This is a genomic window from Bradyrhizobium sp. JHI2711 (assembly GCF_056156565.1).
In genome coordinates, this window is the sequence record NZ_JBPZPT010000005.1 from 1 (window position 1) to 56,151 (window position 56,151).

The following is a 56,151-nucleotide window of genomic DNA, read 5'->3' on the forward strand; positions in this document are numbered from 1 at the left end:
ACCCTGAAAGCACTGGAGCCGACGCTGCAGCAGGATCTCAATGGCGACGGCACGATCGGAGTGCCGATTGCCAGCCCCGTCACGATCGAGGCGTTGGGATCGACCAGCGTGGTGGTGTCCGGCGGCAATTACTATCTGACCAACATCTCGACCGGCGTCGGCCCAACGCTGAAATACCAAGGCAATGTGGTGGACACGGCCAATTACACGACGTGGTCCGTCATTGCTGCCGAGCAGGTGTCCAGTGGCGGCTACGACGTGGTCTGGAAGAATTCGGCGAACGCCCATTATTCCGTCTGGAGCACGGACGCGAACGGCAACTTCCTGACCACCCTTGCCGCGGCTCCGGAAGTGCTCGGGTCCGATCCGTCTCTGAAAGCGTTGGAGCCGACGCTCCAGCAGGACCTCAACGGCGACGGCACGGTGGGCGCTGCGCCGACATCCGGCGATGGTTTCGCGTTCGATTTCACCCAAAGCGGGGCGTCGCTGACTGCTCCATCCGAGCCGCCGGACTTTATCCCGGCACCAGCCGATCCGTGGACCGCGTCGGATCAGTGGACTCCACCGGCGGACAGTCACGGCACGGCTGCAATCGACATTCTGGCCGACTTTCTCCAGGCCCGTCACGATTTCGATTTCCAGCTGACCTGAAGGCGATGTCGTTTCCGCGAGGCTTCTCCGGCAAACATCTCTGTCTTGATTCGCCGATGTCCCATCCTGGCGACTAAATTGCAGCTATCCGCAGTGACGGGAATGGCCCGCGAGCGGGATCAGGCGATTTCGAGCGAGTGCTTGAAGTAAGCGATCGTCTCCTTCAGCCCGTCTTCGAGCGCAACCTTCGGCTCCCAGTTCAGCACGGCCTTCGCCTTGGCGAGGTCGGGCTGGCGCTGACGCGGGTCGTCCTGCGGCAGCGGCTTGAACTCGAGCTTGGAGCGCGAGCCGGTGAGCTCGATGACCTTTTCGGCAAGCTCGCGAATCGTGAACTCGGAATTGTTGCCGAGATTGATCGGGCCGGTGACGTCTTCCCCAGTCACCATCAACCGCATGATGGCCTCGACGAGATCGTCGACATAGCAGAACGAGCGGGTCTGGCCGCCGTCGCCGAACACGCTGATCGGCTCGCCCTTCAGCGCCTGGACGATGAAGGACGAGACCACGCGACCGTCATTTGGCTGCATGCGCGGGCCGTAGGTGTTGAAGATGCGCGCGACCTTGATCGGCAGGCTGTGCTGGCGCCAGTAGTCGAAGAACAGCGTTTCGGCGCAGCGCTTGCCCTCGTCGTAGCAGGAACGGATGCCGATCGGGTTGACGTTGCCCCAGTAATCCTCGGTCTGCGGGTGGATCAGCGGATCGCCATAGACCTCGCTGGTCGAAGCCTGGAAGATGCGCGCCTTGAGGCGCTTGGCGAGTCCCAGCATGTTGATGGCGCCGTGCACCGATGTCTTGGTGGTCTGCACGGGATCGCGCTGGTAGTGGATCGGTGAGGCCGGACAGGCCAGGTTGAAGATCGCATCGACCTCGATGTAGAGCGGGAAGGTGACGTCGTGCCGGACCGCCTCGAACAGCGGATTTGCGATCAGATGGGCGATGTTGCGTCGGCTGCCGGTGAAATAATTGTCCGCGGACACCACCTCGGCGCCGGCATCCAGCAGCCGCTCGCAGAGGTGCGAACCGATGAACCCGGCGCCCCCGGTCACGAGGATGCGGCTGTTCCTGTAGTTTTCAAACGGCATGATCGGTTCCAGATTGTCCGCGGGGAGCAGGCTGAGTGGTATCGGCAACGGCCGGACTCGCCAATAGCCAAATGGGTTTGGATGGAGGTGTTAAAGTACCCCTACTGTGCATGGGGTTGTTTTGGCACTTTTTTCAGTTGGATCCCGCCATACGTCTAGAACTCCCGCCGCTTCAGCCAGGCCCGCGCCCCCCAATGGGCAAAGCACCAGGCCGACCGGGGCAAGGAGAGCTGCTCGACATTGCGATAGATCTGCCAGACCCATTTGGCCGAGCGCAGCGGGCGACTGGAGACCGAGGAGCCTCTGACCCGGTAACGGGCCAGATCCTCGTTGAGGCCGTGTGCGGTATGGCCGCGCTTGAGGATCGAGAGCCACAGGCAGAAATCGTCGTAGCCCTCGTTCTTCATAGCGACGGGACCTGCGATCTCGCGGTCGACCATCGCGGTCAGCGTCGCGATCGCAGTGTTCTTCAGGAGCTGCCCATAGGCGAGCGAGGCCGGCACCTCGATCAGCCGGCCAGTCACCGTGTTGGTGTCGTTGATGCGGCGAAAGGCGGTGTAGCTGAGTGCGGCCTGCTTTGCCTTTGCGAAGGCGAGCTGCCGCTCGAGCTTCTCGGGCAGCCACAGATCGTCGCTGTCGAGGAAGGCGAGATAGCGGCCCTTCGCCTGGTCGATCGCGGCCTGTCGCGCCAGCGCCGGGCCGCCATTCTTCGCCTGCCGGATCAGCTTGACGCGCGGATCGCGCTCGCCGATGCCGGCGATGATCTGCGGGGTCTTGTCCGTCGAGCAGTCGTCGGCGATCAAGAGCTCCCAATCTGTGAATGTCTGGCTCTGCACCGAGCGGATCGTCTCCTCGATCAGGCCTTCGACGTTCCAGGATGGAGTGATGATCGAAACGAGCGGCATGACGGGTCCGTTCAGTTCGCGCGGTCAGGCGCGGCGATTGCGGTACGCAAGGAGGCCGCAAAGGTGTCGAGCAGCTTGGTGTCGCTGACATAGAGCTCGCCCGGATAAGACCGTCGCCAGGCCGACTCGAAATAGGGCGCGCCCTTGGCGGGATCGAACGGCCCGGCGGCGAGCGCCGCGCGCAACCGTGCGGGTACGTCGGCCAGACGATCGACCGCATAGACCAGCGGACAGGAGCGGTAGAATGCGTCGCCCATCACCACCACCGGCTTGCCGAGCAGCAGCGCTTCGGCGCCCGACTTGCTGTTGACGGAGACGACGGCAGCGGCGCGATCGAGCACCGTGTAATTGTTGGTCTGCGGCGGCAACAGCACGAAATTGTCGAACCGGTGCGCGAGCTCGAACAGGCGGGCGGCCGAGATTGCCCCGATCTGGGCAGGATGCTCCTTCACCACCAGCACATGCGAATCCGGGATCGTGCGCAGCAGGAAGTCGACGGTCGCGACCTGGTCGAGATAGTCCGGCGAGCGAAGCGTCAGCGCCATATCTGCCGGAACGTGGAACGGATAGTAGACGAAGGGCGTTTGGCGAAGCGGCTGGTAGAGCTTGCGCAACCGCGTCGCGTTAAGCGCCATCGCGGCATGCACCTGAGCGTGACGCAGATTGTGCCCGAATTCCTGGTGCTTGCCGAGCGCGAACTGGTCCCAGAGCTTTTCGACGAGACGATTGGCGTTGCGCAAATTGACGACCTTCTTGAAGGCCGCCGAATAATGATGCTGGTCCTTCTTGGGAATGACGATCGCGCGCTGCGTCAGCGTGTCGTCGAGATATGCGCGGACCTCTGATGAAACCGTGTCCGCCGGCGTCGGCATCACGTCGGGCGCGCCGAGCGTGTCGGGCGTGAAATACATGCGGCCGCGAAAGAACGACGGCTCGATGAACCAGTTGCGGATGTTGCGGCGCCTTGCGGCGTAGAAGCTCGCGATCACCGAGAGAAAGCCGCCGAGCTCCTGCACCAGCTCCGCGTGCTTGCCTTGCCGCTCCAGCCGGTCGAGCACCGTCTCCATCGCGTTGGCGTAGATCATGAAGCGGCGGCGCAAGGCGGCGCTATCGCGGATCCCGAAGGTGAAGCGCTCATGGCTGAACAGGAAGTTCGTTCCGTCCAACCCGTAAGATGCGACGCGCGTATCGAAGGCGCCGCGATCGTCGGGCGACGGGCCGGCCTTGAGGCCTTCGCGATACATGTTTGTGACCGGCACGCCCTCGGCTACCGACATCTCGGCACTGCGATCGTCGAAGGCAAGCAGCTCCACGTCATGGCCTGCCGCGCGCAAGCGTTGCGCCACCGGAATCCAGAACCGCGTCTGGTATTCGGCAAGCGTGGTGATGAGAATGGTCTTCGCAGATGCTGTCATGGCTCTATTGGGCGTGTTCGATCGCAATGCTCGCGAGCGGCAAGCCCGTCATCGCGCAATGTGCGCGCCTTGCCGTATATTGCGACGGGCTCGCCTGATCGTGCGCGGCAATGCGCTGAAGCAGGGGCTGGACGATGGACGGTGCGATCCGCTTGTCGCGACGGGCCGGATTGAATTGGCTGCGAAGCCGCTCGGTGACGGCCGAGCCGAGCGCGGCGCTGGCGGCGCCCTTGATGATCTGGCCGATGCTCGGCTTGTCGCGCGTGCCCTTCATGGTGGCAAGCAGCGATACGTAGGGCCGGCGCGCGTTCAGCGCGCGCGTCAGGACGTCGGCGACGCGTTCGGCGGCTTGCCCGTCGTTCAGGTGAAAGAATGCCTCGATATCGGCGGCGTGAACGCGGGCGAAATCGAAGGCCTCGGTCTCGCGCTCGATATGGTCGATGGCGCTAAGCAGCTCGTCGAACGAGGCGACCGGCCGGCTCACGCGTGCGGGCAGCGCGGCATGGCCGGCGGTCGTTGGCGTGTTCAGGTATTCGAGCTGGAGCGGGAGCTTGCCGAGCAGGACCGATTCCACGGCCGTTCCACAATTGAGATGAATGACGGCGGCCGCATTGCGGATGCGGTCGAGCACGCTGCCGGTGCCGTCGATCAGGACGTTGGCGTGGCGCGAGAGCGCGCTGCGGTAGACGTCTTCGCTCTCGAAGGGGTGCGGTCGCACGAGAATGTTGCGGTCGGGGCGCGCTGCGGCAAGCCGGTCGATCTCGCCGAGATAGCTCGCGAAGACCTGCTTCAGGTCCGCGATGAAGCGATCGACATAGGTGCCGTCCCAGCCGGCCCGCACCATCGCTTCGCGCTCGCCGCCCGGCCTGCCGGTGAAGCGTGAATTGACCAGCGGAAAGTTGGCGTTGACGAGCAGGTAGCCGCGCGGCTCGCCGTCGAGCAGCGTGCGCCAGCGTGGGGCTGCAAAGTCGAAGCGCGGGCATCCGGTGAGGTGAAGCTGCTCCGGCTTCATCGTTTCGGCGGCGAGAAAGGCGTCGTGCAGCCGGCTGCCCCAGAAGAAATAGCCCGTCAGGATGTCCGCGTAGCCGCTGCCCTTGATGTGGGCCGCCATAGCCGGTGGCGAATTGCCGCCTTTCTCCGCGAGCACGCCGCCCTCGGTATCGAGCACGTAAAGCGCGAGGCCCGCCTTGGCGAAGCTGCGCATCAGGTCGAGATTGACGGCACGCGCGTAGTTGACGACCAGTGCGTCCAGCCCGAGCCGTGGGACATCGACGGCCTGCTCGTACATCGGCACCAGCACGACCGAGACCCCGCGTCGCGCGAGTTGATAACCGAGCATGACCGCCCCCGGCAAGTCACGCTTGGGGTGATCGACCACCAGGCCTATGCGCAAGATGTGACTCCCGGCCGGCCGCGTCAGAGCCGCATTACTGCGCGCTCGAGCTCCGTCAGCGCGCCGGCCGCTCGGAAGCGCGGCGGCGGCTCGGGGAAGATGCGCGGCTGTTGGATGTAGGTTGCCGTGTAGAGGAGGCGGTTGTGATCCGACTGAATTCGGCTTCCCATGTGCAGGCAGCGGGCCGTGTTCACAATGAAGGAAGACAGGCGCGTCGCGATCATTTCCTTGACCGCGTCAGGACCGGTCTTGGCGAACACCTGTGCGTCGCTCATGTGGCTCTTCAGCGTGTTGCGGAAAGGCCTCGACGGGCCGGCCGGGATGAACGTGAACGGACCGTCGGCCGTGTCCCTTACATCGGTGAGATAGATGAAGAGCTTGCACACGCGCTTGTCGTCGTGATCCAGATGCCACAGCTGAGAGTAACTCAGTGCTTGGTTCGGAGTGGGTTGCGACAGCGTCAGCAATACGTCCGACAATTGTGGCAGATCGTGCATGAAGTCGCCGATGATGCGCAGTGCAGCCGGTTGTAGGGCGTAGCGCACGAAAGGATGGTCGGTCGCGAATGCGCCGTTGACGAGGTCTTCGTCCAGCAGACTGACCCAGAAGGACTTATGCCCGAGCTGCTGCTTGCCGGTAAGGTCGTTCAGCCGGCTCACCTTGGCCTCGCCCACCGCAGCGACCGCTTCAGCGAGGCTGCGGTCCACGAGCTCGGACACGTCGACATACCCGTCCGCCGCCAGCTTGCGGCTCGCCTCGGACCATTCGGGCTTCGAGGGAAGCCGATTGAGGAGCTCGATGCGTTTGGCGCGCGCTGGCAACTGCAAGGTGGTCAGAGCTGCCTTTATCGCCCATCCAAGATCAGTGCGATTGACATGCCACAGGAGGCGACGGAATTGGCTGACCTTTGGCTTGCTCGGGGCGGGCCGATCAGTCGTCGTGTCGATGGCTGTCATGTGGGCTCCCAGCAATACAAAAAACCATCATTGTGGATCGTCGGCGCGAACGGCATTCGTTCGCGCGCCAGGACGCGGAGGCGGCCCTGCCGCTCGTAATCGTCGAGCGTCGAGAACAGCTGCGTCTGGTAGTCGACCGAACGGATGTAGAGGAAGCTGACGATATCTCGGGGGCTCGAGAGATTCAGTAGCTCCGTCGTCGGCTCGATGTTGATGACGCGCTTTGGCCTCGCAGCAATGATGTTGTCCACCACCTTGCGCACGTCATAAGGGATTTGCTCGATGCAGAAGTACGTGAAGACGACCTGATCCTTGATGGCGGGATAGTTCGGGTCGTTGCTGTCGGTCAGGTCGATTTTGTCGAGCGATATCCGGTCCGAAAGGCCAAAATGTGCTGCGATCTCCCGGCCCGCAGCAATGCCGTTCGGCGCGATGTCGAACCCGCGGAGCCTCCAGTCGGGATGACTGAGGTGAAGCGACAGCAGATTGATGCCGCAGCCCGCGCCGAGTTCGATGACCTCCGTGGCGCCACCAGTATGCCGTGCCAGCAGGTCGGCGAGGGCTCTGGCGCGATAGCGATAGTAGTCGTCAGCCGCGGTCCTGCAAATCTGATTGTCCACCTTGCGAAGACCCAGCGCGGGGTTCTTCTGTATCAGGAACTCGTCGACGTTGGCAGCCTTGGTCCATTTCTTTTCTGACAGCATCCGCTGCCAATGCGTCAGATTATACTCGGAATCGACGATGTCGGCCGTGCGCTTCACGCGGCGCAAGGCAAGACGGCCAATGCTCCTTGCTGCGTCGATAGCATAGCTCATGGCCTTGTCCGACAAAGACGCCGGAGCGAACCCTGGAGTGACCGCTTTCGTATCTGTCGCGTGGATGTTCATTCAACTGCTTTTGGATGTCAGTCCCATCAATTGCCCGACGGCGGGAAATACACTCCGGTGCCGCTTCTCCAGCACCAGGAAGTATTGGAGCACCCAGGTCACCAGACAGAAAACCATGGAACCGAGCGCGAGCTTTAGCACGCTGTCGAACCGAATGTAACCTGCAATTGTTGCTAGAAAAACGCTTGCCAGGAGGAGGATTGCGAACTGGGTTCCGATCATCTTCGCGAACTGATTGCGATCGAGCTCGAGTGCACTGCGCAACTCTCTCAACTGCAAGGGAAGCACGGCGATACTGCCGATGACCTGGCCAAGTATCAGGGCGCGTTCCGCGAACAAATGCAGTGTCGCGGCGGAGATCGCCGCCCAGATCAGAAGCTGAACGGCCACCAGCCGATTGAGCTTGGCCTGCACCTCGGGCCGCGTCAGGAAGATCAGGCTGCCGGTTGCCACATATTGCGCGCAGATCGGAACCAGGAAGCTGAGGCCCATCCAGAACGCGTAGGGCGCAAGAAGCGGGCCGATCCAGACCTCCATGATTTGAGGCGAAAGGATAGCGGTGCTGGCGAGCGGCGGTACGACGAACATCGGCATCATGACGACGCCGAGGTCGCCGAGGCGCTGGAACGACGCGGCGCTGCCGCGCTCGTCGAGCCGACTGGCAACCGGAAGCAGAGCGGAAGTCAGGAGACTGACCACAACCTTGGAGAGCCGCGACAATCGTACCAGCGCGTCGTAGGTGCCGACGGCCCTGGGGCCGAACAGCAATCCGATCAGGAACGGTTGAAACGGTCCGGAAATGCCGCCCATCAGCTTGCCTTGCAGCAGCAGCAGGCAACGATGCAGAATGTCCTTTCGGATGTCCCGGGTCCAGGGCAGCAATCGCACGTGCTTGTGCCGCAGGGCGACGAAGGCGGCAATACCGATGACGACGGCGCGGGCCACCAGGGTGGCGAGATAGATGTAGGCGACCACCTCGAAGCCTGCCGCCGCCCACGATGCTGCGAATGTCAGGCCGACATAGGCCGCCGTCGACGTGACCTCGGCGGCGCGGAGCAGGTTGTAGCGCTCGAAGCCTTTGACAATGCCTTCCCACACCAGCGCCGGAACGAAGATCAGATTCGCGAGGGCCGTGTAATGCATGATGCGGGCGAACGTATCGAGGTGTGCGGCGTCAACTTTCATCGCGATGACGAACAGCGGCGTCGCGAGCCAGATCGCGGCGCTGAGGATCAAGGCAAGAGCGATGGAGGCCGCGCCCAGGAAGGCGATCTGGCGGCTGGCCTGGGTCCAGTTACGGTGCTCGCGCGCGCGCGCGACGACCTGGGTGGCGACTTCGGACAGGCCGAGGTCCAGCACCGCCATCATGCCGCTGGGAAGCAGAAGCCGCGAAATGACGATGAGACCGAACTCTGTCACGCCCCAGGTTCCGATGATCAGCGGAATGACTGCGAGGCCCAGCAAGGCGGCCACGCCGAAGGCAAACGCCGAAATCACCGTGTTCTGGATCAGGCGCTTGATCATTGGTGTTTCGTTACCAGGCGCTCAATCCGCCATCGACGGCGATGTTCTGCCCCGTCACGTAGGAGGCCGCGTCGGACACCAGGAACAGCATGGTCCCCACCATCTCATCCGCCCGCGCCATGCGGCCAAGCGGGACGCGAGCACCGTAGCGCGCCTTGAAGGTCTCGTTCTGGCCGCTCTCCACCCCGCCCGGGGTCAGCGTGTTGACCCGAACACCCTTCGCCGCCCAATAAGTCGCAAGGTGCTTGGTCAGGCCGATGACCCCGGCTTTGGACGCCGTATAGACGGCCGGCGTGTTGATGGCGCGGCCGAGATATTCGGAGCCCTCGTAGATGCGCTGGTCGGGCGCCATCAGGCCGTAGATCGAGGCGGTCTGCACGATGGCGCCGTAGCCGCGCTCCGCCATCCGGCCGCCGAACACTTGCGCGACGGTGAACATGCCGTCGAGATTGACCGACATGATCTCGCGCCAGGTATCCTGCGAGAACGCCTCGACCGGAGCGAAGAAGGCGTCCACATCGCGGGTCTTGCTGGCGGCGTTGTTGAGCAGGATCGAGACCGCGCCAAGGTCGGATTCGATCGCATCGGCCGTCTTGCGCACCGCATCGGGATTGGTGATGTCGCAACCGTAGCCCCTGGCCCGGACGGCATGGCGTGAGGCGACCTCGGCCGCCGCGGCGTCGGTCGCGGCCTGATCGAGATCCACGATCGCGACATTGGCGCCGAACTCGGCAAGCCCCTCGGCAAATCGACGTCCGAGAATGCCGCAGCCGCCGGTGACGACGGCCGTACGCCCGGTCAGATCGAACAGAGCCTTGAAGCTCGTGGTCATCGCTTGCGCCTCCTCAGGCCGGCACTCGTTGGCGGAGCAACAGTTCCACCAGCGCAAAATCGAGATCCGAATCGATGTCGATCGAACGCTCTTCCGGCATCTCGAACAGGCGCGTATCCGGATAGAACACCGCGGGGTGCTCCAGGAACGGTGCGACGCGCCAGACATAGATCGACGCGTTCATGTCGAAGCAGCGCGGGGCATCCTGCCGTCGGGTGATCGGCGGATTGGCGGATTTCGAGAGGCCGACGCTGCCGTCGGTGCGCTGCTCGACGAGGTTGAAATACGGCGAGCGCCGCGCCGGCGCACCGGTGATGACATTGCGCGCGCCGCTCTCGCGCAGCAACGCCACTGCACCGGTGATGTCCGAGGCCAGCCTGAGCGGGGAAGTGACGTCGAGATCGACGAAAATTTCCGGCGTCCGACCCATTTGCGCTATGGCCTGCTCGAGGCAGTGCCGGATCGCCGGCAGCTTCGGCGCGGTGTCGGTCGCCATCTCGTCGGGGCGTTTGACCGCGATATCGGCGCCGGCCTTCACCGCCGCATCGAGCAAGGCGTCCGAATCGCTGCTGAAGGCGATCGCGTCGAACAGGCCGGTCTCGCGCGCCTGCTCGATGCTCCACGCGAGCACGGGCCTACCCAGGAGATCGCGCGCGTTCTTGCCGACGACACCTTTCGAGCCGCCTCGCGCGCAGATGGTACAGACAAGGCTCATGGCGACACCCAGGTCTTGCTGCGCAACGCGCGCTCGCTGGCGTCGATCAGATGCATGACGCCGAGGGCCTCCGGCAGGGAGCAGGCCGGACTGGCGCCTTGCATCGCGGCGACATGCATGTCGCGGTAGGTCTGGTCGCGCTCGCTGGGAATCTCCCTTGCCTTGCCGTTGACGGCGAGGCGGCCGCCGACGAGATCGGCCTCGATGGTGTCGTCCTCGACATTGACGCGAATGCGGCGGACGCCCTGACGGTCGAGATAGTCCATGTGGACGTGGACGGACGGCGCCCGCTGCATATCGAGCAGCAGGTCAAGGTGGTCGTCGACGTCGATGTCGCGCGCACCGGAGGCGCCGCCAAGCGCAGCGACGCGATGCCATGGCCCGAACAGCCAGAGCAGATAGTCCAGCTCGTGGCTGAGATCCCGCAGCACGCCGCCCCCGGCATCAGCCGTGGCGGAGGCGGTTGTGCGGTGATCGCGGTCCGGTCGCCAGTCCCTGATGTCCTGGCCGACATAGGCGCCGACCGTGATCACGTCGCGTCCGCGCAGCATGTCCGCCAGCGCCGTCATCACTGGGTCAAAGCGCAGATTGTATCCGACGCTGACATGGGCAAACGGATATTTCGGGGCCGGTGCCGGCGTTGCGAAAAGCGGCTTTTCGACGAGGACATTGCCACGGAAGCCGGTTTGCGCCAGCTCTTGCAGATTGTCCGCATGGCGCGCCGTCTCGGTGGCAATCACCACGTAGTCCGGATGCGCCGCCGCAACGGCCTGCGCGATCGAACCGTAGTCGCCACCTTCGCGCCGGCTGACCGTTGCGACCCGAAGGCCGAGCTCGCGCAGGACGCGCGCATGCCTTGTGCCGATCGAGCCGAGGCCAACCACGACGGCTGTTGTCGAGATCACGGGAAGACCTCGTGAAACTCCGCATGCGCCTGCTCGAAATCCTCCAGCCGGCCGATGTCGAGCCAGTACTCGCGAATTGGATAGACCGCGACGCGTCCCTTGTCGGCGATCACGCGCTCGAGCACGGTCGGCATATCGATGCTGACGCCCCGCGTGACGTGGCGGAAGACCGACCTGCCGATCACATAGATGCCCGCACTGACGAACCAGCTCTCGGTCGGCTTCTCGCGAATGGTCTGGAGAAATCCGTCCGTGGTGGACACCACCCCATAGGGGACGTGCACCTTGTGCTCGCGGACAGCCATCGTCGCTTCTGCCGGCGCTCCGTTGTGGAAGTCGAGAAGCGCTCCGTAGTTGATCGTGGTGAGGATGTCGCCGTTGGTGACGATCATCGGCAGATCCGGCGGTGTTGCAAACAGCCCGAGCGCACCGGCAGTGCCGAGGCGCTCGGTCTCGTGCACGTACTGGATGTTGGCGCCAAAGGCGACGCCATCGGCAAAGTAATCCTTGATCGTCTGGGCCTTGTAGTTCACCGAAATGAAGATGTTGCCGAAGCCTTGCTGGACGACGTTGCGGACGATCGTCTCGAGCAGCGGGCGGCCGCCGACATTGAGCATCGGCTTCGGAACGTCGCGCGTCAGCGCACCCAGGCGCTCGCCGAGGCCGCCGGCCATGATCAGCACCGGATTCTGATACTGGCGCGGCTCGAGCAGCTCATCGAGCGTCTCGACCACGACGAGATGGCCGCCCTCGTCGACGAGCGGGAGCTGCTTGATCGACCTCTGCCGCATCAAATGCAGGCGATCCTCACGGGGCAAGGTCGCAGGGGCCGACACCGGCGTCCGGTTCATGATGTCGGTCGCAAGCCCGGTGAGGGCGATGCCGCGCAGCAGTCCGCGTCTGACGTCGCCGTCGGTGACCACGCCGAGCAGCCGGTTCTGGTCGTCGAGCACCAGCGCAATCTGGATGCTTCCGCTCTCGATCGCGGCAATGGCCTCGCCCACACTGGCCTGGGTACCGACGATGGCCTTGCGCCAGGATTTCATGGCAATTCTGCCTCGTACACGCCGGATTTGTGGGCAGCCCACGGCTGAGCCTGCTATATCGCGGCTGCGAGAGGCGGCGTCAACCCCGTCAGGGGACCCGGGCTTGTCCTTGTTAATTCAAGCGTTTTCAGGCGCAATCGGTCGGTTTGAAGCGCCCGGGCCCGGCCGCTAAGATCGGTGCAGCTCAGGGGAATCGCGATGGACGATCTGATCATCATCGGCGGCGGCGAACATGCCTTCATGGTCTACGAGGCAGCGCTTCTGTCGGGCCAGTTCAACGTCATCGGTTTCCTCGATCGCCAGCCGGGAACGTTGGGCGATGCGCGCTATCTCGGAACCGATGATGTTGCGCCGAACTATCCCGATGCCGCCTTCGTGGTCGGGGTCGGAACGATGCAGGCGGGGCCCGCGCGCCGGCAGATGATCGGCCGGCTGCAGCTGACGCGCTGGGCGTCGGTGATCCATCCGCGCGCGTTCGTCTCGCCGTCGGCAACGATCGGTCTGGGCTGCGTCATCATGCCGGGCGCGATCGTCAATGCGCGAAGCATGATCGGCCATCACTGCATCATCAATTCGGGCGCGGTCGTCGAGCACGACGTGCGCATTGGACACTACACCCATCTCTCGCCGGGAACGGTGGTCGGCGGTGGCGCCGAGATCGGCGACAATTGCTTCGTCGGGCTCGGCAGCCGTGTCCGCGATCACATTTCCATCGGCAACGATACGCTGGTCGCGATGGGCTCTGTCGTCACCGGCTCATGGCCGTCCGGCTCGGTGCTGCGCGGGGTTCCTGCCAAGCCTCGCCGCTAGACCGGATCATCCGGCTCGAGCGCCCGCGGTGCCGCGGTCCCGATCAGGGACCAGTACTCGATCGGCGACCGCCCCGTGCCCGGCCGCTTGGCGGTGATGTCGGCCGGGCCGATGATCTCGCCGGCCTTCAGTGCGCGTGCCGCCACGATGCTCTTGCGCGCGACCGGCACATTGCCGACCTCGGACTCCCTCGGTGCCTTAACGCCGTCGCCGAGCGCGGCCTCAACATTGCGGATGGCGCCGACCATCCGCTTGAAATCATCAGGTTCGAGCGAGGCCGCGTGGTCGGGACCGGGCGCGCTGCGATCCAGCGTCAGGTGCTTCTCGATGACCGCCGCGCCGAGCGCGACCGCGGCGACCGAAACCTCGAAACCGTCAGTGTGATCGGAATAGCCGACCGGAAGCTGGAACGCCGACCGCATCGTCGCCATCGCAGCGAGGTTCACATCGGCGATGGGGCAGGGATATTCGGTCGTGCAATGGAGCAGGCTGACGTGCCGCGCCAGCGCGGCGCGCGCTGCCGGATCGCGCCACGCCGCGCGGAAAGATGCGAGGCCCGCAGCATCGTTGCGCTGCGCGTAGCCGTGCGCCAATACGCCGAGGGCTTCCTCGATCTCGCTGAGCGTCGCCATGCCGGTCGAGAGGATCAGCGTCGCACCGGCCCTCGCTGCAGCGTGCAGCAGCGGGGCATTGGTGAGATCGCCCGATCCGATCTTGATGCGCGGCAGTTCGAGCGACAGCAGAAAGGCGAGTGAAGCGTCGTCGAAGGGTGTCGACAGGAACTCGATACCGCGCTCCTCGGCGCGCGCGATCAGTGTGTGATGTGCAGCCTGCGGCAGCTCGAGACGTTCCAGCATGGCGAGCTGGCTCTCGGCGGCGTCCGTCGTGCGCTGCTGGTAGCCGGCCTTCTTCGCCGCTCCGCCCGCCAGCGCCTTTGCATTGAAGGTCTGGAACTTGACGATGTCGGCACCGGCATCGGCCGCAGCATCGACGAGGGCCAGTGCCTTGTCCAGGCTGCCGTCGTGATTGACGCCGGCCTCCGCGATGATCAGCGTGTGTCTCGTCATGGCCGCGCTCCGTTTGCGGGAGCTTCGTAGAAGCCCTTCTTCAGGAGCTGGCCGAAATCCGGGATGGCCGCGATGATGTCGGCAAAGCGCCGGCTGGAATCGCCGTCGCCATAGGGATTGACGGTGTCCTTGCGGCCCCGCTCAAGCGCTTGCGAGATCGCCGCGGCGATCGCGCCGCGCTCGGGCGTGGCGTGAAATACCGAGTCGGCGCGCTCGCGCCCCTTCTGACGGTCGCCGATATCCACCGTCGGAACACCGAATGACGGCGCTTCGAGGATGCCGCTCGACGAATTGCCGATCACGACGTCCACCTGGCTCATCAGGCTGAGATAGCGGAGCTGCCCGAGCGACGCGACCGCGATCGTGTTCGGCCGGCCGGCCGCGAAGGCCTTGGTCCGGTCGTTCAGCGCGCGCCCTTCGGCATCGGCATTGGCGAGCGTGAAGATGAGGCGAAAGCCGGGATCGAGCCTCGACAGCGCCGCGAACAGCTCATCCAGCTCGGCCGCCGAGCGTCCGGCCTCGACCGTCACCGGATGGAACGTCACGAGCGCATTGCGCTCGCCGAGCGGCATCCCGATCGCGTTGCCGATGTCGTCGCGGTTCATCAGATCGAGATGCTTGATGGCGTCGATGCCGACCGAGCCGATGGTGTGGACACGGGTTGGGTGCTCGCCAAGCTGCATCAAGCGCCGCGTCGAGTCCTGATTGCTGGTGAAATGCAGATGCGACATCTTGCTGATGGCGTGGCGGACGGATTCGTCGACCGCGCCTTCGGTGACGTCGCCGCCGAACAGATGCGCCATCGGCAGCCGCATGAACATCGCGGCCTGGGCGGCCGCAAACATCTCGAAGCGGTCGCCGAGCACGACGACGAGATCCGGTTGCAGCCGCGTGAACGCGTCGGCAAAGCCGATCACGCCGAGCCCGACCGATTTTGCAACGCCCGCGCCGGTGTCGCTGGCAAGCAGCGTCTCGACGCGCTCGTCGACCTCGAAGCCCTCGTCGCGGATGGCGTTGAAGGTGTAGCCGAACTCGGGCGCGAGATGCATACCGGTGGCGATGAGCTGGAGCCTCAAGCCTGACGTCTCGCGGATCGCGCGCATCGGCCAGACCAGCAGCCCGAAATCGGCCCGGCTGCCGGTGACGAAGCAGATCTTTCGCGTGCCGCTATTCATCGCGGGCTCTGATGCTGGCGCTGCTCGGCAGGTTGATCAGGCGGCGCTCGATCGACTCGGCGGTGGCGAGATCGCCGCGCGGGCTGTCCGAGAACATCGGCAGGCGGTGCATCAGGGTCCAGGCCGGTCGCGCGCCGAAGCCGGCTTCGTTCAGCGCCGTCAGCAGGTCGTCCCGCCGTCCGGCATGGGCCTCGTCGAGCAGGATCGCGTTCAGCCAGTAATTGCTCGTGGTGCCCTCGGGCTCGCGCGAGAAGCTCACGCCAGGAACGTCCGCAAAGACGCGCTCATAGGCCGCAGCCAGCCGGCGCTTGCTTGCCAGGAAACCGTCGAGCTGCTCGAGCTGGGCGCAGCCGAGCGCGGCATTCAGGTTGGGCAGGCGGTAGTTGAAGCCGATCTCGTCGTGCACGAAGGCCCATTTGTGCGGCAGCTTCGCGGTGGTGGTGAGATGCTTGGCGCGGCGTCCGAGCTCCTCGTCGTTGGTGAGGATGGCGCCGCCGCCGCCTGTGGTGACGATCTTGTTGCCGTTGAAACTCAGCGCCGCGAGCCGCGCCTGCGATCCGACGGCGTGACCCTTGTAGGTCGAGCCCAAGGATTCCGCGGCGTCCTCCACCAGTGCGATGCCCCAGTCGCGGGCGATCGCGGCGATCTCGTCGAGCTCGACGGGATGCCCGAACGTGTGCATCGGCGAGATCGCAGCTATGCGGTGCCCGGTCTCGCGATTGACCGCGCCCTTTGGCGTTCGCTCGGCAATCCTCTCGAGCCGCGCGGCGAGGGCGCGCGGGTCCATGCCGAGCGTGGCGAAGGAGCTGTCGACGAAATGCGGCACCGCCCCGCAATAGGCGATCGCGTTCGTGGTCGCGATGAAGGTCAGCGCCGGCGAGATGACCTCGTCGCCAGGCTCGACGCCGGCGAGGCGGAAGCAGGCGTGCAATGCCGCCGTGCCGTTGACGACGGCGACCGCGCGTTTGGCGCCCGTCACCTCCTCCAGCATCCGCTCGAAGCGGTCGACGAACGGGCCGACCGAGGAGACGAAAGTGCTCTTGATGCATTCTTCGAGATAGGCGACCTCGTTGCCGGCAAACACCGGCTCGTGCAGGCCGAGGATGCCGTTGGGCGTGCCTGCGGCGCGCCGGACGGCATCGACCACGGCCTTCGGATCGAAGGTGCGCGTAGAGAGGTCGGATCTGGTCGCGGCCGTTCCCACAATTGCCTCAGACATTGTAGACGTCCGCCTTGTAGCGGCCGAGATTTACGGGATTGGTGAACCAGTTCACCGTCTTCACGATGCCCTGGCGCATGCCTTCGATCCCACCGAATTCCGGGGCCCAGCCGAGCTGCTGGCGCGCCTTGGAATTGTCGGCCCAGAGGCGCTCGACCTCGCTATTGGCGGGGCGCAGCCGCGCCTCGTCGGTCTCGATCTCGATCGTGGTCCCCATCACGTCGGCGATCATCTGCGCGGTGGCGCCGACCGAGATCTCGAAGCCGCTGCCGAGATTGATGGTCTGGCCGACGGTCTGCTCGGCCGGAGCGGTGAGTCCTGCGATCAGGCCGCGCGCGGTGTCGGTGACGAAGGAGAAGTCACGGGTCGGGCTGACGGCGCCGAGACGGATCCTGCGCTTGCCGGTCGCGATCTGGCTGATGATGGTAGGGATCACCGCGCGCGCCGATTGCCGCGGTCCATAGGTGTTGAACGGCCTGATCACCACGACCGGCAGGTCGAACGAGGCGTGGAACGATAGCGCCATCTGATCGGAGGCGATCTTCGAGGCCGAGTAGGGCGACTGGCCGACCAGCGGATGGCCCTCCTTGATCGGAACGGTCTGCGCCGTGCCATAGACCTCGCTGGTCGAGGTCTGCACGAAGCGCCGCACGCCGGCCATGCGCGCGGCCTGGAGCACGTTCACGGTGCCGCGCACATTGGTCTCGACATAGGAATCGGGCGCGACATAGGAGAAGGGAATCGCGATCAGCGCCGCCAGGTGCAGCACGTCGGTGCAGCCGCTTGCGGCTGCGATCATGAAATGCGGATCGCGGATGTCGCCGGCGACCACCTCCACGCACTTCATGATGTCGGCAGGAACGGTGTCCAGCCAGCCCCACGAGTTGAAGGAGTTGTAATAGACGATCGCCTTGACGCAGGCCCCGGCTTTCACCAGCTCCTCGACGACATGCGAACCGATGAAGCCATCGCTGCCGGTAACGAGGACGCGGGCGTCCCTCAGATCTGCCATGCCGGACCCCAAAAGGCGATTAAGCCAGTCTTCGCAACAAGATGGCGCTATAGCATACTGGCGGTCGCGCGCAACATAGCAGCGGTGCGAAAGCTGACAAATGCCCGGGAATGCAGCAGTTTTTGACGCGCCATCTAAGTGTTGCCGGCCGCGTTCAGGCGCGCTCTTACGAACGACTCGAGATTGCCGCCCTGGAACAAATGGCCGGGAAGTCCGGCAGCCTGCGCGGCCTCGAGGTCGCTCGGCTTGTCGCCGATCACCATGCTGCGCGCCATGTCGATGGGGAAACGCTGCGCCAGGTCGGCGATCATGCCCGGCGCCGGCTTGCGACGGTCGCTGACGCGGCAATAGCGGGCCACGGTTCCCTCGGGATGATCGGGGCAATATTCGAAGGCGTCGATATGCGCGCCGACGAGTGCCATCTGGTCCGCCATCCAGCGGTGCAGAGTGACGACGTGATGCTCCTCGTAATAGCCGCGCGCGACGCCGGATTGATTGGTGATGACGAAGGCGAAATGGCCGGCGTCGTTGACGGCCTTCACGGCCTCGCGTGCCCCGTCGATCCATTCGAGCTTGTGCGTCTCGAATGTGTAGCCGGAATCATGGTTGAGCACGCCGTCACGGTCGAAGAACACGGCGGGACGCCGCAGCTTCTCGCGCAGCTCGCGGTCGGCGCGCGCGAAATCGTCGGGGATGCCGATGTCGATGAAATAGCCGCGATAGGCGGTGCCGCGCAGCTCGCCGCGCGCGGCAAGGCCGGGAAACACGTCCTGTTCGAGGGAGGCGGGAAGCTTCGCGATATCGGCGAGAACGGACTTCTTGACGACGTAGATCCCGGCATTGACCGGCCCCGTGGCGCCCGCACCCGGGGCGATGAAATCGCGCACCACGCTGCCCTCGAGCGCGACGCGCCCGTAGCGGTCCCCGACGACGCCGTCGCGCAATGCCATGTGAATCCGACCGTCCCGCGCACGCGCGATCAGATCAAGCAGGTTGAAGTCGAACAGCGAGTCGCCGTTGAGCAGCAGGAAACGGTCGTGCAGCAGATCGCGCGCGTTCACGAGCGCGCCGCCGGTACCGAGCGGCTCGGTTTCGCGCGACACGACGATCTTTGCCCGGCCCCGCGCCGCTCCGGCGTAGTGGCTCTCGACGATGTCGGCCTTGTGGCCGGCAAGCAACAGGATCTCATCGAAGGCCTGATAGCGGGCGAGTTCATCGATCAGCGTGTCGAGAAACGGCCGGCCGCCGATCTCGAGCATCGGCTTCGGCACGGATTTGGTGCGTTCGCCAAGGCGGGTGCCGAGCCCACCGACGAGGATGACGGCTTGTCTCAGCATGATTTGTCCCTCCGATGGCATGAGTGATGCAACACGACGCGCATCAGAGGGGCGATCAGGCTGCAAGTATCTGCAAGCCGCTGATCTCCTTCGGCCGGCTGCAGAGTCGTGCGTACGACCGATTTTGCACCTGTTGCGATCATTTCGTTCACGGTGTCCAGACTGGAGAACAGATGGGCGGCCGGCGCGCCGTTGGTCGCCCGGACGATGCCGATCGTATACGGGTCCGAGAGGATGTAGGTTCTGGCGGAGCCAACTGTGCCGAGCTGGATCAGGAAGAACAGCAAGGTCAGGGCAAATGTGATCGTCCACATCGCGAGATCTCTTGGATGGGGCCCGTCGCAGCAGCCGAGAATTGGCGATCTTCAATTTCCTTTCGGCAGGTCAGTCGGGCGGCCAACGATCAGGGAGCCTAGCGTGAACAGATCCTCCGGAGAGAAATTTCGAAAGCGCGGTGCCAACCGTTCCAGGATCTGCTGCTCAGGTGGCCGGCGGTCTGGTTGGTCGCTGAGAAGTTCAAACCCGGCCTCTCTGAACAGCTGCAGATATTCGCTATGGCGCAAACGATTGACGTATTGGAAGCGAGACTGGAAGGGCGCCCAATCCTCGTCGGAATAGGTCAGGAAATTGAATGAGCTGATGGACGGATCGAAGCCTTTGAAGTGATCGCCGTAATCGATTTGCATGAGGATAAGCCCGTCAGGGCGCATGATGCGTCGCAACTCCTTCAGGATCGCCGCGATGTCGCTCTTGGGAATGTGCTCGAGCGTTTCGACCGAGACCGCGCAGTCGATCGAACCGGCTGGCAGGCCTGTCGTTCGGGCATCGGCCGGTGCGCGGTAGTCGATGTGCCAGTAACGTTCGAGGTCCTCTACGGACTTCAAGTCGGGGTGGTCGGTCCCGCTCAGTCGAGAAATCACGGCTGCGTTGGCGCGGATCAGTTCCAGCTTGGCCAAGCGCTCGATGTCGACGGTGATGAAACGTCGCGCCCCATGTGCACTGAAGGCGAGAGGAATGATCAGATCCCGCCCGGCGCCGAACTCGTAAAAAGTCGAATCCCGTAACGGTCGGATGCTGTACCTGTCGTGGACGCCCAGCAGCCGCTGCGCAAGCGTATAGATGGACCTGACCTGTCGTTCGGGGCGCGGCAGCCGTCGTGTGACGTAGCGCTGCAGGGCGTAATGCAGGTCTTCGCCCCAGGGAATGTTCGACAATACGGAGAACGCCCGCGCCTTTGTTTGCCAGCGCACGTCAGCATTTCCTCGCCGGAATGGCCACGATCGGAGTGATGCTGACGAGCGGTGGTTGAAGCACGGTGTAGGTCCAAGAAAGGCCGATGTTCTGCCTGTTTGATGCAGATACCAACTCACATAGCTAGTTTCGGTCATACGGGAGCCGCAGCCCCAATGCAAGGACTGGAGCACAGAGATGGCGGCACTCGTTCCGGTAGCAAGAGCGCCCTCATGTCCAGCGGCCGCTTGGGCGACCAAGGCTTGAGCCTGACGAAAGTCGCGGGTCACCTTTGGTGGATCAGACGGCAGGACGGACCGAGGGCGGCCAGGGCCACAATGGTTCCTCGAGAATTTGGCACAGGAGCCGATTAATCAACCATAGATTGCTTAGTATGATGTCGACCGGGCGCCCCATTCACGGTATTGAGCTTTCCGTTCATATTGTGTCCGGGACAAGAGTACATGCCCATGATCGAGCGTGCGCCCCAAGCTTCAGTTCGTCCGCAGCTTGCGAGGTGGTCCGATGTCGCTATCCGAACAGTACGGAAGCATTGGGTTCTTTCGCTCGCCATCGGAGCCATGTTGTTGGCTGCTCTCGGTTCCCTGGACGTCGGCCGAAAGGTGGAATCCTGGACCGCAAGCGCGACGATTGCACTTGGTACAATGCCCAGCCTTGACGGCCTTCTCGGCCGGTCTGCGATGACCGTCGAACGCGTAGAGAGTGCCCGTGAGCTGGTGACACGGATCGGAGGGATTCAGTTCCAAGACAGCGTACTTGCCGATGCTCGCAAGGCACTTCACGACCGCCGGGGGGCGTTCGCCGGAGCTTCGTTGCGCGGGATCGTCATAGACGATTCCATCATCCGTCTGGAGGCAAGTTCCGCCTCGAAGGAGGAGGCGCTGATCCTGCTTCAACAGGCCGTTGCCGCAATCCAAGCCGTTCATCAGAAATTGCTTGAACCCAGAATGGAATTGTTGCGTTCCGTGCGCGACAGCCTTCAAGATGCAAAGGTGCGCCTGAGCGATTCGCTCAAGAAGGGCGACATATACGTTACGCCGGCTCGGCCGGATGGCACGGCCTTGATGTCGAGCCCCGGGGGCTCAGTTGATGGAATTCTCAACGTCGAAACGCGCATTGCGTTACTGACCTATAGCGAGCGCACCGTGAGGATGACAGGCCTGCAGGATGGATCATCTCCTGTGATGGAAGGCCCCAGGGAGGTCAATCTCGTGCAAAGAGCCATTCTGGCGGGCTTGGGCATCGTCCTCTTCATTGGCCTTTTGACTTTCCTTCTGAAGCGATCGGTCCGCGTCGGGTAGAGCTGGCCATGACCCTTTTGGCTGGTGTCTCGATACTGCTCTTCATCGTTTGGTTGTTGCGCTTCAGATCGACAATTTTCCTGTGCCTCGCCTTTCTTTTGTTTACCTTCGTGTGGCGGACGATCTCCTCGTTCTACATCGATCTCTCGGGGCCAATCCTTTCGTCCCAGCTTCAGATGTTCATTGGTCCCGGCGTCATGACTGTGTTCCAGTCGATCGCCTATTTTCTGACGCTTCTTCCATTCCTCTGGGTTTTCAATGCGCAGGCGCTGGATGATTGGGCTCGGTCGGCTCCAGTTCCCGAGCCGCATCCGAGCCAATCTCAACTGACTCTGTCGGACGTCACATTCTACGTGTCGGTCCTTTTCTTGATCCTGCTTTTCGGCGCTCTGATCCAGGGGGGCGTCATTCCACTGTTCGCCAAGATCGAGCGTTGGACCTTCAACGAGCAGGCCAATTTTCTTCATCGCTTTGTGATCGAGCGAGGCGACATGGTCTGCTTCTGGTGGGGGACCATGTTCGTCGCTGAGTGGTTGCGACGGCGGCGATACGATTATCGCTTTCTGGTTTTGCTGGCTGCAATGATCTTCTACATGTTTCTCGTAGGCGGGCGCTTCTCGCCCTTCTACCGATATTGTGGATTCTTTATCATACCGTTCTCGGCGGCTTTGCTCGTTCAGGCGCGAGGCTTTGCAGGCGGACGTTCGTTAAGCTTGCTGCCTCGGATCGCCGATCGCCGCATCGTGCTGGCGGGCACCGGCATCATAGCGGCGACGGTCGCGATGATTGCATTCGCGCTCTACTGGAATCTGACCAGGGTCAGAGGATACGAAGGAGAGGCCGCGCGGGGCGCTTTCGTGGAGCGCGCTCTCGTGCAGCCGTCAGAGATAGGATGGGCGTCCTATCAGCGTGTTCTGGTCAACGGAGATTGGGATGCACGCCGTGCCTTCGATGCCCTGTTCGCGCGTCCCATCGTTGCGGGACGAAACACGACACCGCAGTTCCTGATGTCCGAAACGATCGGTGAGCCACGGACGACGGAGCACATCACGGGCGGGTTTCAATTCGCAGGTGGATTTCCTGAAATCTTTTTCGAGCTGTTTGGTCCCTATTTGAGCTGGTTCTTTCTGCTGGGAGCCGGCTGGCTCACGGCGCTCATTTCCGCGATCATGATCCGCTCAATCGTTGCCGGGCGATATCTGACGGCAATGCTGTCGTTCTATGTGCTGTATGGCTTCTACGTCATGTACATCGGGGGCATGCTGAACTTTGCGGCGACGCCGACATATTGGATCAAAATTGCCGCGCTGTTCGCCGCGATCATTCTGGAGGAGCGTTGGCAGATGTTGGGCCGTCCCGTTCTCCCGTGGGTGCTCGCCGACAAAACTCGCTTGTTTCGCCGCTCTGCGGTTTCCAAAGTTTAGGAGCTACGTCCGGCGAGCAGCGCAGAGCGGTGTCGCTCTCGTCGTGAGCGGCGCGCCGCGGCTACCACACGCTTCGACCGCCATCCATCACCAGGTTCTGCCCGGTCATGTAGCTCGAGGCATCCGAGCACAGGAACTGCACCGCGGCGCGGTACTCGTCGACCTCGGCCATGCGGCCCATCGGGATCAGGCGCGTCAGTCGCTCGACGAAGGCCGGATCCTGGTTGTTGAAGACCCCGCCCGGCGAGATCGCGTTGACGCGGACGCCGTGATCGGCCCAGTACGTCGCCAGATATTTCGTCAGCCCGATCAAGCCGTGCTTGATCACGGAGTAGGTCACCGGCTTCACCGGCTGCTCCTCCTCGCGCGTCACCTGCGGTTGGCGATAGAGCCGCTGGTCCGGCGCGATCACGCCGAGATCGGAGGCGATGTTGAGGATCACACCGCGGCCCCGCGATGCCATCGCGCCGCCGAACACCTGCGCGCACAGCATCGCGCCGGTGAGGCCCACGGCGATCTCGGTCTGCCATTGCGGTACCGGAAACGCCTCGAAGCGGGAGGAATGCATCACGCCGGGTGCGGAGGTCACCTTGGGATCGATGGCCGCGTTGTTGACGAGGATGTCGACGGAGACGCCGCGGCCGGAAAGCTGCTCGTGCGCAGCGCGCACCGAATCGAGTGTGGTGACGTCGATCGCAAGCGCGATCAGGTCGGCGGACGGCGCATTCTGCTTGAGTGCGGCAACGGCGGCTTCGGCCTGCGCAAGTCCGACGTCGGTGACGACGACGCGCGCGCCGGCCTCGGAGAGCGCGGCGACATGCTGCCGGCCGAGCAGGCCGCCTGCACCGGTCACGAGAGCGGTGCGGCCGGTCAGGTCATAGCGTGAGGACGGGCTTGCCATCGGGAGCTCCTGTTCAGCCGCGCAATTGGCCGCCGTCGGCGACCATGACGCTGCCGGTAATGAACGCCGCGCGTGGCGAGGCGAGGAATGCGACGAGGTCGGCGACCTCTTCCGGCTTGCCGAGCCGGCGCAGCGCCACCTCGCGCACAAGCATGTCCTCGACCGCGGCCCTGTTCTCGGCGAGCTTGCGCGCCCAGGTGCCGTCGGCGGCGAGGATGTTGCCGGGCGCGACCGCATTGATGCGGATGCCCTCGAGCGCCAGCGGGCGCGCCAGCCCGCGCACGGTGGCGTTCAGCGCCGCCTTCGCGGCATAGTAGGTGACGGGCGCGCCCAGCGCCGCCATGCCGGCGATGGAGGAGATGCAGACAATCGACCGGTCGCCGCTGCCGCGCGCCATCAGCGGCCGTGCGGCCTCGATCATGTTGGTCGTGGCGAAGAAATTGAGATCCATCACCCGCGACCATTCCGCCGCATTCTCCTGCCCGGGCGGCACGGAAGCGCCGCTGCCGACGTTGCAGACGAGGATGTCGAGGCGCCCCCACTGCCGTTCGACCTCGTTCAGCAGCCTCGCTGCCGCAGCCGGATCGGTGACATCGGCCACGTGAACCGATGTGCTGCCGCCGACCGTAGCCCGCGCGGCATCGAGCGCATCTGCGCCGCGCGCCGCGAGCGCGACTCTGGCGCCTTCTGCGGCGAGCGTCGTCGCGATCGCGAGCCCGATGCCGCGGCTGGCGCCGGTGACGAGCGCGACGCGATCATCCAGCTCGAGCTTCATCGCGCGGCATCCTCGATCCAGCGAACCGTCATGTCGCGATATGTCGCCAGCGCGCCGGCGTGATCGCCGTCGCCGGCCCGCGCGGTTTGCAGGATGTATTGTCCCCTATAGCCGGAGCGCTCGATCAGCCGGATCGTCTTCGCGAGATCAGCGTTGCCGGTGCCGAGCGGCACGGTGGTGCCGCCGCGCACGCGGTCCTTGACATGAACGTTGAGAATGCGGGGCGCGTAGGCCTCGATCTCCTCGGCGCTGTCGTAGCCCAGCGAGGCGCTGTTGCCGCTGTCGTAGTTGATGCCGAAGACCTCCGCCGGAAACGCCTCCATGAAGCGGGCGAGGTCGCGCGGCGGCAGATCGGACTCGAAGACGATCTTGACGTTCTGTCTTATGAGCTGCTCGCGGCGGGCGATCAGCACCCGCTTGAGCGTGTCGCTCTCGCTCTCGCGCTCGATCTTGCCGTTGTCGACCAGCGGGACCACGATGAACGCGATGCCGATGCGGCTGCAGGCGGCAATCAGGAGATCGAAATCGTTGACGAGGGCATCGCGCACGACCGCATCGACCTTCCAGAACGGCGCTTGCATGAAGCAATCGCCGGTCAGGCTCGGGATGCGCACGCCATTTTCGCGTGCCAGCGTCAGAATCTCCTGTTGTCCCGGCTCGGTCATCAGCGGGTTCTCGCGCAGCCGCTCCTGGTCGATGGTCCATTCCATCCGCGTCAGGCCGAGCGCCTTGGCGCGGGGAAATTCCTCGCGCCATTCGTTCCACGGGAACGCCTGGATCTTGCCGTCGACCAGGGCCGACAGGCGTCCCTGCATGAAGCCGATGCGTTCGAGCGTTGCGGTCACGATGTGCTATCCGAACTGATGGCGAGGCCCTTGGCGATCCAGCCGCCGTCGACAAAGATCTCCTGGCCGGTCACATAGGCGGAGGCTTCCGACGCGAGAAAGACGGCGGCACCCACCATGTCGGCGGGGTGCCCCCAGCGGCCGAGCATGGTGTGGCGGCGCCGATCCTCGTGCATGACGGGGTCGGCATAGCTCTTCGCGGTCATCTCGGTCGCGACGTAGCCCGGCGCAAGTGCGTTGACGCGGATGCCGTCCGGTGCGTAGTCGGCGGCGAGTGCGCGCGTCAGCCCGGCAAGCCCCGCCTTTGCCGCGACGTAGCCGGGATTGCCGGGGAAGCCGCGCACAGAATTGATGCTGGTGACGTTGACGATCGCCGCCGAGCCCGCGTTCTTCAGGAGCGGATAGGCGGCGAGGATGGTGGCGTAGACGCCGGTGAGATCGGTTGCGACCGTGGCGCGGAAGCGCGCGAGCTCGCTTTCGCCGCCTTCGGCTGGAAGACTGATGCCGGCGGCGTTCACGAGTGCGTCGATCCGATTGCCTTTTGCCGCGATGCTGCGGAATGCGCCTTCGATCGCGCCGTCATCGGAGAGGTCGCAGGCAATGGCGGTGACGCCCTGCGGCGCGGTTCCGGACCGGCTGAGGCCGAACACGGTGGCTCCGGCATCCTTGAGGCCGCTCGCGATCGCCGCGCCAATGCCGCGCGAGGCGCCGGTGACAACCGCGATCTTGCCTGCGAGCGAGAAGGCGCTGAGATCAGGCATAGCCGTAACTGCGCATGATGGCGGCGCAAAGCTTGACGTCCTCGGGGCGGTCGATCTGGAACATCTTGTGACGATCCATGACGTGGAAGCCGATCTTGCCGCCGAGACGATTGTTCTGCTCGCGCAGGAGGGATGGGATCAGGACGTAGAACGAGCCGTTCTCGAGGTAGCGCTTCTCGATCTGCTGGCGCATGCGGCGGTTGCGATAGTCGTAATTGATCGGCTCCGGGCCGTTCGCGCCGATCCGCCAGTTGAAGTAGTCCTCGACCTCGCAGACCGACAGCAGGCTGTCGAGATGGTCGCGATCGAAGGTCTCAAGTGCGTTCTCGATGTCGCCGGGCTCGCGGATCGGCGATGTGGCCTGAAGCGCGACCACGCGCTCGAACCGGCCCAGTCGCGCCTCGGTCGCATCGAGGGCATGCAGCCAGGCGGATTCGGAGGAGGCGAGGTCGCCCGAAATGTCGTCCGGGCGCCGCACGCCGACCGCGCCGGCGGTCTCGGCCGCGGCGAGGATCGCCTCGCTGTCCGACGAGACGGCTACCACGTCGACGCCGCGCGCCGCGCGGGCCTGTTCGACCGTCCAGGCGATCAGGGGCTTGCCGCAGAGATCGAGCAGGTTCTTGTGCGGGATGCCCTTGGAGCCGCCGCGCGCGGCGATCACGGCCAGCGTCTTGCGCGCCATCAGATGTGTCCCTCCAGACGCTCGAGCGCGGTCCAGAAGCCTTCGCCCATGTTCTTGTGACCCTGCCATATTTCGGGAATGAACGAGGCCGTCGGTGCATGCTTGCGCAACACCTGTCCGATCTCGTCGAAATCGATCTCGCCTTCGCCGATCTGAAGACCTTCGCCGTCGAGGCCCTTGGCGTCGCCGAAATGCAGATGCGCGGTGTGCGGCCCGAGCTGGGCGAGGCCCTGCGCGAAGTCGAAGCCGAAATGATTGGCGGCGAGCTTGGTGTGGGAGATATCGACGCACATGCGCAAATCATGCTTGGCGCAGAACGCGGCCGATTCCTCCGGGAAGATGAAGATGTTCTGGTGGCGCTGGCCGCCGAAATGCCAGGGAAACGGCGCCATGGTCTGCGGCGTCAGCTCGACACCCTCCATGTCGAGCTCGGTCAAGCTCTGCGCAAAGATGCGGTAGCGCTCGGCTTTCTCCTCCGGCGGCAGCGGCTCGTCCATGGTGAAGCCGCCGATATTGGCGACGATGGGCGGACGCTTGGTCTTGGGGAAGAATTTCTTCAGGCCGCGGGTGATGTCGATCACCGCCTGGGTCTGCTCCAGCGAGTAGCGCCGCAGCGCCTCGTCGGGCGTTGCGAGGTCCATCAGCTTGGAGCCGGCAAACAGCTCCGGCGCATGCACCACGAAACCGAGATCATAGGTGCCCGACAGATAGGCCGCCGGATCGCGCTCCATGTCGCTGTAGCTGAGATGGAATTCGATGATGTCGGGCTCGCAGATTTCCAAGAAGCGTTCGGTATCGTGATAGCGTACCGGCACGCCCCAGGGGCGGTCGAAGCGGTAGCGCCGCGCCTTCGCGGCGCCTTCATTGAGGTCGCTCTGGAAGAAATAGTCGTCGGCCGCCATCGTTCGCGTCAGCTTGCGGCCGAGCAGCGCCGGCATCTTCAGCGGCGACAGGCCCTGTCCCGGGCTCTTCACGGCGATGTCGCTTTCGGAGATCACGGTGCCGGCCGACAGGTCGCGCGCGGCCACCAGGCTCTTGGCGAGGTTTTCGCGGTTGATCAGCTCACCCTGGCTCAGCGCGCGCTCGGCGAGCTTCTCGCCGCGGGCCGCTTCCACCTCGCGAATGCCGGAGACGAGTGCCTTGAATTCCTCCGGCTCGAGACTTGCGGCATGGTCGGGACCTTCCATCTCGCGATCGAGCGTGATGTGGCGTTCGATGACGACGGCGCCGAGCGCGACGGCGGCCGTCGAAACGGCAATGCCGCGCTCGTGGCCGGAATAGCCGACGACCGGATGGATCTCGCGCAGCGTTTCCATGAAACGCAAATGAATGTTGTGGAGCGCGGCCGGGTAGGTGCTCTGGCAATGCAGCAGCACGTAGCTGGCATTCCGGTCGTCGAGGAACTTCGCCGCGGCCTTGATCTCGTCCGTCGTGCTCATGCCGGTCGAGACGATCAACGTCTTGCCGGTGGCGGTGAGGCGGGCGAGCAGCGGCAGATTGGTGAGGTCGGCGGACGCGACCTTGTAGGCCTCCACGCCGAAGCCTTCGAGCACGGCGACGCTCTTGGCGTCCCAGGGCGTGCAGAGGTACTCGATGCCCTTGGCTGCGCAATATTCGGCGATCTTCTTCTGCTGTGCGGTCGGCAGCTCGAAGCGGCGCAGAAGATCGAGCGTATATTCGACGGCGAGGTCGTCGTCTTTCCCGGACAGGCTCGAGGCGCGATAGACCTCGTCGAGCTTGCGCATCTGGAATTTGGCGCAATCAGCTCCGGCGGCGACCGCGGCATCGACCAGCGCAATGGCGCGGTCGAAGTCGCCATTATGGTTGTTGCCGATCTCGGCGATGACGTAGCAGGGTTCGCCATCGCCCAGAAGACGGTTGCCGATGCGGACCGGAGCAGGCTGTTTGGGCGATGTCATCAACATTCTCGTCTCATATGCGTCATGCTAGCTGGGCGGGAACACGGGACTTCCACGTCCGCAGCCCGTTCTCCTCGAACATGATGCGCGAACAGCTGTGCCCCTGCTGTTCCAGCGCCGCGATCAGCTGATAGCGCTCGAACGGGCGGACGAAGAACATGAAGTAACCGCCGCCGCCCGCGCCAAGCAACTTGCCGCCGACCGCGCCATGCTGCTTGGCAAAATCATAGATCGCGTCGATCGCGTCCGACGAGATCTTGGAGCTCAGCTTCCGCTTGGCGTGCCAGGCCTCGTCGATCAGCCGGCCGCATTCCAGCAGTTGACCGCGCAGCAGATGCCGCCTGATGTCGCGCGTCACTTCCTTCTGCTTGGCAGCTGCGGCCACCGCGTCGCTGGTCTCGTGCTGAGCCTTCTGGTCGCGATGAATGGCGCCGGAATCGCGCCCCGAGCCGACGTAGCAGAGCACCAGGCTCTCCTCGAGCTCGGCGATGATGTTGGGATCGAGGCGAAGCGGCACGATGGTGTTCTGGTCGGAGAAGAATTCCATGTGATTGAATCCGCCGAACACGGTGGCGTACTGATCCTGCCAGCCGCCGGGGATGTTGAGCATCAGCCGCTCGGCCTGGAAGGCCATCTCCGCGATCTCGTGGCGGTCCCACTGGTCGCTGCGAAATTCGTTGAAGCAGCCGATGATCGCCGACGAAACCACCGCGGAGCCGCCGAGGCCGGAACCGACCGGGAAGTCGGCGGACACTTCGAGCTCGAAGCCGTAAGTCGGCTTGATCAGGCGCACGACCGACTTGATCAGTGCGAGATCTCCGCCCGTTCCGAGCTCGGTGAGATTGTCGGCCGCGACCGTGCGGCGGAAGTCGTGCGAGTAGATACGGATGCTGGGATCGCTCCGGCGCCGCAACGTCGCGTGAGCGTACATCTTGATCGTGGCGCTGATGACCGCGCCGCCGTCATTCGCCACGAAGTAGTGCGTCAGGTCGGTGCCGCCGCCGGAGAAGCTGATCCGCACCGGCGAGCGGGCGCGCGCGAACACCTCGCTCTCTTCCGACAGGTTGAACAGTTCGCGGCTGAACACGTCGACCAGCCGTCCCTCGCCATCGAGGATCGGCACGACGTGGACGCGCTGGTCGAGCAGCTTGAGGATCTGCTCGCGTGGCCCGCCGGTCGGTGCCCAGACGAATTTGCGGTTGATGCAGGACACAACCCGGTCTTGGATCGTGATACCGGTGAGCATGCGCCTGCGGATGTCGCCGTCCGTTACGGCGCCGACGATTCGCCCACTCGCGTCTTGCGCGAACAGGATGCCGAGCATGTTCGCGTTCAGGCGCCGGAAGGCTTCCTCAATGGTCTCCGTCTCGGCGATCGTGACGAGGGTTCGGTCAAGCACGTTTGGGGTCCAGAAAGGGCCGATTCCGGCCATATCGCAGCGTGGTCTGGTAATACGGGAGCAGCCCGGACGATGCAAGGTTCCTGCGCCCGGCGGCATCGCAGCCATGGCCCGAAGGTCGGGCTCTACGCTCGTCATCTTCGTCGTGCCGCGAGTTCGTTCCGCGCTCCCGCATTCGCGGAGGGATGTGCTCAGCCCCGGCAATGACCTGCTGTCGAAATCGAGCTGAGGTTAGCGCTCGTCCACGATGATCTTGCCGTCATTCGGCAGCGTGCCGGGACCGACCAGCTCGACGGCTCCTCCGAGCTTCGTTATCGCGCGCAAGCTGGCCGCGATGTCGTCGCGTAGCGAGTCGCTAGGGGGCGCAGCTTCCGCTCTCAACGTCATGGCGTCGGTCTCGCCTTGGCGCGTGACGATGAGGCGAAGTCTTCCGAGCCCCGCGTGGCGCTTGCCGATCTCGGCGATCTGCTCGGGACGGACGAACATGCCCTTGATCTTGGTGGTCTGGTCGGCGCGGCCCATCCAGCCCTTGATGCGCATGTTGGTGCGCCCGCACGGGCTCGTGCCGGGCAGGGCCGCGGTGAGGTCGCCGAGCGCGAGCCGGATCCAGGGATGGTGCGGGTCGAGCGAAGTCACGACAATCTCGCCGACGTCACCTGGTGCGACCGGATCGCCAGTGCCGGGCTTGACGATCTCCAGGATCAGGTCCTCGTTCACGACCATGCCTTCGCGGGCCTCGGTCTCGAAGGCGATGAGGCCGAGATCGGCGGTGCCGAAGGCCTGGTAGGCATCGATGCCGCGCCCCTTGATCTCGGCCTGGAGCGAGGGCGGAAACGCTGCGCCCGAGACCAGCGCGCGCTTGATCGAGGAAACGTCACGCCCCGAGCTTGCGGCGGCATCGAGCAGGATCTTCAAGAAGTCCGGCGTGCCGCTGTAGCCGACCGGCCGGTAGGCCTCGATCAGCTCGAACTGCTGCTCTGTGTTGCCGGGGCCGGCGGGGATCACCGCGCACCCTAGCGCCCGCGCCGACGCATCGAAGATGAATCCCCCGGGGGTGAGATGGTAGCTGAAGGTATTGAGGACGATGTCGTCGGGGCGGAACCCGGCTGCGAACAGCGCCCTTGCGCCGCGCCAGGGATCGGCTTGTCGCCCTTCCGGCTCGAAGATCGGACCGGGGGAGGTGAACAGGCGGGCGAACGAGCCAGGCGCCGCCGCCACGAAGCCTCCGAAGGGCGCGGAGGCCTTGTGCAGGGCGGGCAGTTCCGACTTGCGCAACACCGGCAAATCCGCCAGAGCCGCCCTGGAGGTCACGGCGGCGGGATCGAAGCCTTTCAGCCGCTCGGCATAGGCCGGGGCGGCCATCGCGGCTCGCAGCACCTCCGGCAGGCGGGCGAACAGGTCGGCCTCGCGCGCGGCTTGCTCACGCGTCTCGCGGGCGTCGTAATGGGCGGTCATGGCTGTTCTTTCCGTGTTGGCATCCGTTGCGCGCCGCCACCGGCATGGCTATCAGACCGCCAGTGGCGAGGCTTGAAAGGGACCCGATGGCGGACGAAGGAATCATTGCGGCGGACGAGGCGTCGAACGTCGTCGCACGCCTGAAGCGCCGTATGATCGACGAGGCGCTGCCGCTGTGGTCGACGGTCGGCTGGGATCACGCTGCGGGCGGCTTCATCGACCGGCTGCACCGCGACGGTGCGGCGGATGCCGCCGCGCCCCGGCGCGTGTTCGTGCAGGCCCGCCAGATCTGGTGCTACGCCAAGGCGGCACAGATGGGCTGGTATCCCGAGGGGCGCGCGATTGCGCTGAAGGGGCTGGAGCACCTGCTGGCCAAAGCGAAGGCGCCCGATGGCCGGCCCGGCTATGTGCACCGGCTGACGCCGGACGGTTCGGTGCTGGATGCCCGGCGTGATGCCTATGACCACGCCTTCATCCTGTTTGCGCTCGCCAGCGTCTATGCGCTCGACCAGGATGCGCAGGTCCGCGCCGAGATCGATGCGCTGCTTGCCTTCCTCGACGGCCACCTGCGCTCGCCGCATGGCGGCGTTCACGAAGGCCTTCCGGTCTCGCTGCCGCGCCGGCAGAACCCGCATATGCATCTGTTCGAGGCGATGATCGCGTGCTTCGAGGCGACCCACGATCTGTCGTTCCAGAACCGTGCCGGAGAATTCTTCGCATTGTTCCTCGCCAACCTCTACGACAAGCAGAGGCACGTATTGTCGGAATATTTCGAGGAGGACTGGTCGAAGATCGAGCCGGTCAGCGTCGAGCCGGGTCACCAGGCGGAATGGGTCTGGCTGCTGAAGAGTTTTGAACGCATCACGGGATGCCCGACCAGCCAGCGGCGTGCGGAATTGCTGGAGACCTCGCTGCGCTATCGTGACGAGGCGACGGGCTGCCTCGTCGACGAGGGCGATGCAAGCGGCAGCATCCGCCGCAGCACGCGCCGGCTGTGGCCGCAAACCGAGATCGCGAAGGCGTGGATCGCGCAGGCCGAATCCGGCGAGGCGGGTGCGGCGGACGAGGCGCGCGCGGCGCTGGTGCGGCTCGAACGGCATTATCTCAGCCATCCCGTCAAGGGCGGCTGGTACGACCAGTTCGATCGCGACGGCAAATCGCTGATCGACACCATTCCTGCGTCGTCGTTCTATCATGTTCTCTGCGCGGTCACGGAAGCCGAGCAGGTGCTCGGCTAGGCTCCTTGTGGATCACAGCCAGCGCTTGCGCCGCTTGAAGCTCTTGAGGTTCTTGAAGCTCTTGCGCTGGTCGCCGGCGCCGCCGAGGTAGAATTCCTTGACGTCCTCATTGTCACGCAATGCGTCGGCGCTGCCGTCGAGCACGACCTTGCCCTGCTCCATGATGTAGCCGTGGCTCGCCACGGAGAGCGCAGCGCGTGCATTCTGCTCGACCAGCAGGATGGTGACGCCGAGATCGCGGTTGATCTTCTGGATGATCGAGAACACCTCTTTCACCAGCAGCGGCGAGAGGCCCATCGAAGGCTCGTCCATCAGGATCATCTTCGGGCGCGCCATCAGCGCGCGGCCGATTGCGAGCATCTGCTGCTCTCCGCCGGAGAGATAACCGGCAAGGCCGGTGCGCTCCTTCAAGCGCGGGAAATAGCTGAAGACCATGTCGAGGTCGGCGTCGACCTCGCGGTCCCGGCGCGTGAAGGCGCCGAGCTTGAGATTCTCGAGCGAGGTCATGTCGGCGACGATGCGCCGGCCCTCCATCACCTGGAAGATGCCGCGGCGGACGATCTTGTCGGGATCGATGCCGTTGATCCGCTCGCCCTCGAACAGGATCTCGCCGCGCGTCACCTCGCCGTCCTCGGTCTTGAGCAGCCCCGAGATTGCCTTGAGCGTCGTCGACTTGCCGGCGCCGTTGGCCCCGAGCAGCGCTACGATCGCGCCCTTGGGCACGTCGAGGCTGAGGCCGCGCAGCACCAGGATCACATCGTCATAGACGACCTCGATGTTGCGCACGGCGAGGAGGGGAGCGGACTCCACGGCGGTTGGCTTGGCGCGGGATGCTTCGAGGGTGTCGGTCATGCTTCAAAACTCCGCTGTCATCGCCCGGCTTGACCGGGCGACCCAGTATTCCAGAGGCGCCTGAGATTCATCGAGAAGCCGCAGCGTACTGGATCCCCCGCCCGGGTGCGCAATTGCGCACAACGCGAGGGATGACAGTGTTCGCGTGGTGAAAGCCGGGCTCACCACCCCAGCCATTCCGGCTTGCGCGGCAGCTCGACGGTCTTGACCTTCTCGAGCTTGATCGTGCCGTTGGCCATCAGGTCGTTCAGGTCGGCATTGGTCGAACCGGAGACCTTGGTGCGATAGAGATCGACCTTGAGGGTGCCGCGATGGTCCTTGTTGGTCCAGGTCGAGGGATTGCAGACGCCGTCCATGCCGGCCGGCACCCAGTCCTTCTTCTGGTAGAAGCCCTTGGCGACGTTCTCACCGGTGGCACCTCCGTTCTTGGCGGCCCAGTCGAGCGCTTCCCTGGCGTAGAGAGCGCTACAGACGCCTGCGATATAGTGCACCGGTCGATAGGCCTTGCCGCTTGCATCCGATATTTTCGAGATTTCCATCACCGTCTTCATGCCTGGCGCGTTGCCGCCCCAGGTTACGGCCGTGCGTAGCGGGAAGACGACGCCGTCGGCGGCGTCAGCCGCGGTCTTGGCGGCGTTCTCGTCCATGCCCCAGACATTGCCGAGGAACTGCACGTCCACGCCGGCGGTCTTGCAGGCCTTGAGCACGGAGATGTTCGAGGCTGCGGTGTTGCCGAGATAGGCGTAGTTGGCGCCGGAGCTCTTCAGGCTGAGGCATTGCGCGGAGTAATCGCCGGGCGTCAGCGCGAACACGATCGGCGGCAGCACTTCGAAGCCGAGCTCATTGGCGATCGCCTCGCCGGCGGCCTTCGGCGCGTTCGGGTACGGATGATTGCCGCCCATATGGACGAATTTCGGCTTACCGCTCTTGCCCTTGGCCTTCCAGTCTTCCGCCGCCCAGGTCACCAATGCCCGCATCGCGTCCGAATAGCTCGGGCCGTAGAAGAAGTTGTAGGGCGCGGGTTTGGCCTTGCCGCTCACGCCTTCCGGATCGGTCAGCGCCGCCGCGTAGGAGGCGGAGATATAGGGAATCTTGTCCTGCGCAACAAAGCCGGTCAGCGCTTCGGTATCTGCGGTACCCCAGCCCATGATCGTTGCAACCTTGCCATCCGGCGCCGACCACTTCTTGTAGAGCGCGATCGCGCGCGGCACCTGATAGCCGTAGTCGTTGGTATCGAGGTTGACCTGCTTGCCGCTGATACCGCCGTTCTTGTTGATCCAGGCAAAGGTGTCGGCGACGGCCTGGCCGTAGGGCGTGCCAACGTCCGACGTCGCACCGGAGTAGTCGGCGAGATGGCCGACGGCGATCTGGGCCTGCGCACTGGCCGCAAAACCAGCGATCGCAAACGCGAGCGACGCGGTGCTTAAAAGCGATTTGGTCTTCATGGGTTGGTTCCTCCTGTTATCGTTTAAGTGAAGTAGCCGTGCTCAATGCGAGAACGGGTAGAGTTTCCAATACGCCTTGATCTGTCGCCAGCGATGCGCGAGCCCATCGGGCTCGAACATCAGGAATGCGATGATGATCACCCCGATCGCGATCTCGCGCAGAAAGGTGATGTTGGTGTTGAGCGAGAGCGCCTTGTCGATCGCGCCGCCCTTCAAATGATGGCTGATGAACTCCATCGCCTCGGGCAGCAGCACCACGAAGGCGGTGCCCATCAGCGTGCCCATGATCGAGCCGGTGCCGCCGATGATGATCATGGCCAGGAACAGTATTGAGCGCTCGATGCCGAAGCCTTCCTGGGAGACCACGAGCTGATAGTGCGCGTAGAGCGCGCCCGCGATGCCGGCGAAGAAGGCGGCGAGACCGAACGACAGCGTGCGGTACCTGGTGAGGTTGATGCCCATGATCTCGGCGGAGAGATAATGGTCGCGGATCGCCACCAGCGCGCGGCCATCGCGCGTGCGCATCAGGTTGGTGACGAGGATGTAGCTCAAGAGCACATAGGCCAGCACGACGTAGAAATATTGCCGGTCGCCCCGCAGCGTGTAGCCGAAGATCGAGAACGGCTCGGCGCTCGCCGGCACCGAGCCGCCGGAGAACCACTCGGCGCGCGAGAAGAAGTCGAGCAGGATGTATTGCGCGGCCAGCGTTGCAATGACGAGGTAGAGTCCCTTCAGCCGCGCCGCGGGGATGCCGAAGATCAACCCAACCAGCGCCGTCACGAGTCCCGCGAGCGGGATCGCGAAGAACACCGGGATCGGCGCATTATTGGAGATGTAGGCCGAGGTGAAGGCGCCGAGCAGGAAGAAGGCCGCGTGTCCGATCGAGATCTGGCCGGTGAAGCCGACCAGGATATTGAGGCCGAGCGCCGCGATCGAGAAGATGCCGATCTGGATCAAAATGCTGAGCCAGTAGCCGCTGAAGAGTTGCGGCGCGAGGCAGAGCAGCGCGACGCCCAGAATCGCGAAGTTGCGGCTGGTGGTGGTCGGGAAGATCGTGGTGTCCGCGGCGTAAGTGGTGCGGAAATCACCAGCGGGAATGAGGGCAGGGCCGGCCATGGATCAGATCCGCTCGATGTCGTGGGTGCCGAACAGGCCGTAGGGCTTGATCATCAGCACGATGATGAGAACGTAGAACGGCGCGATCTCGTAGAGATTGCCCCAGTGCAGATACTCGCTGTCGACATATTGGGCGACGTTCTCCAAAAGCCCGATGATGATGCCGCCGAGCACCGCGCCGCCGACGGAATCGAGCCCGCCGAGGATCGCCGCCGGAAACACCTTGATGCCGTAGGCAGCAAGGCCCGAGGACACGCCATTGACGACGGCGACGACGACGCCGGCGACCGCCGAGACGGTCGCCGAGATCGCCCAGGCCATCGCGAACACGCTCTTGACGGAAATGCCGAGCGACTGCGCCACCTGCTGGTTGAACGCGGTGGCGCGCATCGCAAGGCCGTACTTCGACGCGCGGAAGAACCAGGCCATGCCGATCATCATCGCGACCGACACCACGAGGCTCATGACGTAGACGGTCTGGATCTGCAGTCCGAACAGGTCGACCGACTGGCTCTCGAACACGCGCGGGAACGGCTGCGGATTGACGCCGAACATCCATTTCAGCGTCGCCTGCAGCACGGTGGAGAGGCCGATCGTCACCATGATCACCGAGATGATGGGCTCGCCGATCATCGGCCGCAGGATCAGCACCTGCACCGCGATGCCGAACACGAACATGAACACCAGCGTGATCGGCATGCCGATCCAGAACGGCACCTGGTATTTCGCCAGCAAGGCCCAGCACACCCAGGCGCCGACCAGCAGCAATTCACCTTGCGCGAAGTTGACGACCTGCGTCGCCTTGTAGATCAGCACGAACGACATCGCGACTACGCCATAGAGCGTGCCGACCACGAGGCCGTTGACCAGGAGCTGGATGAGGAAGGCGGTGTTCATGTTGGGTGACTCAGCCCGTCATTGCCGGGCTTGACCCGGCAATCCATCGATGAGGAAGGAAGACTGTTCGGAAGAGGATGGATGTGCGGGTCAAGCCCGCGCATGACGAGGATCTGTATCACTCCGCAGCCTCCGCCATGTGCCCGTGCCCGCCGAGGTCCACCACGCGCAGCGTCGTTCGCACCCGCTGCGTGGTGCCGTCCTGGAAGCGGATCACGGTGTCGACGGGGATGTCGGAATCGCCGCGGTAGATGGCATCGATGATGCCGGCGTATTTCTCGTTGATGACGCCGCGGCGCACCTTTCGCGTCCGGGTGAGCTCGCCGTCGTCGGCGTCGAGCTCCTTGTAGAGCAGCAGGAAGCGCGAGATGCGCTGGGCCGGCGGCAGCGTGGCGTTGACGGTCTCGACCTCCTTCTGCAGCAGCGCGTAGACCTCCGGCCGTGAGGCGAGGTCGCTGTAGGTCGTGAAGGAGAGGCGGTTCTTTTCCGCCCATTTCGAGATGATGGAGTAGCGGATGCAGATCATTGCCGCGAGCGCGTCGCGGCCGGCCCCAAGCACCACGGCTTCGGCGATATAGGGCGAGAATTTCAGCTTGTTCTCGATGAATTGCGGCGAGAAGCGCTCGCCGCGGGAGGTCTCGGCGAGATCCTTGATGCGGTCGATCACGACGAGCTGGTGGTTGGCGTTGAAATAGCCGGCGTCGCCCGAGCACATCCAGCCGTCCTTGATGTCGGCGACGCTGGCCTCGGGGTTCTTGTAGTAGCCGAGGAACATGTTGGGGTGCCGCACGACGATCTCGCCGACGCCGTGGACGTCGGCATTGTCGATACGGATCTCGACATTGTCGGCCATCGGTACGCCGGTGGTATCAGGATCGACCTTGCCCTCGGGATGCAGCGTGTAGGCCCCGAGCAGCTCGGTCTGACCGTAGAGCGTGCGCAGCGGCACGCCCATGGCCTGGAAGAACTTGAAGGTGTCAGGCCCGAGCGCCGCGCCGCCGGTCGCGGCCGAGCGCAACCGGGTGAAGCCGAGGCGATCGCGCAGCGCGCGAAACAGGATCGCATCGGCAAAGCCGGAGCGTTTGCCCTGTTCCAGCGCGGCGAGTCCCGACTTCATGCCGATGTCGAACAGGCGCTGCTTGAAGGGCGTTGCGTCCATCACCCTGGCACGGACGTCCGCGGCAATGGATTCCCAGACCCGAGGGGCGAACAGTACGAAGGTCGGTGCGATCTCGCGCAGATCATTCATCATCGTGTCGGGCTCTTCGACGAAATTGATCTTCATCCGGCAGAGCAGACCTTTGCCGAGCACGTAGACCTGTTCCATGATCCAGGGCAGCGGCAGCACCGAGACATATTCGTCGTCGGGACCCTTGGGGTCGAAGGCGAGATAGGTCGCGCAATGGCCGAGCACGCGGCCGGCGGCGAGCATCGCGAGTTTCGGATGCGAGGTGGTGCCGGACGTGGTGCAGAGGATCGCGACGTCCTCGCCCTGGGTGGCATCGACCAGCTTGTCGTAGAGCTCCGGCTCGCGCGCGGCGCGGGCACGGCCAAGCGCGGCAAACTTCTCCGCCGACATCAGACGCGGGTCGTCGTATTTTCGCATCCCGCGCGGATCGGAATAGATGATGTGCTTCAGCTTCGGCACGCGCTCGGCGAGGATGAGCAGCTTGTCGACTTGCTCCTCGTCCTCGGCGAAGACTAGCTGCGCCTCGCCATAGTTGAGGAGATAGGAGGCTTCCTCGTCCAGCACGTCGCGATAGAGCCCGAGGCTGAGGCCGCCAATGGCGTGTGTCGCCACTTCCGCCGCGATCCAGTCTGGCCGATTGTCGCCGATAATGCCGATGACATCGCCGCGGCCGAGCCCGAGTTCGACGAGCCCGAGCGCGAAATCCCGCACGCGGGCCTGATAGTCGTTCCAGGTGAAGATGCGCCAGAGCCCGAGATCCTTCTCGCGCATTGCGATCTCGTTGCCGTGCTCCCTGGCATTGAGCCGGAGCATCTTCGGATAGGTGTCGGCCTGCGCGACGCGGCCCGCATAATCCATCATGCCGCGCTCTCCTGCGCCGGAGAGGCATCATCGGGATCGACAAGCACCTCGTCCTCTTCGCCGAGATAGGCACGCCTGACGTGCGGATCGGCGAGCACTTTCGCCGGATCGCCCTCGGCGATCTTCTTGCCGAAATCCAGCACCATGACGCGATGCGAGATATCCATCACCACGCCCATGTCGTGCTCGATCATCACCACCGTCATCCCGAACTCCTCGTTGAGATCGACGATGTAGCGGGCCATGTCTTCCTTCTCCTCGAAATTCATGCCGGCCATCGGTTCGTCGAGGAGGATCAGGCGCGGCTCCAGCGCCATAGCGCGGGCGAGCTCCACGCGCTTGCGCAGGCCGTAGGGGAGGGTGCCGGCGGTGGCCTTGCGCACCGGCTGCAGATCGAGGAAGTCGATGATCTCTTCCACCTTGCGACGGTGCTCGAGCTCCTCCTTGCGCGCGCCGGTGAGCCAGTACAGCGAGCCCGTGAGGAAATTGTTCTTCAAGAGGTGATGGCGGCCGACCATGATGTTGTCGAGCACGCTCATGTGGTGGAATAGCGCGAGATTCTGGAAGGTGCGGCCGACGCCGAGTGAGGCGCGGGCATTCGGCGTCAAGCCGGTGATGTCGCGGTCCTGATAGAACAGCTGGCCTTCGGTCGGCTTATAGCGACCGGAAATACAGTTCACGATCGAGGTCTTGCCGGCGCCGTTGGGGCCGATGATCGAGAACAGCTCGCCTTCCCTGATGGCGAAGCTGACGTCGGTCAGCGCGCGGACGCCGCCGAATCGTAAGGACACGCCGCGCACTTCGAGACTGGTAGCCACCAAACGAATCCCTCCCGGTGATGGCGCTTGATTGGCGCTCTTCCGTTCCTGTCAGGCGATCCTAGTACGGTCGTGCCGGCCAGACCATGCAGCTATTGGTCTCGACCGCACCAGCGCCACCTTCGTTCCCGTGAGGGATCAAAAGCCGCATCGCCCGAGGTGGTCCTCAATAGGGGAAAGCGCTATTTTGAAATGTCTCCGGCCTGACAATTCTGCGACAAAGTTGTCGGGCCGAGCGGGTCTTCATCTTTCGTCGGATGGATGGCCGAAGCGATTCTGTTGCAGTGCAACAGGAGCATGGGGTGACTGAACGGTGCGGCTGGCTTCGAGATCATGATTTCAGAGGATCATCTGAAGCGCATTGCCGCCTGGTCGCGTGAGCTCACACCAGCCGAGATCGAGGTCGCGCGCGCCGGAATTACGGAACGGTCCTACGGCACCGGCGAGAGCGTGTTCATGCGCGGTGATATTTTTGCCTATTGGGCCGGCATGGTGGGCGGCCTTGCCCGTATGGGCGGGGTCTCGCGCGACGGCAAGGAGACCAGCCTTGCCGGGCTGACGGCAGGGGCCTGGTTCGGCGAGGGCAGCGTGCTCAAGAACGAGCCGCGCCGCTACGACGTGGTCGCGCTGCGCGACAGCCGCATCGCGCTGATGGAACGCAGCGCCTTCATGTGGCTGTTCGAGAACAGCGTCGGCTTCAACCGCTTCCTGGTGCGCCAGCTCAACGAGCGGCTGGGCCAGTTCATCGGCATGCTCGAGGTCAACCGCACGCTCGATGCCACCGCGCGCCTCGCCCGCAGCATCGCCTCGCTGTTCAACCCGATCCTCTATCCGGAATCGACCGCGCATCTGGAGATCACCCAGGAGGAGATCGGCGCGCTCTCCGGCATGTCCCGCCAGAACGCCAACCGCGCGCTGAACCGGCTGGAGAAGGAGGGGCTGCTGCGGCTGGAATATGGCGGGGTCACGATCCTCGATATCGCGCGGCTCGGGAGCTACGGGGAGGAGCGATGATCTGCGCATTCCCGGTGCTTCCGTGCTCATAGAGTTCGACCATCGCGCGTCGGACTCGCCTTACGTCGAGCGGGTATGGCGCAGCCGGAGCCGGCGTGGCGGCTCGTTCCTGTCGATGGCCGAGGGAAATATCGAGCTTGTGGTCACCAGGCTCCCGGAGCTTCTGGCGGTGACGCTCCGAGGGCCGGTCACCCGCGGGACACTCGTCGAATGTCCCGCGAGCGGCGAATGGCTCGCGATCCGGTTTCGGCTGGGAACCTACCTGCCGGAGATACCGACGAGCGCACTGATCGACCATCAAAACATGCAGTTGCCGGTGCTGCCCAACGGCCGTTTTCTGTTTTCGGGTCTGAGCTGGGACATTCCAGGCTATGACGATGCGGAAAGTCTCGTCGCTCGCATGGCGCGCGCGGGTGTCATCGCACGCAGCCACGCGACCGATGCTGCGATCGACGGCGACGTCGACTGGATGAGCCGGCGTTCGGTTCAGCGCCACTTTCGCCGCGTTACGGGCATGACGTTCAGCAGCCATCAGCAGATCGAGCGGGCGCGTCGCGCCGCGGTCTTGCTGGTGAGCGGCAGCTCCGTTCTCGACGCGACATCGGGCGCCGGCTATTTCGATCAGGCCCATCTTACCCGCTCGGTCAGGCAACTGATCGGCATGACGCCTGCGCGCCTCTCGCGCGAGCGGCCGCAATTGTCGTTTTCATACAAGACGACTACGTCCTGATCGCAATATGCCTGGATCGCTCCGGCCGCGCTGGTGGAGCAAACATCGGAGGAGCGCTGCGGTGAGTTTTAAGGCCTATCTCGACAATATCCAGGCCAAGACCGGCAAGAGCCCGGACCAGTTTCGCAAATGGGGCAAGGACCGGGGTTTTTCGACCGGGGCGGGATTGGCCGCCGGCGTGAAAGCGGGTGCCATCGTGGCCGCGCTCAAGGACGAGTTCGGCCTTGGCCATGGCCATGCGATGGCCATCGTCGCGCTTCTCAAGGGGAAGGCGTCGTAGGTGATGACGATGTCCAAGTCGAGACATGTGGCCGGCTCCGTCATGAGCGGGCTCGTGATTGCCTTCATGCTGTTTGATGCCGGGATGAAGCTCGTCCCGCTGGACGTCGTGATCAACGCGACCGCCGAGCTCGGCTATCCCCCGTCGGCCGATCTGGCCCGCGCGCTGGGCGTGGTGGCGCTGGCCTGCACCGCGCTCTACGGCCTCCCGCGAACGGCCGTGCTCGGTGCGATCCTGCTGACCGCCTATATGGGCGGCACGGTGGCTGTTCACTTGCGGGTCGGCAACCCGCTCTTCAGCCATATGCTGTTCGGCGTCTATCTTGCTGGTCTTGCCTGGGGCGGTCTCTATTTGCGCGATTCGCGGGTGGCGGCGTTGCTTCCTCTGAGATCGCCGCCGGTGGAGGTCTGACGTCGTTACGGGGACGCCGTCATCGCGCATTGGCCGGCGCGTGCGCCGGCCACAGATCGGCGCGCCAGCGGATCGCGATTGCCACCATCGCGACGAATCCTGCGCCGGCATAAAGCGAGCCCGTCGCGGAATAGCCGATGACGTCGATCAGGCTGCCGGCCGCGAGCAGTCCGATCGGCAAGCCATAGATCACCATCATGCGCACGCCCATGACACGGCCGCGCAGGTGTGCGCTCGCGGTGCGCATCAGGATGACGGCAGCCGAGATCATCGACATGCTCTGGGCAATACCGGCGAGGACGAGGCAGGCCATCGCCACCGGCATCGTCCTGACCTCGACGAACACCAGCAGCATGGCGTACCAGGCCAGCGTTGCGCCGATCAGGAGCCGGGCAATGCGTACGCCACTGACCAGGCTGAGCGTGATGGAGCCGATTAGCGAGCCGACGGCGAAGCTCGCCGAGAGATATCCTAGGCCGGTCTGATCAGTGTGAAAGATCTCCCGCGCGATGTAGGGCAACAATCCGCCCGTGAAAGGAAATGCGGTGAGATTCGCCAGAAAAGCGACGCACAGCGCCGCGCGCATTGCCGGCCCGTTCCAGGCATAGACGATCCCCTCTTTGAGGTCGCCAAGCAGCCGCGAAACGGTGTGGCTGCTTGCGGGAAGATCGCTCGTGGTGACGGTCCTTTTCGGCCGGGTCAGGCAGAGCATGAGAAGCGCCGCCGTGAAGTAAAGGCAGGCGATCGCCACATAAACGAGGCCGATACCGAGCACGGCGAACAGCCCGGCCCCCGTCAACGCTCCGGCAATGCGCGCGCTGTCCTGGGTCGTGCGCGCAACACTGATGGCGCCCACCAGCTGCTCGGCCGGCATGATATCGGCGAGCAGCGCGCCGCGAACGCCGAGATCGGAGGGGCGGATCAAGCCCATGATCGTGACGATGATCATGACGCTCAGCGGCGACAGATGACCGCTCAGCGCCAGGACCATGATGGTCGACGACAGCGCCGCATAGGCAAGGCGCATGACGACCAGGAGATCGCGATGGCCGATCCGGTCGCCGATCATGCCGAACACGGGCGCGACCAATGTTCCGACGAACTGGAGTGAAGCCAGCAGCGTGAGCAGCAGCACCGAGCCGGTCTCGACGATGACGTACCAGCCGAGCACCAGCGTCTCGACCTCGAAGGCCCAGGAGGTGAGCAGATCGGACGGCCACTGGAAGCGGTAGTTGCGGATGCGGAATGGCGCGAGCGCCGAAGGTCGTGCAGTGGCGCTCACGACGCGATGACGCGTGTCACGGCGATTTCCTTAACCTTGTTGTTTCTTCTTGCTGTGGCGCAACCTAACGCTGGCGATGCCGGTGTCAATCGCAGTCGCCGCAGGCCGCCCCCGCGCTCGGCTCTTACCTCGCCGCGCTGGCCGCTTTCCTGTCGGCCAACGCACTTGCCATGGCCGAGATCAGAGGACGCATGAAATAGGCTTCGTCGGCGGGCGAGACGTCCGCGCGCAAGCCATGCGCTGCTAGCTCGCCGGAAACGGCCGGGCCGACCGATGCGATCAGCGTGCGTTCGAGACCTGCGCGCAGCTTCGTCTCGCTGCCGCGCGCCTTGGCAACCTCGATCAGCCGGCGGACCTGGCCGAGATTGGTCAGGGCGATCGAGTCGATGCGTCCCTCTGCCATGTCGTCAATGGCGGCGACGATGTTGGCATCGGCAGCCTTGGAATCGTAGACGTAGGGCAGCACCGTATCGACGTCGGCGCCTTGCGCGGCCAGCGCGCCGGTCAGCGCGCTATGATCCTTGTCGGGATAGAGCTGCAGACCGAGGCGCCGCCCCTTCAGGTCGAGTCTGGCCAGCATCTCGATCACGCCTTCGGTAGTCGGCTTCTCCGTGGTCTGCTGCGCCTCGAGGCCGATCTCGCGCAGTGCCTTGCCCGGCTTCGGGCCGCGGGTGAATTTTTGCGCTTTGGCGAGCACCGCGACAAGGGCGGCGTCGAGGCCGCGGGCACGGGCGAGCTTCATGATGCGGCGCAGGCCTTCGCCGGTCATCAGCACGAGATCGTCGAAGGGCTTGTCGATGGCGCGGCGGATCCAGGCCTCGACTGGAGCCGGGTCCGGCGCATCATGGATGGTGAACATCGGGCATTGCACGACCTCGGCGCCTTGCTCGGCCAGAAGCTTGGAAAACTGCGCCTCCTCGCGCGTTTCCAGGATCAGGATGCGGTAGCCGTTCAAGCGGTCGGCCATGGGTATGCTCCGTTGAGAATTCGCAATTGTCCGTTCATCCTGACTCCGCGGTTGGGATTGGCGCAAGGGCGGGTCGGTGCTAGAGCAGGGCGCAATCCGCTGGATCGTTCCGCTGCACAAACCTTCATCAAGAGCCGAGCCTTGCCCGACCATCAATACGTCCTGACCCTGTCCTGTCCGGATCGCCCAGGCATCGTCTCGGCGGTCTCGACGTTTCTCGCTCATAACGGACAGAACATCCTCGACGCCCAGCAGTTCGACGACGTCGAGACCAAGAAGTTCTTCATGCGGGTGGTTTTCACAGCGGCCGATCTTGCCGTGGAACTCGCGGCACTGCAGACCGGCTTCGCCGCGATCGCCGAGCGTTTCGGCATGGAATGGCAGATGCGCGACCGCGCTGCGCATCGCAAGGTGATGCTGCTGGTGTCGAAGTCCGATCACTGCCTGGTCGACATCCTCTATCGCTGGCGAACCGGCGAATTGCCGATGATTCCGACCGCGATCGTCTCCAACCACCCGCGCGAGGTCTATGCCGGGCTCGATTTCGGCGGCATCCCCTTCCACCATTTGCCCGTCACCAAGGAGACCAAGCGCGAGCAGGAGACACAGATCATGGACCTCGTCGGCAAGACGAAGACCGATCTGGTGGTGCTCGCCCGTTACATGCAGATCCTGTCCGACGATCTCTCGGCAAAGCTGTCGGGGCGCTGCATCAACATCCACCACTCATTCCTGCCGGGCTTCAAGGGTGCCAAGCCCTATCACCAGGCCCATGAGCGCGGCGTCAAGCTGATCGGCGCCACCGCGCATTACGTCACGCGCGACCTCGACGAGGGCCCGATCATCGACCAGGACGTCGAGCGCATCAGCCATCGCGACACGCCGGAAGATCTGGTCCGCAAAGGCCGTGACATCGAGCGCCGCGTGTTGGCCCGGGCCATCCGCTACCATCTCGACGACCGCGTCATCCTCAACGGCCGCAAGACCGTGGTGTTCGTGGATTAGCGAATGGGGGACGAATGGTGAGTGCAGGGGGAGCGCGCCCTATTCGCTACTCCCTGTTCGCCATCCGCTTCCTCAGCGCCCCGCGCCAGCCGACGTCGTCCCCGTCGCGCCCTTCTGGGCCTGTTCTTCCTTCTCGCGATCGGTCGCCGGCATCAGCCGCTTGCGCTCGCGCTCCTTCATGTAGGCATCGTATTGCGGCGTGCCGGGCCGCGGCGGCGCATCAGCGGGCAGGCCGCCGGCCCATTGCGGGACGTAGTCGCCCATCCCGGCGGAGAGCTTCTCGTTGACCGTCCCGCAGCCTGCGAGATTGAGCAGGGCGAGTGCGGCGGCGATCGAAAGCGAGCGAGAACGCATGAATATCTCTGGTCGTGCCCCCGACGGGGCGCGGATGGTGGAGCGCCATAGGCGTTAGCGGCAACCATATCTCTCAATAGGTAAAATTGGCCTATTCGAGGGAGGGCAAAGCTGTATACAAAGAAGGTATTATAATAGGCATATTTTGTACTTGATGGGGTCGCCGCTGTTGGTACGGTATACACCGGGTATTTGTCATTGGACGGATCGTAGGACGGGGCATGCCACGGACGCACTTAAGATGTCCGGATTCTGCAAATGAGAGACTGAATCCTCCATCCCCGGTGTGGTGCGGCCCTCGTAGGGTGGCAAAGCCATCGCCCTCCGGCCCAGTGTCACAGGGCTTTTTCGTTGACAGGACCATTTCATTTGTACAATCGTACAAATAGCTCTCCGCCGTTGTTGAGGCAGATTGCGCGGCTTGCGCCTAATGGTCGCCCAACGTTCGATTGACAACGGGGTTACAGAGGACGCCATGTGGCCGCACGGCATGGCTTGTCCGTGAGTGAAGCGCGGCAAGGACCGGGTACTCGGTCCGCCGCACAAGAGGTGAGGAATGAAGGGGAGGGACATCTGATGTTCGAACGCAGGATTTTTTTACGCACCGCAGCGGTCGTTGCGATCGCGGGCCTCGCGGCCGTCGCGCCTGCCAAGGCGCAAGACACGGTCAAGATCGGGCTGATCCTGCCGATGACCGGCGGCCAGGCCTCGACCGGCAAGCAGATCGAGAACGCGATCAAGCTCTACATGCAGCAGAAGGGCGACACCGTCGCCGGCAAGAAGATCGAAATCATCGTCAAGGACGACGCGGCGATCCCGGATAAGACCAAGACTGCCGCGCAGGAGCTGATCGTCAACGACAAGGTCAACTTCATCGCCGGCTTCGGCGTGACGCCGGCCGCGCTCGCCGCCGCGCCGCTGGCTACCCAGGCCAAGATTCCTGAAGTCGTGATGGCGGCCGGCACCTCCATTATCACCGAACGTTCGCCCTATATCGTGCGCACCAGCTTCACGCTGGCGCAGTCCTCGACCATCATCGGCGATTGGGCGGTGAAGAACGGCATCAAGAAGGTCGCGACGCTGACCTCGGACTACGCGCCGGGCAATGACGCCCTCAACTTCTTCAAGCAGCATTTCACGGCCGGCGGCGGTGAGGTGGTCGAAGAAGTCAAGGTGCCGCTGCAGAACCCCGACTTCGCTCCGTTCCTGCAGCGCATGAAGGACGCAAAGCCGGACGCGATCTTCGTGTTCGTGCCGGCGGGCCAGGGCGGCAACTTCATGAAGCAATATGCCGAGCGTGGCCTCGACAAGGCCGGCATCAAGGTGATCGGGCCGGGCGACGTCACCGACGACGATCTGCTCAACAACATGGGCGACGCCGTGCTCGGCACGGTCACCGCGCATCTCTATTCCGCGGCGCACCCCTCGCAGATGAACAAGGATTTCGTCGCGGCCTACAAGAAGGCCTTCGGCAACCGTCCGGGCTTCATGGCCGTGGGCGGCTATGACGGCATCCACCTGATCTACGAGGCGCTGAAGAAGACAGGTGGCGACACCAACGGCGACAAGCTGATCGAGGCCATGAAGGGCCAGAAGTGGGAGAGCCCGCGCGGTCCGATCTCGATCGACCCCGAGACCCGCGACATCGTGCAGAACATCTACATCCGCAAGGTCGAGAAAGTGGATGGCGAACTCTACAATGTCGAATTCGCGACCTTCGAGGCGGTCAAGGATCTCGGCAAGACCAAGAAGTGACGCGCGAAAGCGCGTCATCCCGGGGCTCTCCTCACCTCTCCCGCCTGCCCTGCGGGAGAGGTCGACGCGGAGCGCCGGGTGAGGGTTCTCTCGTCGTCGTGAATCCTCCAAGTGGAAAGACCCTCTCCCCAACCCTCTCCCGCAAGCGGGAGAGGGAGTGCAGCACGGCCCTTGGCCACACTTGAGATGACCCTCGACTGCTGATGACCGCAATCCTCACCAACCTGTTCGATGGCGTCGCTTACGGCATGCTGCTGTTCGTGCTCGCCTGCGGGCTCGCGGTCACGCTGGGCCTGATGAACTTCGTCAATCTCGCCCACGGCGCCTTCGCGATGGCGGGGGGCTATATCTGCATGGTGCTGGTCAACCGGATGGGTTGGCCGTTCTTCGCCGCTTTGCCGCTCGCTTTCGTCTCCTCGGCTGCGATCGGCATCGCGCTCGAACGGACGCTGTACCGTCATCTCTACGCCCGCAGCCATCTCGACCAGGTGCTGTTCACGATCGGCCTGACCTTCATGTCGGTGGCAGCCGTCGATTACATCCAGGGATCCTCGCGGGTCTTCATCAATTTGCCCGCCGCGCTCCAAGGCCAGTTCGATCTGTTCGGCGTCGGTATCGGCCGCTACCGGCTGATGATCATCGTGATCTGCGGCCTGCTGACCATCGCGCTTCAAATGGTGCTGGCGAAGACACGTTTCGGCAGCCGCCTGCGGGCGGCGGTCGATGACCCCCGCGCCGCGAGCGGTCTCGGCATCAACGTGCCGCAGGTATTCGCCTTCACTTTTGCCTTCGGTTGCGGGCTCGCCGGCCTCGGCGGCGCGCTCAGCGCCGAGATCCTCGGCCTCGATCCGTATTTCCCGCTGAAGTTCATGATCTACTTCCTGATCGTGGTCACCGTCGGCGGCTCCTCCTCGATAACGGGCCCGTTCCTCGCCTCGCTGCTGCTCGGCATCGGCGACGTCGCCGGCAAATATTACGTGCCGAAGATGGGCCCCTTCGTGATCTACACCATCATGATCGTGATCCTGATCTGGCGTCCGAACGGCCTGTTCGGCCGCACGGCCGCGCGTTGAGTTCACCGATGAGCGCTGCTTCCGACGTCGGCTACCATGCCCAGCGCCAGGCGCGCTGGCACTACGGCGAAATCGCCTTCTGGCTGATCGTGCTGGCCTGCGGCTTCGCATTTCCGTCGCGCTATCTGATCATGACCGACATCCTGCGCCTCGCGCTGTTCGCGATGTCGCTCGATCTCATCCTCGGCTATGCCGGCATCGTTTCGCTGGGCCATGCCGCCTTCTTCGGCGTCGGCGCCTATGCCGCGGGGCTGCTGGCGCTGCACGGCATCGTCAAGGAGCCCGTGCTGGCGCTGATCGTCGCCGGCCTTGCCGCCATGGTGCTCGGCTTTGCCACCAGCTTCCTGGTGATCCGCGGCGTCGACCTGACGCGCCTGATGGTGACGCTCGGCATTGCGCTGCTGCTGGAAGCGCTCGCCGAGCGCTTCTCCAATATCACCGGCGGGACCGACGGCCTGCAGGGCATCGAGATGCAGCCGATCTTCGGCCAGATCCCGTTCGACATGTTCGGCAAGGCCGGCTTCTTCTATTCGCTCGCCGTGTTGTTCCTGCTGTTCCTGTTCGCCCGCCGCGTCGTGCATTCCCCGTTCGGCCTGTCGCTGCGCGCCATCAAGAACAATCCGCTCCGTGCCGCCGCCATTGGCATTCCGGTCAACCGTCGCCTGATCGCGATCTATACGCTGGCTGCGTTCTATGCCGGCATTGCCGGGGCGCTGTTCACCCAGACGACCGCGATAGCCTCGCTGGACGTGTTTTCCATGGAGCGCTCCGCGGACCTGATGCTGGTGCTCGTGATCGGCGGCACCGGCTATCTCTACGGCGGGCTGATCGGCGCGGTGATCTTCCGCATGCTCCAGGAATTGTTCTCGACCATCACGCCGCAATATTGGCAGTTCTGGATCGGGCTCGTGCTGGTCGTGATCGTGCTGGTCGGCCGCCAGCGCCTGCATCGCTGGGTGCTGTATGTGCCGAACCTGATCATCAGGCGGATTGCGGGGCGCAAGGCGATCGTTGCCGTGCCGGAGAGCGATTCATGACTATCGCGCTCGAAACCCAGAATCTCGAAAAGCAGTTCGGCGGCCTGCGCGTCACCCGCGATCTGTCCTTGAAGGTCGAGCAGGGCGCCCGCCACGCGCTGATCGGTCCGAACGGTGCCGGCAAGACCACGGTCATCAACCAGCTCACGGGCGTGCTGAAGCCGAACTCGGGCCGCATCCTGCTCGAAGGCCAGGACATCACCGATCTGCCGGTGCACAAGCGCGTGCTGCGCGGGTTGTCGCGCACGTTCCAGATCAACCAGCTCTACCCGGACCTGACTCCCCTGGAGACCATCGGGCTCGCGGTCTCCGAGCGCCTCGGCCATGGCGGCGACTGGTGGCGACGGATGGGCACGCGCAGTGACGTCAATGGCGAGACCGCCGATCTGCTCTCCCGCTTCCATCTGCTCGACGTCATGAACGAAGAGACCGTGACGCTGCCCTACGGTAAGCAGCGCCTGCTCGAGATCGCGGTGGCCATTGCGGCCAAGCCGCGCGTGCTGCTGCTCGACGAGCCCGCCGCCGGCGTGCCCGAGAGCGAGCGCCACGACATTCTCGCCGTCGTGGGCAGCCTGCCGCGGGACGTCACCGTGCTCCTGATCGAGCACGACATGGACCTTGTGTTCTCCTTTGCTGATCGCATCTCGGTGCTGGTCTCGGGCGCGCTGCTGACCGAAGGCCCGCCCGAAGAGGTCGCGCGCGATCCGCAGGTGAAGGCGGTCTATCTCGGCGAGGAGGCGGTCGATGTCTGACCTGCTCGCGATCGATTCGCTTCGCGCCGGCTACGGCGAGGCGGTGGTGCTGCCGAAGATGACGCTCCGCCTCGCCGAAGGACAGGTGCTGGCGCTGCTCGGGCGCAACGGCACCGGCAAGACCACGCTGATCAACTCCATCGTCGGCGTCACGCGCCGCTTCGCAGGCTCCATTGCGCTGGCCGGCACCGATGTGACGGCGATGCGGCCCGACCAGCGGGCGCGCGCCGGCATCGGCTGGGTGCCGCAGGAGCGCAACATCTTCCGCTCGCTAACGGTGGAAGAGAACATGACCGCCGTAGCGCAGCCCGGTCCCTGGACGGTCGAGAAGGTGTACGAGATGTTCCCGCGGCTGAAGGAGCGGCGGAGCAATTTCGGCAACCAGCTCTCCGGCGGCGAGCAGCAGATGCTGGCGATCGGTCGCGCACTTACCCTCAATCCGAAAGTCCTGCTGCTGGACGAGCCGATGGAGGGCCTTGCGCCCATCATCGTCGAGGAACTCTTGAAGGCGATCGGGACCATCACCCGGTCCGGAGGTATCTGCTCGATCATCGTAGAGCAGAATGCCCAAAAGATTCTGGGGCTCGCCGATCGCGTTGTGATATTGGAGCGCGGAACGATCGTCCACGACGCTCCGAGCGCCGCGCTGAAGACCGACCCCTCTGTCCTGGAGCGCCATCTCGGCGTCGCCGGGGCGGCGGCCCACTAAGATGTCCAGGGAGTAACACATGCAGCGAACCACAGCCCCCTTCCGCGCCGACGAGGTCGGCAGCCTCCTGCGTCCGCTCAAGATCAAGGAAGCCCGTAGCCGGCTGGAGAAGGGCGAGATCTCGGCCGACGATCTGCGCAAGATCGAGGACATGGAGATCGAGAAGGTCGTGCACAAGCAGGCCTCGATCGGGCTGAAGCTCGCGACCGACGGCGAATTCCGCCGCTCCTGGTGGCATTTCGACTTCCTGGCCAAGCTCACCGGCTGCGAGCTGTTTCACCCCGACACCGGCATCCAGTTCACGGGCGTGCAGACCCGTCACGATGCGGTCCGCGTCATCGGCAAGCTCGACTTTCCAGACAGCCACCCGATGCTGGACCACTTCCGCTTCCTGAAGAAGGTCGCCGACCAGGCTCACGTCACCGCCAAGATGACGATCCCTTCGCCGGCAGTGCTCCACTTCCGCGGCGGACGCAAGTCGATCTCCAAGGACGTCTATCCCGATCTCGACGCCTTCTACGAAGATCTCGGCAAGACCTACCGCAAGGCCGTGAAGGCGTTCTACGACGCCGGCTGCCGCTATCTCCAGTTCGACGACACCGTCTGGGCCTATCTCTGCTCGCAGGACGAATTGCAGAAGGCACGCGAGCGCGGCGATAATCCGGATGGGCTGCAACAGATCTATGCGCGCATCATCAACTACGCGCTGGCGGAGAAGCCGGCCGACATGGTGGTGACGACCCACGTCTGCCGCGGTAATTTCCGCTCGACCTGGATTTCCTCGGGTGGCTACGAGCCGGTGGCCGAGACCATGCTCGCCGGCACCAATTACGACGGCTACTTCCTGGAGTACGACAGCGACCGCGCCGGCGGTTTCGAGCCGCTGCGCTTCCTGCCCAAGGGCAACAAGGTCGTCGTGGTCGGCGTCATCACCTCGAAGTTCGGCGAGCTCGAGAAGAAGGACGACATCAAGCGCCGCCTGGAAGAAGCCGCCAAGTTCGCGCCCTTGGAGCAGCTCGCGCTGTCGCCGCAATGTGGCTTTGCCTCGACGGAAGAGGGCAACATCCTCTCCGAGGAGGAGCAGTGGGCCAAGCTCAGCCTCGCGGTCGAGATCGCGAAGGAAGTGTGGGGGCAGTAAGGCTCCGCCGTTAAGGCTCACCCGTGTCCCGGACGCGCAGCAACGCTCCAGCGTTGCTGCGCAGAGCCGGGACCCATGCTGCTCGACTTGCTGCGCGGAGCTATAGGCCTCAGCTCTGCAGCGCACCGCTGAAAAGCGCTGCGCTGCGTCGGGGCACGAGTCACTTCTCCGCCAGATAGACCCCCACAGAGAGGAGTTCGACCATGGGCACGTGCTTGTTCTTCGGGGTCGAGATCACCTTGCCGCGCCTGGCTTTGCCGCGATTGAGCTCGTGCCGCTCGGCGGGCCGTGCCCCTGCACCTCCCATGCGATGATTCCTTCGCAGGCATTGATCATCTTGTCTGCCGGCGTCGTGTCCGCCGTGCAGCTCGGCTCGAGCTGATTGCGCGTGCCTGCGCGACCGCGGGCGGACCACAGGAGCGCGGCGAGCAGGGCGACCGGGCAGGCGCGCACGGTAAGGAGGCGATCAGAGGAGAAGCGCCAGTTGTTGCTCGGCGGGGCCAGAGTGGGGCGCGGCTCGCGGCCGGAGCAAACTATGAAGGAGGCGCTTGGATCCGCTATTCCCTCAGTGGGCAGATTTTGCTAGGAGATTGGTCCCAATCCGTCTGCCCACCGATTTCCCACTCATGAAGAACGACGAAATCCTGAGCCAGATCACCGACTTCTGCCGCAAGGCGGACATGGCGGAATCGACGTTCGGCCGGCGCGCGGTGAACGATGGGAAGCTGGTGCACCGCCTGCGCGAGGGAAAGCGCATCACCATCGACACGCTGGAGCGGATCCAGGCCTATATGGCGGCGTCGATGGCCGGCGGCGTGCCGCCGCCGCGGGGACTTCAGGTACCGCCCGAGAAGCGCGATCCACGAGGCAATTTCCGCTTCTTCGAGAACCGCCAGAAATACCTGCTGTTCGTCCACACCTGCAGCGAAAAGCGGGTGATCGCGGACCGCGTCGCGCTGGAGCTTGCCTCGATCCATCCGCGCCCGCCGGCGCTGCGCCTGTTCGACGCCGGCGTCGGCGACGGAACGGTGCTGGCGCGGGTGCTGCGCGCCACGCACCAGCGCTTTCCGCACATGCCGTTCTACGTCGCGGGCAAGGAGCTCAGCCTGGAGGATTTGCGCCTGACGCTGGAGAAGGTGCCGGACCGCATTTTCGAGCACCCGGCATCGGTGTTTGTGTTCACCAACATGTTCTACGCGGAGGCGCCCTGGCTGACGCCAGCGTCGCCCGCCGCGGCGGCCGCCACCGTCTGGCACGAGGTGCCGCTCCGCGGCGCTTCGTCGGGCGAGTTCGAGCAGCAGATCGCGGAGCTGAGGCCGTTTCTGGAGCAGAACTGGCGCGCTGCGATCAGCCCGCGCACGGCCATGCCGCTCTACGAGCGGCCGGTCGTCCTCGTGCTCTATCGCGAGGACCACAGGTTCCTGCTGGATTCGACCATTCCGCGGCCAGGCCAGACTGAGGCCAATTTCGACCTCGTCATCGCATCCCAGCCGTACCGGGCCCTGTCATCGGTCAATTTCCGGGCCAAGCGGATCATTGCACCTCTGGCGCGGGCGCTGCGGCCGGGCGGCAGGCTGATCGGTATCCACTCCCATGGGCAGGATCCGGGCATGGAAATGATCCAGGCGATCTGGCCGGGAGAAAATCCTTTCTCAGTCAGCCGTCATGAGCTACTGCGTGCCGTTAAGTATGAACTTGGATCGGTGGGCCGCGACTTAAATTTTAATGCATACGCGGACAATCGTTCGATCTTCAGGTATGATATGGAAGCTCTGCCCAACGAGGTCACCGGCACCATCGGAACCTCGACGGCCTTTGCAGCGTGGAATGCGGCGGTGTATGTCGCTCAGATTGAGGACGACCGATTGACAGAAATGACTCAAAACGGCCGCACTCTGGATGCCGCCAGGGATGTGCTGCGGAAGTACAACGGGCTCTGGTTTCTCGACGAATCCTACGTCATCTCGCGCCGGCGTGATTGACATCATCAAAAGTAAACATCGCAAACGCCCGCCGGCTAGCGGCGGAACAAGGGGTTACTGATGCGCGCGTCCTATCTCTTCACCAGCGAGTCCGTGTCCGAGGGCCATCCGGACAAGGTCTGTGACCGGATCTCCGATGAGATCGTCGACCTGTTCTACCGTGAAGGGCCTAAGGCGGGCATCGACCCCTGGCAGATCCGCGCCGCCTGCGAGACGCTCGCGACCACCAACAAGGTGGTGATCGCCGGCGAGACCCGCGGCCCGAAGTCGGTGACCAACGAGCAGATCGAGGGCGTCGTGCGCGGCGCGATCAAGGACATCGGCTATGAGCAGGAAGGCTTCCACTGGAAGACCTGCGACATCGAGATCCTCCTGCACCCGCAATCGGCCGACATCGCCCAGGGCGTCGATGCGCTGCAGCCGGGCGAGGTCAAGGAAGAAGGCGCGGGCGACCAGGGCATCATGTTCGGCTACGCCACCAACGAGACGCCCGATCTGATGCCGGCGCCGATCTTCTACGCCCACAAGATCCTGCGCCTGATCTCGGAAGCCCGCCACTCCGGCAAGGAGAAGGTGCTGGGTCCGGACTCCAAGAGCCAGGTCACCGTGCAGTACGAGAACGGCAAGCCGGTCGGCGTGCGCGAGATCGTCGTGTCGCACCAGCATCTGGTTCCCGACCTCAGCTCGAACCAGGTTCGCGAGATCGTCGAGCCCTATGTGCGCGAGGCGCTGCCGAAGGACTGGATCACCGCGAAGACGATCTGGCACATCAACCCCACCGGCAAGTTCTACATCGGCGGTCCCGACGGCGATTCCGGCCTGACCGGCCGCAAGATCATCGTCGACACCTATGGCGGTGCGGCCCCGCACGGCGGCGGCGCGTTCTCCGGCAAGGATCCGACCAAGGTCGACCGCTCCGCGGCCTATGCTGCGCGCTACGTCGCCAAGAACATCGTCGCCGCCGGTCTTGCCGACCGCTGCACCCTGCAGCTCGCCTACGCCATCGGCGTGGCGCGCCCGCTGTCGATCTACATTGACACCCACGGCACCGGTAAGGTTTCGGAAGACCAGCTCGAGAAGGCCGCCGCCAAGGCGATGGACCTCACCCCGCGCGGCATCCGCACTCATCTCGATCTCAACCGGCCGATCTACGCGCGCACCTCGGCCTACGGCCATTTCGGCCGCACGCCCGACAATGAGGGCGGCTTCTCCTGGGAGAAGACCGACCTCGTCGAGCAGCTCAAGCGCGCGCTCTAGTTCTCTTGCGTCATTCCGGGGCGCCGCGACGGCGGCGAATCCGGAATCTCGAACCTCCGAATTCCGGGTTCGCTCGTGTCACGAGCGCCCCGGAATGACGGGCCAAACAAACAGGAACCTCTCATGAACGCGAAGCCCGGCTTCACCGATTACATCGTCAAGGACATTTCGCTCGCCGATTTCGGCCGCAAGGAGCTCTCGCTGGCCGAGACCGAGATGCCTGGCCTGATGGCCACCCGCGAGGAGTACGGCCCGAAGCAGCCGCTGAAGGGCGCGCGCATCGCCGGCTCGCTGCACATGACGATCCAGACCGGCGTGTTGATCGAGACGCTCGCCGCGCTCGGC

At 64.3% G+C, this 56,151-nt stretch carries 54 protein-coding genes and 1 pseudogene (1 of these 55 only partly in view); 19 read left to right on the forward strand and 36 right to left on the reverse strand.

The window, feature by feature from the left end:
- A pseudogene (locus tag ACTEK7_RS30655) lies at nt 1–651 on the forward strand (M10 family metallopeptidase C-terminal domain-containing protein); the annotation flags it as partial.
- A gap of 119 nt (nt 652–770) precedes the next feature.
- Here the strand turns inward: ACTEK7_RS30655 and ACTEK7_RS30660 are convergent.
- From ACTEK7_RS30660 to ACTEK7_RS30710, 11 genes are all read right to left on the reverse strand, one after another.
- Nucleotides 771–1,733 carry a UDP-glucuronic acid decarboxylase family protein gene (locus ACTEK7_RS30660; protein ID WP_036007439.1) on the reverse strand — a complete coding sequence of 321 codons (963 nt, stop codon included), beginning with the start codon at nt 1,731–1,733 and terminating at the stop codon, nt 771–773.
- 155 nt (nt 1,734–1,888) lie between these two features.
- The gene (locus tag ACTEK7_RS30665) at nt 1,889–2,638 is read right to left on the reverse strand and encodes a glycosyltransferase family 2 protein (protein WP_036007432.1); all 750 of its coding nucleotides are present in this window, start codon (nt 2,636–2,638) and stop codon (nt 1,889–1,891) included.
- A gap of 11 nt (nt 2,639–2,649) precedes the next feature.
- Nucleotides 2,650–4,053 (reverse strand): capsular polysaccharide export protein, LipB/KpsS family, encoded by a 1,404-nt coding sequence (locus ACTEK7_RS30670; protein WP_225148250.1) that lies wholly within the window; start codon nt 4,051–4,053, stop codon nt 2,650–2,652.
- 4 nt (nt 4,054–4,057) lie between these two features.
- Complete coding sequence (locus ACTEK7_RS30675; protein ID WP_225111919.1) at nt 4,058–5,446, reverse strand: surface carbohydrate biosynthesis protein; 1,389 nt, start codon at nt 5,444–5,446, stop codon at nt 4,058–4,060.
- A gap of 23 nt (nt 5,447–5,469) precedes the next feature.
- Entirely contained in the window at nt 5,470–6,402 is a 933-nt protein-coding gene (locus ACTEK7_RS30680; protein ID WP_225148251.1) for a hypothetical protein, read from the reverse strand.
- Nucleotides 6,399–7,289: a class I SAM-dependent methyltransferase gene (locus tag ACTEK7_RS30685; RefSeq protein ID WP_057028697.1), complete on the reverse strand. Its 891-nt coding sequence runs from the start codon at nt 7,287–7,289 to the stop codon at nt 6,399–6,401. Before ACTEK7_RS30685 ends, ACTEK7_RS30680 begins: the two co-directional genes overlap by 4 nt.
- A complete protein-coding gene (locus tag ACTEK7_RS30690; RefSeq protein WP_225148252.1) occupies nt 7,290–8,813 on the reverse strand; it encodes an MATE family efflux transporter in 1,524 nt (507 codons plus the stop codon).
- Between the two features lie 10 nt (nt 8,814–8,823).
- Complete coding sequence (locus tag ACTEK7_RS30695; RefSeq protein ID WP_225148253.1) at nt 8,824–9,645, reverse strand: SDR family oxidoreductase; 822 nt, start codon at nt 9,643–9,645, stop codon at nt 8,824–8,826.
- Between the two features lie 13 nt (nt 9,646–9,658).
- The gene (locus tag ACTEK7_RS30700; protein ID WP_225148254.1) at nt 9,659–10,360 is read right to left on the reverse strand and encodes an acylneuraminate cytidylyltransferase family protein; all 702 of its coding nucleotides are present in this window, start codon (nt 10,358–10,360) and stop codon (nt 9,659–9,661) included.
- Entirely contained in the window at nt 10,357–11,265 is a 909-nt protein-coding gene (locus tag ACTEK7_RS30705; RefSeq protein ID WP_225148255.1) for a Gfo/Idh/MocA family protein, read from the reverse strand. The genes ACTEK7_RS30700 and ACTEK7_RS30705 overlap by 4 nt, the downstream gene beginning before the upstream one ends.
- Nucleotides 11,262–12,311 carry a nucleotidyltransferase family protein gene (locus tag ACTEK7_RS30710; protein ID WP_036007417.1) on the reverse strand — a complete coding sequence of 350 codons (1,050 nt, stop codon included), beginning with the start codon at nt 12,309–12,311 and terminating at the stop codon, nt 11,262–11,264. The genes ACTEK7_RS30705 and ACTEK7_RS30710 overlap by 4 nt, the downstream gene beginning before the upstream one ends.
- A gap of 198 nt (nt 12,312–12,509) precedes the next feature.
- Between ACTEK7_RS30710 and ACTEK7_RS30715 the strand changes: the two genes are divergently transcribed.
- A complete protein-coding gene (locus tag ACTEK7_RS30715) occupies nt 12,510–13,121 on the forward strand; it encodes an acetyltransferase (RefSeq protein ID WP_036029839.1) in 612 nt (203 codons plus the stop codon).
- Here the strand turns inward: ACTEK7_RS30715 and neuB are convergent.
- The 7 genes from neuB to ACTEK7_RS30750 form a co-directional block, all read right to left on the reverse strand.
- Complete coding sequence (gene neuB, locus ACTEK7_RS30720) at nt 13,118–14,188, reverse strand: N-acetylneuraminate synthase (protein WP_036007413.1); 1,071 nt, start codon at nt 14,186–14,188, stop codon at nt 13,118–13,120. The genes ACTEK7_RS30715 and neuB overlap by 4 nt on opposite strands.
- A complete protein-coding gene (gene neuC, locus ACTEK7_RS30725) occupies nt 14,185–15,363 on the reverse strand; it encodes a UDP-N-acetylglucosamine 2-epimerase (protein WP_225148256.1) in 1,179 nt (392 codons plus the stop codon). Before neuC ends, neuB begins: the two co-directional genes overlap by 4 nt.
- Nucleotides 15,356–16,582: a LegC family aminotransferase gene (locus ACTEK7_RS30730; RefSeq protein ID WP_057028702.1), complete on the reverse strand. Its 1,227-nt coding sequence runs from the start codon at nt 16,580–16,582 to the stop codon at nt 15,356–15,358. Before ACTEK7_RS30730 ends, neuC begins: the two co-directional genes overlap by 8 nt.
- Nucleotides 16,575–17,594, reverse strand: a complete 1,020-nt coding sequence (locus ACTEK7_RS30735) for an NAD-dependent 4,6-dehydratase LegB (RefSeq protein WP_225148257.1) — start codon at nt 17,592–17,594, stop codon at nt 16,575–16,577. The genes ACTEK7_RS30730 and ACTEK7_RS30735 overlap by 8 nt, the downstream gene beginning before the upstream one ends.
- Before the next feature lie 134 nt (nt 17,595–17,728).
- Nucleotides 17,729–18,931 (reverse strand): HAD-IIIA family hydrolase, encoded by a 1,203-nt coding sequence (locus ACTEK7_RS30740; RefSeq protein ID WP_225148258.1) that lies wholly within the window; start codon nt 18,929–18,931, stop codon nt 17,729–17,731.
- Nucleotides 18,925–19,245, reverse strand: a complete 321-nt coding sequence (locus tag ACTEK7_RS30745) for a hypothetical protein (protein ID WP_225148259.1) — start codon at nt 19,243–19,245, stop codon at nt 18,925–18,927. Before ACTEK7_RS30745 ends, ACTEK7_RS30740 begins: the two co-directional genes overlap by 7 nt.
- A gap of 51 nt (nt 19,246–19,296) precedes the next feature.
- Entirely contained in the window at nt 19,297–20,181 is an 885-nt protein-coding gene (locus ACTEK7_RS30750) for a class I SAM-dependent methyltransferase (RefSeq protein WP_057028706.1), read from the reverse strand.
- Nucleotides 20,182–20,625: 444 nt separating this feature from the next.
- Here ACTEK7_RS30750 and ACTEK7_RS30755 point away from each other — a divergent pair, with 444 nt between their 5' ends.
- Together ACTEK7_RS30755 and ACTEK7_RS30760 are read left to right on the forward strand one after the other, a co-directional pair.
- Nucleotides 20,626–21,483 (forward strand): hypothetical protein, encoded by an 858-nt coding sequence (locus ACTEK7_RS30755; protein WP_157784013.1) that lies wholly within the window; start codon nt 20,626–20,628, stop codon nt 21,481–21,483.
- An 8-nt stretch (nt 21,484–21,491) separates the two neighbouring features.
- Entirely contained in the window at nt 21,492–22,907 is a 1,416-nt protein-coding gene (locus ACTEK7_RS30760) for a DUF6418 domain-containing protein (protein WP_225148260.1), read from the forward strand.
- A gap of 61 nt (nt 22,908–22,968) precedes the next feature.
- Here ACTEK7_RS30760 and ACTEK7_RS30765 read toward each other — a convergent pair whose 3' ends face one another.
- From ACTEK7_RS30765 to ACTEK7_RS30800, 8 genes are all read right to left on the reverse strand, one after another.
- The gene (locus ACTEK7_RS30765) at nt 22,969–23,808 is read right to left on the reverse strand and encodes an SDR family oxidoreductase (protein ID WP_036007397.1); all 840 of its coding nucleotides are present in this window, start codon (nt 23,806–23,808) and stop codon (nt 22,969–22,971) included.
- Between the two features lie 13 nt (nt 23,809–23,821).
- The gene (locus ACTEK7_RS30770) at nt 23,822–24,583 is read right to left on the reverse strand and encodes an SDR family NAD(P)-dependent oxidoreductase (protein ID WP_036007395.1); all 762 of its coding nucleotides are present in this window, start codon (nt 24,581–24,583) and stop codon (nt 23,822–23,824) included.
- Nucleotides 24,580–25,428, reverse strand: coding sequence for a sugar phosphate isomerase/epimerase family protein (locus tag ACTEK7_RS30775; protein WP_225148261.1), 849 nt, complete (start codon nt 25,426–25,428; stop codon nt 24,580–24,582). Before ACTEK7_RS30775 ends, ACTEK7_RS30770 begins: the two co-directional genes overlap by 4 nt.
- Nucleotides 25,425–26,189 (reverse strand): SDR family oxidoreductase, encoded by a 765-nt coding sequence (locus ACTEK7_RS30780; protein WP_225148262.1) that lies wholly within the window; start codon nt 26,187–26,189, stop codon nt 25,425–25,427. The genes ACTEK7_RS30775 and ACTEK7_RS30780 overlap by 4 nt, the downstream gene beginning before the upstream one ends.
- Nucleotides 26,182–26,871, reverse strand: a complete 690-nt coding sequence (locus ACTEK7_RS30785) for an acylneuraminate cytidylyltransferase family protein (protein WP_225148263.1) — start codon at nt 26,869–26,871, stop codon at nt 26,182–26,184. Before ACTEK7_RS30785 ends, ACTEK7_RS30780 begins: the two co-directional genes overlap by 8 nt.
- Nucleotides 26,871–28,790 carry an N-acetylneuraminate synthase family protein gene (locus tag ACTEK7_RS30790; RefSeq protein ID WP_225111908.1) on the reverse strand — a complete coding sequence of 640 codons (1,920 nt, stop codon included), beginning with the start codon at nt 28,788–28,790 and terminating at the stop codon, nt 26,871–26,873. Before ACTEK7_RS30790 ends, ACTEK7_RS30785 begins: the two co-directional genes overlap by 1 nt.
- 22 nt (nt 28,791–28,812) lie before the next feature.
- Complete coding sequence (locus tag ACTEK7_RS30795) at nt 28,813–30,189, reverse strand: GHMP family kinase ATP-binding protein (RefSeq protein WP_225148264.1); 1,377 nt, start codon at nt 30,187–30,189, stop codon at nt 28,813–28,815.
- A gap of 231 nt (nt 30,190–30,420) precedes the next feature.
- Nucleotides 30,421–31,644 (reverse strand): phenylacetate--CoA ligase family protein, encoded by a 1,224-nt coding sequence (locus ACTEK7_RS30800; protein WP_225148265.1) that lies wholly within the window; start codon nt 31,642–31,644, stop codon nt 30,421–30,423.
- A gap of 86 nt (nt 31,645–31,730) precedes the next feature.
- Between ACTEK7_RS30800 and ACTEK7_RS30805 the strand changes: the two genes are divergently transcribed.
- Complete coding sequence (locus ACTEK7_RS30805; RefSeq protein WP_225148266.1) at nt 31,731–32,882, forward strand: AGE family epimerase/isomerase; 1,152 nt, start codon at nt 31,731–31,733, stop codon at nt 32,880–32,882.
- 12 nt (nt 32,883–32,894) lie between these two features.
- Here the strand turns inward: ACTEK7_RS30805 and ACTEK7_RS30810 are convergent, their stop codons facing one another.
- The 6 genes from ACTEK7_RS30810 to ACTEK7_RS30835 form a co-directional block, all read right to left on the reverse strand.
- Entirely contained in the window at nt 32,895–33,734 is an 840-nt protein-coding gene (locus ACTEK7_RS30810; protein WP_225111905.1) for an ABC transporter ATP-binding protein, read from the reverse strand.
- Between the two features lie 161 nt (nt 33,735–33,895).
- Nucleotides 33,896–35,179: an ABC transporter substrate-binding protein gene (locus ACTEK7_RS30815; RefSeq protein ID WP_225148267.1), complete on the reverse strand. Its 1,284-nt coding sequence runs from the start codon at nt 35,177–35,179 to the stop codon at nt 33,896–33,898.
- 42 nt (nt 35,180–35,221) lie between these two features.
- Complete coding sequence (locus tag ACTEK7_RS30820) at nt 35,222–36,295, reverse strand: branched-chain amino acid ABC transporter permease (protein WP_036015700.1); 1,074 nt, start codon at nt 36,293–36,295, stop codon at nt 35,222–35,224.
- 3 nt (nt 36,296–36,298) lie between these two features.
- Entirely contained in the window at nt 36,299–37,192 is an 894-nt protein-coding gene (locus ACTEK7_RS30825) for a branched-chain amino acid ABC transporter permease (RefSeq protein WP_036029874.1), read from the reverse strand.
- Nucleotides 37,193–37,310: 118 nt separating this feature from the next.
- On the reverse strand, nt 37,311–39,242 hold the full coding sequence (locus ACTEK7_RS30830) for a long-chain fatty acid--CoA ligase (protein WP_225148268.1): 1,932 nt from the start codon (nt 39,240–39,242) through the stop codon (nt 37,311–37,313).
- Nucleotides 39,239–40,060: an ABC transporter ATP-binding protein gene (locus ACTEK7_RS30835; RefSeq protein ID WP_225148269.1), complete on the reverse strand. Its 822-nt coding sequence runs from the start codon at nt 40,058–40,060 to the stop codon at nt 39,239–39,241. Before ACTEK7_RS30835 ends, ACTEK7_RS30830 begins: the two co-directional genes overlap by 4 nt.
- Nucleotides 40,061–40,393: 333 nt before the next feature.
- Between ACTEK7_RS30835 and ACTEK7_RS30840 the strand changes: the two genes are divergently transcribed.
- From ACTEK7_RS30840 to ACTEK7_RS30855, 4 genes are all read left to right on the forward strand, one after another.
- On the forward strand, nt 40,394–41,074 hold the full coding sequence (locus ACTEK7_RS30840; protein WP_036015705.1) for a Crp/Fnr family transcriptional regulator: 681 nt from the start codon (nt 40,394–40,396) through the stop codon (nt 41,072–41,074).
- A 22-nt stretch (nt 41,075–41,096) separates the two neighbouring features.
- Nucleotides 41,097–41,804, forward strand: coding sequence for a helix-turn-helix domain-containing protein (locus ACTEK7_RS30845; protein WP_225148270.1), 708 nt, complete (start codon nt 41,097–41,099; stop codon nt 41,802–41,804).
- Between the two features lie 61 nt (nt 41,805–41,865).
- Complete coding sequence (locus ACTEK7_RS30850; RefSeq protein WP_036015710.1) at nt 41,866–42,084, forward strand: DUF4287 domain-containing protein; 219 nt, start codon at nt 41,866–41,868, stop codon at nt 42,082–42,084.
- A 9-nt stretch (nt 42,085–42,093) separates the two neighbouring features.
- Nucleotides 42,094–42,495 (forward strand): DoxX family protein, encoded by a 402-nt coding sequence (locus ACTEK7_RS30855; protein WP_370058344.1) that lies wholly within the window; start codon nt 42,094–42,096, stop codon nt 42,493–42,495.
- Nucleotides 42,496–42,514: 19 nt separating this feature from the next.
- Here ACTEK7_RS30855 and ACTEK7_RS30860 read toward each other — a convergent pair whose 3' ends face one another.
- Both ACTEK7_RS30860 and ACTEK7_RS30865 read right to left on the reverse strand, forming a co-directional pair.
- Nucleotides 42,515–43,777, reverse strand: coding sequence for an MFS transporter (locus tag ACTEK7_RS30860; RefSeq protein WP_225148271.1), 1,263 nt, complete (start codon nt 43,775–43,777; stop codon nt 42,515–42,517).
- A 124-nt stretch (nt 43,778–43,901) separates the two neighbouring features.
- The gene (locus tag ACTEK7_RS30865; protein WP_225148272.1) at nt 43,902–44,744 is read right to left on the reverse strand and encodes a uroporphyrinogen-III synthase; all 843 of its coding nucleotides are present in this window, start codon (nt 44,742–44,744) and stop codon (nt 43,902–43,904) included.
- 141 nt (nt 44,745–44,885) lie between these two features.
- On the opposite strand from ACTEK7_RS30865, the gene purU reads away from it, so the two are divergent.
- The gene (purU, locus tag ACTEK7_RS30870) at nt 44,886–45,749 is read left to right on the forward strand and encodes a formyltetrahydrofolate deformylase (protein ID WP_036015720.1); all 864 of its coding nucleotides are present in this window, start codon (nt 44,886–44,888) and stop codon (nt 45,747–45,749) included.
- Between the two features lie 72 nt (nt 45,750–45,821).
- Here the strand turns inward: purU and ACTEK7_RS30875 are convergent, their stop codons facing one another.
- Entirely contained in the window at nt 45,822–46,103 is a 282-nt protein-coding gene (locus tag ACTEK7_RS30875) for a hypothetical protein (RefSeq protein WP_036015722.1), read from the reverse strand.
- A 576-nt stretch (nt 46,104–46,679) separates the two neighbouring features.
- On the opposite strand from ACTEK7_RS30875, the gene ACTEK7_RS30880 reads away from it, so the two are divergent.
- From ACTEK7_RS30880 to ACTEK7_RS30905, 6 genes are all read left to right on the forward strand, one after another.
- A complete protein-coding gene (locus ACTEK7_RS30880) occupies nt 46,680–47,858 on the forward strand; it encodes an ABC transporter substrate-binding protein (RefSeq protein ID WP_036015725.1) in 1,179 nt (392 codons plus the stop codon).
- A gap of 203 nt (nt 47,859–48,061) precedes the next feature.
- On the forward strand, nt 48,062–48,931 hold the full coding sequence (locus tag ACTEK7_RS30885) for a branched-chain amino acid ABC transporter permease (protein WP_036015727.1): 870 nt from the start codon (nt 48,062–48,064) through the stop codon (nt 48,929–48,931).
- Between the two features lie 8 nt (nt 48,932–48,939).
- A complete protein-coding gene (locus tag ACTEK7_RS30890) occupies nt 48,940–49,968 on the forward strand; it encodes a branched-chain amino acid ABC transporter permease (RefSeq protein WP_225148273.1) in 1,029 nt (342 codons plus the stop codon).
- Nucleotides 49,965–50,720: an ABC transporter ATP-binding protein gene (locus tag ACTEK7_RS30895; RefSeq protein ID WP_036015732.1), complete on the forward strand. Its 756-nt coding sequence runs from the start codon at nt 49,965–49,967 to the stop codon at nt 50,718–50,720. Before ACTEK7_RS30890 ends, ACTEK7_RS30895 begins: the two co-directional genes overlap by 4 nt.
- Nucleotides 50,713–51,429: an ABC transporter ATP-binding protein gene (locus ACTEK7_RS30900; protein ID WP_036029900.1), complete on the forward strand. Its 717-nt coding sequence runs from the start codon at nt 50,713–50,715 to the stop codon at nt 51,427–51,429. The genes ACTEK7_RS30895 and ACTEK7_RS30900 overlap by 8 nt, the downstream gene beginning before the upstream one ends.
- A gap of 19 nt (nt 51,430–51,448) precedes the next feature.
- On the forward strand, nt 51,449–52,567 hold the full coding sequence (locus ACTEK7_RS30905; protein ID WP_036015736.1) for a cobalamin-independent methionine synthase II family protein: 1,119 nt from the start codon (nt 51,449–51,451) through the stop codon (nt 52,565–52,567).
- Between the two features lie 160 nt (nt 52,568–52,727).
- Here the strand turns inward: ACTEK7_RS30905 and ACTEK7_RS30910 are convergent, their stop codons facing one another.
- The gene (locus ACTEK7_RS30910; RefSeq protein ID WP_157784118.1) at nt 52,728–52,874 is read right to left on the reverse strand and encodes a hypothetical protein; all 147 of its coding nucleotides are present in this window, start codon (nt 52,872–52,874) and stop codon (nt 52,728–52,730) included.
- A 319-nt stretch (nt 52,875–53,193) separates the two neighbouring features.
- Between ACTEK7_RS30910 and ACTEK7_RS30915 the strand changes: the two genes are divergently transcribed.
- The 3 genes from ACTEK7_RS30915 to ahcY form a co-directional block, all read left to right on the forward strand.
- Nucleotides 53,194–54,549: a hypothetical protein gene (locus ACTEK7_RS30915; protein ID WP_057028724.1), complete on the forward strand. Its 1,356-nt coding sequence runs from the start codon at nt 53,194–53,196 to the stop codon at nt 54,547–54,549.
- 60 nt (nt 54,550–54,609) lie between these two features.
- Nucleotides 54,610–55,806: a methionine adenosyltransferase gene (gene metK, locus ACTEK7_RS30920; protein WP_036015759.1), complete on the forward strand. Its 1,197-nt coding sequence runs from the start codon at nt 54,610–54,612 to the stop codon at nt 55,804–55,806.
- Between the two features lie 123 nt (nt 55,807–55,929).
- Nucleotides 55,930–56,151, forward strand: the 5' end (the start) of a protein-coding gene (gene ahcY, locus ACTEK7_RS30925) for an adenosylhomocysteinase (RefSeq protein WP_036015760.1). The gene runs 1,200 nt beyond the window's last position; the window shows 222 of its 1,422 coding nt (coding positions 1–222); the start codon lies at nt 55,930–55,932; the stop codon falls past the right edge of the window.

Bases quoted from the DNA above. Each gene is read 5' to 3' on its own strand.
- ACTEK7_RS30660 (WP_036007439.1), bottom strand. From the start codon at position 1,733: ATGCCGTTTGAAAACTACAGGAACAGCCGCATCCTCGTGACCGGGGGC.
- ACTEK7_RS30665 (WP_036007432.1), bottom strand. From the start codon at position 2,638: ATGCCGCTCGTTTCGATCATCACTCCATCCTGGAACGTCGAAGGCCTG.
- ACTEK7_RS30670 (WP_225148250.1), bottom strand. From the start codon at position 4,053: ATGACAGCATCTGCGAAGACCATTCTCATCACCACGCTTGCCGAATAC.
- ACTEK7_RS30680 (WP_225148251.1), bottom strand. From the start codon at position 6,402: ATGACAGCCATCGACACGACGACTGATCGGCCCGCCCCGAGCAAGCCA.
- ACTEK7_RS30685 (WP_057028697.1), bottom strand. From the start codon at position 7,289: ATGAACATCCACGCGACAGATACGAAAGCGGTCACTCCAGGGTTCGCT.
- ACTEK7_RS30690 (WP_225148252.1), bottom strand. From the start codon at position 8,813: ATGATCAAGCGCCTGATCCAGAACACGGTGATTTCGGCGTTTGCCTTC.
- ACTEK7_RS30695 (WP_225148253.1), bottom strand. From the start codon at position 9,645: ATGACCACGAGCTTCAAGGCTCTGTTCGATCTGACCGGGCGTACGGCC.
- ACTEK7_RS30700 (WP_225148254.1), bottom strand. From the start codon at position 10,360: ATGAGCCTTGTCTGTACCATCTGCGCGCGAGGCGGCTCGAAAGGTGTC.
- ACTEK7_RS30710 (WP_036007417.1), bottom strand. From the start codon at position 12,311: ATGAAATCCTGGCGCAAGGCCATCGTCGGTACCCAGGCCAGTGTGGGC.
- ACTEK7_RS30715 (WP_036029839.1), top strand. From the start codon at position 12,510: ATGGACGATCTGATCATCATCGGCGGCGGCGAACATGCCTTCATGGTC.
- neuB (WP_036007413.1), bottom strand. From the start codon at position 14,188: ATGACGAGACACACGCTGATCATCGCGGAGGCCGGCGTCAATCACGAC.
- neuC (WP_225148256.1), bottom strand. From the start codon at position 15,363: ATGAATAGCGGCACGCGAAAGATCTGCTTCGTCACCGGCAGCCGGGCC.
- ACTEK7_RS30730 (WP_057028702.1), bottom strand. From the start codon at position 16,582: ATGTCTGAGGCAATTGTGGGAACGGCCGCGACCAGATCCGACCTCTCT.
- ACTEK7_RS30735 (WP_225148257.1), bottom strand. From the start codon at position 17,594: ATGGCAGATCTGAGGGACGCCCGCGTCCTCGTTACCGGCAGCGATGGC.
- ACTEK7_RS30740 (WP_225148258.1), bottom strand. From the start codon at position 18,931: ATGCTGAGACAAGCCGTCATCCTCGTCGGTGGGCTCGGCACCCGCCTT.
- ACTEK7_RS30745 (WP_225148259.1), bottom strand. From the start codon at position 19,245: ATGTGGACGATCACATTTGCCCTGACCTTGCTGTTCTTCCTGATCCAG.
- ACTEK7_RS30755 (WP_157784013.1), top strand. From the start codon at position 20,626: ATGCCCATGATCGAGCGTGCGCCCCAAGCTTCAGTTCGTCCGCAGCTT.
- ACTEK7_RS30760 (WP_225148260.1), top strand. From the start codon at position 21,492: ATGACCCTTTTGGCTGGTGTCTCGATACTGCTCTTCATCGTTTGGTTG.
- ACTEK7_RS30765 (WP_036007397.1), bottom strand. From the start codon at position 23,808: ATGGCAAGCCCGTCCTCACGCTATGACCTGACCGGCCGCACCGCTCTC.
- ACTEK7_RS30770 (WP_036007395.1), bottom strand. From the start codon at position 24,583: ATGAAGCTCGAGCTGGATGATCGCGTCGCGCTCGTCACCGGCGCCAGC.
- ACTEK7_RS30780 (WP_225148262.1), bottom strand. From the start codon at position 26,189: ATGCCTGATCTCAGCGCCTTCTCGCTCGCAGGCAAGATCGCGGTTGTC.
- ACTEK7_RS30785 (WP_225148263.1), bottom strand. From the start codon at position 26,871: ATGGCGCGCAAGACGCTGGCCGTGATCGCCGCGCGCGGCGGCTCCAAG.
- ACTEK7_RS30790 (WP_225111908.1), bottom strand. From the start codon at position 28,790: ATGACATCGCCCAAACAGCCTGCTCCGGTCCGCATCGGCAACCGTCTT.
- ACTEK7_RS30800 (WP_225148265.1), bottom strand. From the start codon at position 31,644: ATGACCGCCCATTACGACGCCCGCGAGACGCGTGAGCAAGCCGCGCGC.
- ACTEK7_RS30805 (WP_225148266.1), top strand. From the start codon at position 31,731: ATGGCGGACGAAGGAATCATTGCGGCGGACGAGGCGTCGAACGTCGTC.
- ACTEK7_RS30810 (WP_225111905.1), bottom strand. From the start codon at position 33,734: ATGACCGACACCCTCGAAGCATCCCGCGCCAAGCCAACCGCCGTGGAG.
- ACTEK7_RS30815 (WP_225148267.1), bottom strand. From the start codon at position 35,179: ATGAAGACCAAATCGCTTTTAAGCACCGCGTCGCTCGCGTTTGCGATC.
- ACTEK7_RS30820 (WP_036015700.1), bottom strand. From the start codon at position 36,295: ATGGCCGGCCCTGCCCTCATTCCCGCTGGTGATTTCCGCACCACTTAC.
- ACTEK7_RS30825 (WP_036029874.1), bottom strand. From the start codon at position 37,192: ATGAACACCGCCTTCCTCATCCAGCTCCTGGTCAACGGCCTCGTGGTC.
- ACTEK7_RS30830 (WP_225148268.1), bottom strand. From the start codon at position 39,242: ATGATGGATTATGCGGGCCGCGTCGCGCAGGCCGACACCTATCCGAAG.
- ACTEK7_RS30840 (WP_036015705.1), top strand. From the start codon at position 40,394: ATGATTTCAGAGGATCATCTGAAGCGCATTGCCGCCTGGTCGCGTGAG.
- ACTEK7_RS30855 (WP_370058344.1), top strand. From the start codon at position 42,094: ATGTCCAAGTCGAGACATGTGGCCGGCTCCGTCATGAGCGGGCTCGTG.
- ACTEK7_RS30865 (WP_225148272.1), bottom strand. From the start codon at position 44,744: ATGGCCGACCGCTTGAACGGCTACCGCATCCTGATCCTGGAAACGCGC.
- ACTEK7_RS30875 (WP_036015722.1), bottom strand. From the start codon at position 46,103: ATGCGTTCTCGCTCGCTTTCGATCGCCGCCGCACTCGCCCTGCTCAAT.
- ACTEK7_RS30880 (WP_036015725.1), top strand. From the start codon at position 46,680: ATGTTCGAACGCAGGATTTTTTTACGCACCGCAGCGGTCGTTGCGATC.
- ACTEK7_RS30885 (WP_036015727.1), top strand. From the start codon at position 48,062: ATGACCGCAATCCTCACCAACCTGTTCGATGGCGTCGCTTACGGCATG.
- ACTEK7_RS30890 (WP_225148273.1), top strand. From the start codon at position 48,940: ATGAGCGCTGCTTCCGACGTCGGCTACCATGCCCAGCGCCAGGCGCGC.
- ACTEK7_RS30895 (WP_036015732.1), top strand. From the start codon at position 49,965: ATGACTATCGCGCTCGAAACCCAGAATCTCGAAAAGCAGTTCGGCGGC.
- ACTEK7_RS30900 (WP_036029900.1), top strand. From the start codon at position 50,713: ATGTCTGACCTGCTCGCGATCGATTCGCTTCGCGCCGGCTACGGCGAG.
- ACTEK7_RS30905 (WP_036015736.1), top strand. From the start codon at position 51,449: ATGCAGCGAACCACAGCCCCCTTCCGCGCCGACGAGGTCGGCAGCCTC.
- ACTEK7_RS30910 (WP_157784118.1), bottom strand. From the start codon at position 52,874: ATGGGAGGTGCAGGGGCACGGCCCGCCGAGCGGCACGAGCTCAATCGC.
- ACTEK7_RS30915 (WP_057028724.1), top strand. From the start codon at position 53,194: ATGAAGAACGACGAAATCCTGAGCCAGATCACCGACTTCTGCCGCAAG.
- metK (WP_036015759.1), top strand. From the start codon at position 54,610: ATGCGCGCGTCCTATCTCTTCACCAGCGAGTCCGTGTCCGAGGGCCAT.